Genomic DNA, 56,311 nt, shown 5'->3' with positions numbered 1-56,311 from the left:
CTGGCGGCGGCCGCCGCGCGCGGGGTGCGCGTTTTTTCCGACGAGGTCTACCGCTTTTCCGAGGCCGAGGGCGTCGCCCCCCTGCCCGCCGCCTGCGACATCGATCCCCGGGCCGTGTCGCTGGGGGTGTTGTCCAAGTCCTACGGCCTGGCCGGGCTTCGGGTGGGCTGGGCGGCCTGCCGCGACCGGGACCTGCTCGCCCGCATGGCCTCGGTCAAGGACTACCTGTCCATCTGCGGCTCGGCCCCGTCGGAATACCTGGCGACCTGCGCCCTGGCCGCCGGGGACCAGCTTCTTGCCCGCATGGCCGGCATCCTGGAGCCCAATCGGCGCGTCCTGACCAAGTTCTTCACGTCTCGGGCCGATCTGTTTCATTTCACGGCCCCGCGCGGCGGCCTGACCGCCTTCCCGGCCTTGCGCCAAGGGTCGGCCGACGCCTTCTGCCAAGCGCTGCTCGAAGCAACCGGCGTGCTGCTCCTGCCCGGCAGCCTCTACGGCGAAAGCTGGGCCAAACATTTTCGCATCGGCTTTGGCCGGGTCGATTTCCGGAAAAATTGCGAACGCCTGGCCGGGTTTTGCCAAAATTGGAACCCCGCCCAAGGCTCCTGACAGGGGCCAAGCTCCCGGTTTTCCAGCGGCCGAGTCTTGAATTTTGTTGAAGATTCGGCCACAAGAGCGTGACAAAGTTACCCGGCGTTAAGGGTACGTGCCCTTTTTTCGTTTAACCGCAGCCACAGGAGTGTTCCATGGTCAAAAAACTCGTCCTGACCCTCGCGCTTGTCGCCATGACGGCCTCCCCGACCCTGGCCAAAACCATCGTCTTCGCCACCGACGCAACCTGGCCGCCCATGGAGTTCGTGAACGCCGACAAGAAGATCACGGGCCTTGCCGTCGATCTCATGGAAGCCGCCGGCAAGGAAGCCGGGTTCACCCCGGAATTCAAGGCCGTGGCCTGGGACGGCATCTTCGCCGGTCTGGCCGCCGGCAAGTACGACGCCATCTGCTCCTCGGTCACCATCACCGACGAGCGCAAAAACACCATGGACTTCTCCACCCCCTACATGAAGGTGCGCCAGGCTCTGGTCATCCCCAAGAAGTCCGCCGCCAAGTGCATCGAGGACCTCAAGGGCAAGACCCTGGGCGCCCAGATCAGCACCACAGGCCACTTTGCCGTCAAAAAGACCGAAGGCGTGAAGGACAAGTCCTACGACGAAGTCGGCCTGGCCTTCGAAGACCTGTACAACGGCCGCATCGACGGCGTGGTCTGCGATGATCCGGTCGCCAAGCTGTATGCCCTGAAAAAGGACAACTACAAGGACGCGCTGAAGATCGCCTGCATCATCCCGGCCGACGACGAACTGTACGGCGTGGCCGTGCAGAAGGGCAACAAGGAGACCCTGGAGCTCATCAACAAGGGTCTGGCCGCCGTCACGGCCAAGGGTCTGGACAAGGAAATCCTCAAGAAATGGCTCGGCACGGCCGAGTAGGCCCGACCGGTTAACCGTCTCCGTCCGCCGGCCGCCCACGCGGGGCCGGCGGACGCGCCGCGTGGAAGTGCCGCATGAAACACCAAGGCAAGTGCGTCGTCGAAGAAACCCAGCCCATCGTCATTGACGTCGGCGACGGGGCCGCCATCCCCAAACCTTCCGACAAAGGGCTGGTCTCGGCCTGGTGGCTGTCGTTCATCGGCGCGCTGGTGACCCTGGGCTGCCTGCTCTATTTCAAGCCTGATCCGTATTTGCGGATTTTCAAATTCATCCCGGACGGCATCCTGGTCACCTTCCAGGTCACCGTCAGCGCCATCGCGCTGGCCCTGGTCATCGGACTCATCACCGGCTTGGGGCGCATCTCGCGCAACAAGTACATCAACCTCGTGGCCTCCACCTATGTCGAGGTGGTGCGCGGGGTGCCGCTTCTGGTGCAGCTTTTCTACATCTACTACGCCCTTGGGCGCGTGGTGCACGTGCCGGACCTGCTGGCCGCGGTCATCTCCATGAGCGTGTGCTACGGGGCCTACATGGGCGAGGTGTTCCGGGCCGGCATCACGGCCATCGCCGTGGGCCAGACCGAGGCCGCCCGGTCGCTGGGCTTCACCCGGTCCCAGACCATGTACTACGTGATCCTGCCCCAGGCCTGGCGCACCATTTTGCCGCCGGTCGGCAACGAATTCATCGCGCTGTTAAAGGACACCTCCCTGGTCTCCATCCTGGGCGTGGCCGATCTGCTGCGCCGGGGCCGCGAGTTCGCCTCGGAATCGTTTCTGTATTTCGAGACGTTCACCATGGTGGCCGTGGTCTACCTGATCATCACCCTGATTCTCTCCAAACTGGTGAGTTTCATGGAGGAGCGTCTGTCGCACCATGTCAAACGATAGCCCCATCATCCGCATATCGGACGTCAGCAAGTATTTCGACGACGTGGCCGCGCTGTCCCACGTGAGCCTGGACGTGGCCCCCGGCGAAAAGGTCGTCATCATCGGCCCCAGCGGCTCGGGCAAATCCACGTTGCTGCGCACCATCAACCGCCTGGAAGACATCAGCTCGGGCAAGATCGTGGTGGACGGCTTCGATCTCGACGACAAGTCCGTGGACATCAACAAGGTGCGCATGGAAGTAGGCATGGTGTTCCAGAGCTTCAACCTGTTCCCGCACAAGACGGTTCTGGAAAACATCACCCTGGCTCCTATCAAGCTCAAGGGCATGGAGAAAGCCGACGCCGACGCCATGGCCAGCCGGCTGCTGGAAAAAGTCGGCATCCTGGAGAAGGCCGACGTCTATCCGGCCAAGCTCTCGGGCGGCCAGCAGCAGCGCGTGGCCATCGCCCGGGCCCTGGCCATGAGCCCCAAGATCATGCTCTTTGACGAGCCGACCTCGGCCCTGGACCCGGAGATGATCGGCGAAGTGCTCGACGTCATGGTGAAGCTTGCCCGTGAAGGCATGACCATGGTGTGCGTCACCCACGAAATGGGGTTTGCCCGGGAAGTGGCCGACCGCATCGTTTTCATGGACGAGGGGCAGATTCTGGAAATCGCCACGCCCGAGCAGTTTTACAGCAACCCCCAGCATCCGCGCACCCAGAAATTCCTGGAGCAGATTTTGTAGCTTGCCGCGCCCGCCGGACGCGAAAAAGCCGCCCGGGCAGACGCCGGGCGGCTTTTTATTATCGGGGGGTCCGGGGGCCTCAGGCCCCCGGCCGCCGGAGGCATCCCCCCTCTTCTCCACATCCCCGCTACTGCTGCCGGCCGCACGGCCCGGCGTGGCCTTCGTGGCTGCCTTGGCGTTGGTAGTCAGTGACGAAATCGAGGAGCTTTTGGGTATTGGCCACGCTGACCTCGTCGCCGACCTTTTTAAAGCATTCGATGGACCGGCCGTACCAGGCCTTGGCCGCTTCCAGGTCGCCGCGCAGGTGGCTGACGATGCCGAGCTGATGGCTGGTCTTGGCTTCGCCGGCCACGTTGCCGCTCTTTTCTTCCAGGGCCAGGGCGCGGATGTACCATTCCATGGCCGTGTCGTTGTCCTCGGCCAGCTGGGCCACCACGCCAAGCTGGTGGCAGGTGACGGTCATGCCGCCGTCGAGGTCCTCGCGTTCGCTGATGGCCAGGGATTTTTCCAGCCAGGCCCGGGCTTCGTCGAGTTCGCCGGCTTCCTGGCAGGTCAGGCCCAGGTTGTGGCTGGTCATGGCCACGCCGATGTCGTCGCCAAGGGCCTCGAACTGTTCCAGGGCCTTGGCGAAGCCTTCCCGGGCGGTCTCGATTTCCTTGCGGGACAAGGCTTCCAGGGCGCTTTGGTGCAGGGCCTCGGCCTTGGCGGCTTCCGGGGACAGGTCCGTGGCGTCGGTGTCGGCGCTATTCATGGCGTGCTCCTTGTCGGCCGGGGTCCTGGTGACGGTCGGCCGGATTGACGGTCATGTCTGGTTTGACCGAAGAGGTGCCGCGTCCTGGCGCGCCGGGTCAAGCTTTTTATGGGCCAACTCACTCGCCGGGCTTGGTTTTCGGAGGTTTGACGAAGTCGAGCACCCTTTGCTCGGCCGCCCTGGCCGCCTCGTCGGGCAGCGTTTCGGCCGTGGCCCGGTCCACGTATTCGATGGCCCCGCAAGGGCACATGGCGGCGCAGGCCGGCTCCAGGCCGCGCTGGCGGCGGGCGGCGCACAGGTCGCACTTGACCACGGTCACGCCCTTGTCGGTCTCGAAAATCGCCATGTAGGGGCAAGCGAGCATGCACTGGCGCGACTGGCAGCCCCGGCAGAGCATGGGGTCCAGCACCATGGCCCCGTCGCGGTCGCGCACGATGGCTCCGCGCTTGCAGACCTTGGCGCAGTTGGGTTCGGCGCAGTGCCGGCAGTACAGCGGGGCCATGAAGCCGGTTGCCGTGCGGATCATGTGGATGCGCGGCATGTCGTGGACGAAGCGGCAGACGTATTCGCACGTCTCGCAGCCGATGCACTTGCCGTAATCAATATACAACGTCTTCTGTTCTTCCATTTTCACTCCCGCTGCAATCGTCCCCCTTTCCCATGTGGGGGGTCCGGGGGCCTCAGGCCCCCGGCCGCCGGAGGCATCTTCGTCTTTAATTATCTTCCCCTTACCCTGGGCGCGTCGCGGAAATCGCCGCCGGGGAAGCGTTCGGCTTCGCGGCTGATGAGTTCGTCGCCGGTGAATTCGGTCTGGCGGTTCTGGGCCTTGAGGTCGAGCCACTGGGCCAGGGAGCGGGCGGCGCGCAGCCCGGAATAGATGGCCTTGCCGATCTTGCTGGGGCCGGTGAGGGCATCGCCGGCCACGAACACGTTTTCGATGGCGGTCATGTTGAGCCAGCGCACTTCGCCCTTGCGCACGGATTCAAGGCCGAGTTCCTTGGCAAAGGGCGGCGTGGCCACCTCGCCGATGGCGGCGACGACGAGGTCGGCTTCGAAGCCGCGCTCCAGGCCGCCTTGTTTGCAGACGATGCCCGTGGCCGCTGTCTCGCCAAGGACGGCCTCGGGCAGGCAGCCTTCGTGCCAGACCACGCCGGCGGCTTCCAGGCGTTCGACTTCGAGGCGTCCGCAGGGGGCTTCGGCCCGGGTGCGGCGGTAGAGCATGTCGACGGAGGCCGCGCCCAGGGCGGCCGCGCCGTGGGCCACATCCACGGCCGAGTGCCCGGCCCCGATGACCACGACCTTCTTGCCGGCCACGTCCGGGGCCTTGACTCCCGGGGCGCAGTAGTGGGCGGCCCGGATGGGGAAGAGAAATTCCAGGCCCGAGCACACCCCGGGCAGGTCCTCGCCGGGGATGCCGAGCTTGCGCGAGCGCCAGGAGCCGGTGGCGATCATGATGGCTTCGTGCTTGGTGATCATTTCGCCCAGGCCCTTGACCTCGGTGCAGAAATGGTCGCCCTCTTCCTCAAAAAGCGGCGCGCTGCAGCAGATCTTGGTGTGGGTGTGGAAGACCACGCCGTATTGGCGGGCCATGCGCAACGTGCCGGCCTCGATACGCTCGCGCGGGATGCGGTGGCCGGGGATGCCGAACAGCATCAGCCCGCCGGGTTTGGGCATCTTGTCGTAGACCTCGACGGCATGGCCCAGGCACGACAGGTAGCCGGCGGCTGCCAGGCCCGAGGGGCCGGCCCCGACGATGCCGATGGAGATGCCGCTTGGCGGCGGCGGGTCGCCGCACTGGAAATTGAAGTTCATGGGTTCCATGGCTGCTCCGGGTTTGGGGCAGCCTACCCCGGAAAATCAGCCGGGTAAACGCCGTAACGCATGACTTTTGCAAGTGATTATGCGAACAAGCTCCCCCCGAAGGGAAAAGGAGCCTGGCCATGACGCGAATCTACTGCAAACTCGTCGGTTCGGCCGTGCTGTGGGGCGGCACCTGGGTGGCCGGCCGGGTGCTGTCCACCTACATGGGACCGTTTTCGGCGGCGTTTTTGCGTTTCGCCCTGGCTTCGGTGTTCCTCTTTTGCCTGACTGCCCGCGTGGAGGGAAAATTCCCCAGGCTGGCCCGGCGCGACCTGCCCTGGCTGCTGACCCTGGCCGCCACGGGCATCTTTGCCTACAACGCGCTGTTTTTCGCCGGGCTTCGCACCGTGCCGGCCGGCCGGGCGGCGCTTATCGTGGCCTGCATCCCGTCGGTGGTGGCGCTGTTTTCAGGTCTGTTTTTCCGTGAGCGTTTCACTAAGCTCAAGATCGCCGGCATCGCCATCTCGTTTGCCGGCGTGGGCTGCATCGTCTCGGGCGGCGATCCGGCGGCGCTGTTGGCCAAGGGGCTTTCGACGGGGGATTTGTGCATCTTCGGCTGCGTGGCCGCCTGGGCCGCCTACACCCTGGCCGGCAAGAAAGCCATGGAGCGGGTGGGGCCGTACAGCGCCGTGGCCTGGTCGTGCATCCTGGGCGCGGCCATGCTGTTGCCGCCGGCGTTGGCCTCGGGCCTGTGGCGCGACGTGGCGGCGGCCGGGCCTATCGCCTGGGGCTGCGTGGGCTTTTTCGGCATCCTGGCCACGGGCTACGGGTTTTCCTGGTATTATGAAGGCGTCAAGGCCATCGGCCCGACCAAGGCCGGGGTGTTTATCAACCTCGTGCCGGTGGTGGCCGTGATCCTTGGCCATGCGCTGTTGGACGAGCCGCTGTCCCCGGCCCTGGCCGTGGGGGGGGCGCTGGTGCTGGCCGGGGTATGGCTCACCAACCGGCGGCCGGGCGCGTCCCAACGTTAACGGCCTTGCCTTCCCCCCATCGAGAGGCTAGACAGCCTTACTCGCCTCATGTTGCGGAGCCTACTGCATGGAATTGCCCACCGCCCCGGCAACGATCCTCATCGTTGACGACGCCCCTTCCAACCTGGCTGTCTTGACCGAAGCCCTGCGCAGCGAATACGACGTGCGCATCGCCTCCAGCGGCGCCCAGGCTCTGCGTTTGGTGGAAGAAAGTCCGCCGGACCTTATTTTGCTCGACATCCTCATGCCCGACATGGACGGCTACGAAGTCTGCCGCCGTTTCAAGGCCCGGGCGGCCACCCGCAACATCCCCATCATTTTCCTGACGGCCAAGGGCGACGTGGCCGACGAGACGCTGGGGCTGGCCCTGGGGGCCGTGGACTACATCGTCAAGCCGGTGAGCGTCCCCATCGTCCAGGCCAGGGTGCGCACCCATGTGGAACTCAAGCGCCGGGGCGATCTGCTGGAAACGCTGTCCATGCGTGACGGCCTGACCGGCATCGCCAACCGCCGCCGCTTCAACGACTGCCTCAACCGGGCCTGGCGGCAGGCCATGCGCGGGGCGACGTCCATGAGCCTGCTCATGGCCGACATCGACTGTTTCAAAGCCTACAACGACACCTACGGCCACATGGCCGGCGACGAATGCCTGAAGGCCGTGGCCGCCACCCTGGCCGGCGTGCTCAAGCGCCCGGGCGATCTGGCGGCGCGGTTTGGCGGCGAGGAATTCGTCGTCATCCTGGAAGAGACCGACCTGGCCGGGGCCATGCATCTGGCCGAGGCCATGCGTCTGGCCGTGTCCGACTTGGGCCTGACCCACGACGGCTCGTGCGTTTCCAAGGTGGTCACCATCACCCTGGGCGCGGCCTGCTGCGTGCCCAAGGCCGGGGGCAGCGCCGAGAACCTGCTGTGCCTGGCCGACCGCAAACTCTATGAAGCCAAGATGGCCGGCCGCAACCGGGTGCTTGGCACCCAGCTCGTCTGATTATCTCTTTGTTGGTCCTTCAGGATTTCTCGCGGGAGCTGGCGGATACGGTTCCGGAGCAGACCAGGAGCGGGCACGTCGCGCCATGACAGGGCCAATGCAACACCTTGTCGAAACGCACACCGGCGGCCGATGTTGCCAGGTATGTCTTCCCGGGGGATGCACTCTGGCCGAAAAGGTAAGCGGCCAAGAAAAGGCCTCTTGTGCTTTTCGGCGCAGACTCATGCACTTCATGGCGCTGAGGAAAAAGATTCATTGACGACGATAACGTCCTTTAATTCAGGAAAAATGGTCCTCACCAGATTTTGTGTCTGGGATACATTGTCTCCGCTTATCACAACCTTAGGCTTCGCTCTCTCAACAAGCCCTGCAAGTTCCTGTTCTGAAACAGTAAAATCCCTAACTTTATCTTTGTATTGTGAATAAATGGCGGCATAGGCGTAACTTGCAGCAAAATCTCCTTGCTCAACAAATTGTGTGGAGGAATCAGCAGCCTTTTCCGCCATCATCTCCTTTGCAATAAGACCTTTGAATACGGGGTAATGCGTGCAAAACAGGCCGACAACGGAAAGAGCGTGATCCAGAGAAAGCCTTGCAAGAAATTGTCTTACGTCATCCTGAACGATCCGTTGTTTGACGTCTTGCAAAGCGCCTTCTTCAATCATGCTGACCCAGTTCCCCGGCGCAAACTGGTAGATGAATATGGTTTTCTTTTTGGGAAGCCGGACGAGGCTGCGAGAAACAAAATTGGCCGTTTGCCGGGAGGAGTCCTTCCAGTCGTCTTGCCTGATTTCCTGGATGTCGCCATTCTCCAGCTTCCCTTGATAGATGTCCGCCAGCTTCGCGGGATAGGTCATGCTTTTCACTGTTGCCGGCGTTGCGAATATAGCGAGCGTCGCCGTCTCATTCGTGGCGAGAAGCTTGTCCAGACGTTCTTTTACGGCGCCTATGGTCGGCGTTATGATTGACAGGACGGAGTGCTCCTTGTCCGGATACTTCTGCTTGATGTTTTCGATGACGGCAGGATGCTGTGTCGAGGCGGTATTGCAGGCGATGGCCACGACCTCGGCTCCGTCTTCCAAGGCCTTTTCCACGCCAAGCCCGGTCAGCCTCGCAATCTCCGAGGGGGGCTTGTTCCCATATGGGGCATGTTTGGAATCGCCATAATGCGTAATGGAAATGGCGACATTGTATTTCTTAAGCAACTCCGGCGCTTGATCCAGCATGCATTTTGCCGTGAAAAACCCGCCAAATCCGGAGTCGAACGTCGCAAGATCAAGCTGTACCGGTGGCAACGATTGCCCGGCATGGGGTTGTAAGCCCGCCCCGCAGCAGCCGTTCAAAAGAACAACAACGACAAAGGCCAAAAGCATACGTGCCATTTTCCGCATTTCTCTCCCCAACATCAAATTGTTGCGTCTCAAAACGAAAAGATACGTCTCACCGCGAGCTGCATTCGACTTGTTGCAACGATCTCTTTGCAAATTGGCTACGCCAGAGGGATATACATCACGAGGTGCCACTATTCAAAGCGGCAGCAGTCTTTTCTTGAATGAACATCAAGAGCACTGCGACGAAAAACGAAAGAACGAGAATGGTCAAGGCACAGATTGAATGTGTTAGAACAGTCGAAGACGGCCTGCTGTACAATTCGATGATTGGCTCTCGTATTATCCCGTTGACAAGAAACATGTAGACTGAAATTTTTCCTGTATAGTTCAAGAAATCATCAAGCCGGCAAAACTTGTGCACGAACAATAAGACAGGGTGCGAGACGATGACGCAAAACAAAAGAATTGCGAAGGACGAAAAATACCAAAAAAACTCATAGACATTGCCAAGAAGGTACAAGAGCAAACAAACTGCGGCCAGCACCGTCGCTTGTACGTTTGTGATTTCAATTTTACGGCTTCGCACGAAGTAAATGCCCAGCGACACTTCCGGCAGCCATCCGATGATATTCTTTTTTAAAAAAATGTATTCTGACAACAGGTTGTTAAACGTCATCAGTATAAATATGGAAGCAATTGAAATCACCAGAAGAAAATAATTCCCGTACTTTTTCGTTCCCCACATCAAAATATGCAGGACAAAATAAAGTTGAATTATTGCTCCCAAAAACCACCAGGGGCCAACAATGACTGCGTCATAACTCGAAGTGAAATTTACGAAAGTTGCGAGTTGCAACAGCAGATGGTAAGGACTGAGTCTTGCATGGGTTCCGTATTGTCCGAACAACAGCACAAAGACGAGCAGAAATAACGTTGATAGGGCTATGGGGATATATAACTTGACCAGTCTCGTTTTTACAAATTCCCAGTATGGAACGTTCTCGCTTTTATTGAATTTGTAGGCAAGTCCATAGGCTGAAAAGAAGAAGAAGTAGGCCACCCCGACATACCCAAATGCCATCAAAATACAATTTGGCAGGGCAAGAATATTATTGGACACGTTGTCCCAAAAAAACTGTATCCGGGAAATGGAAAAATCAAACTCGTTACATACCTTTGTTGGCCTGTAAATTGGATGCAAAGCATTATGTAGCACTATGAATATAATGGATATTGCTTTCAATATCGACGTATCCCGGAGAGACAATTTGTTAACGACCATTGTCCACCTTCTTCCTTTTGTGTCTCGAGTTCTGTTCTCTGGGCACAAATACACCGTAAATACCCCTTACCATGCCAGAAACTGTTTGCCAATCTCATTGCGAATCCGCTGCACAATTCTTTAAAGTATCTCTTGGCTCGTAACCCCTTGGTGGGTCTTTTTTTTCTGGTGCATACAAGTGCTCCCTGGAACCGCTTGAAAAATCTTCCTTGAAGCCCGCGAACACGAGGAGAATTCGTTTACCGTGGCCCCCTCGCGGCTCAACCCGCCTGAGATGTGTTTTTATGATTCCGCGCAGTTCGGCGGGGAGACCAAGGCAACGGCCCAAGCGCCCTGTTTCCGGCCCGCCCGGCCGACGCCGGCCTTGATCGCCAGGGGGTTGTCTGTTACTTTTTTCGCTTGCGGATTTGAGCTTGGCCAGTCGCGCCGGACACCCGGCGACGTCGGATACGTTCTTGTCCCCGCATCTGCCACCTTCAACCCCGGGAGCGAACCATGCGCAAACGTTTTGGCCTTCTTCTGGCCGCCCTGGCCGCCTTTGTCCTGTGCTTCGGCGGCCTGGCCCAGGCCGAGGAAAAAGTCTACGTCAACGGCATCGATTTCGGCTTTCCGCCCTTCGGCTTCGTCGACAAGGCCGGCAAACCCACCGGCTTCGACGTCGAATCCCTGGACTGGATCGCCAAAAAGATGGGCTTCAAGGTCAAACACCAGCCCATGGATTGGGACGGCATCATCCCCGCCCTTTTGGCCAAAAAGATCGACATCATCGCTTCCGGCATGAGCGCCACCGCCGAACGCGCCCAGAAAGTCGATTTCTCCATCCCCTACTACGAAGTCACCCAGGTCCTGGTCGTTGGCGACAAGGAAGCCACGCCCTTTGCCGATATCCTCAAGTCAGGCAAGAAGATCGGCGTCCAGCGCGGCACCGTTACCGCCAAGCTCCTCGAAGGCTTCGTCGGCCAGCCCGGCTACAAGTTCGAACTCGTGCCCTACGACTCCACCGACCTGTCCATGGAAGACGTGAAAATCGGCCGCATCGCCGGATCCGGCATGGACAGCACCATCGCCGCCGAAGTCATGAAGGCCCCCGGCTTCAAGATCGCCGGCACCTTCGACGCCGCCCCCGAAAAGTACGGCTACGCCATGCGCAAGGAAGACAAGGAATTCCAGGCCAAGGTCAACGAGGGCCTCAAGCTCCTCATGGCCGACCCCTACTGGAAGGAACTCAAGGCCAAGTACGGCATCTAGCAAGCCCGCTTTCCCGCAACGCTCCCGGGCCACGCGCCTTACGCGCGGCCCGGGGCGCTCCCCCGGACGTATTTCATGGAAGGATTTATCACCGCCGCGCAGGCCAGCTGGGAGGCCATGCCCTACATTCTCGGCGGACTGTGGTGGACGGCAGGGCTTATTCTCGGAGCCATGCTCGTGGGCTTTGTCCTCGGCGTGCCCCTGGCCGTGCTCCACGTCTACGGCCATCCGCTCACCCGCAAGGCCGTGGCCGGCTACGTTTGGCTCTTTCGCGGCGTGCCCATCCTCGTGCAGCTCTACCTCTTTTATTTCGGCATCATGGCCTACCTGAGCGAAATCCCGGCCCTGGCGTTTCTGCCGCTGTCCTCGGGATTCCTCTCGGCCGTCATCGTGCTGGGGCTGACCAGCGCCGCCTACCAGTCGCAAATTTTCCGAGGGGCCATGGCCAGCCTGCCCGCCGGCCAGCTCAAGGCCGCCCGGGCCCTGGGCATGAGCGACGCCGTGGCCATCCGCACCATCATCCTGCCCCAGGCCCTGCGCCTGGCCATCCCGGCCTGGTCCAACGAATATTCGATCCTGCTCAAGGACTCCGCCCTGGCCTTTACCATCGGCGTCCTGGAAGTCATGGCCCGCACCCGCGCCGTGGCCGCCACCACCCACCAGCCGCTGCCCCTGTCCATCCTGGCCGGAGCGCTCTTTTTCTTCCTCACCTGGGCCGGCATCAAAACCCTCAAACGCCTCGAAGCCAAGGTGCGCATCCCCGGATACGCGCACCAGGGAAGCCTGTAGCATGGACGATCCGGTCATTTTGCGCGTGGAGAACATCGTCAAGACCATCGGCGGCCAGCGCATCCTGGACGATGTCTCGTTTTCCGTCAAAAAGGGGCACTTAAAAGTCCTCATCGGCCCCTCCGGAGCCGGCAAGTCCACGCTTTTATCCTGCATCAATTTCCTGTCGCCCCCGGACTCCGGGACCATTTCCCTGGACGGCAAGGCCGTGGACGGCAAAAGCAGAAAAGAACTGCTGGCCCTGCGCCAGCAGGTGGGCATGATCTTCCAGGACTTCAACCTCTTTGACCACCTCTCGGCCCTGGAAAACGTCCGGGTGGCGCTTGTGAAGGTCAAGGGCCTGGACAAGCGGGCCGCCACCAACCGGGCCATGGAAGAACTCGCCCGGGTCGGGCTGGCCGACAAGTCCACCCTCTACCCGGCCCAGCTCTCCGGCGGCCAGAAACAGCGCGTGTCCGTGGCCCGGGCCCTGGCCATGGACCCCAAGGTGCTGCTGCTCGACGAACCCACCTCGGCCCTGGACCCCGAACTCATCGGCGAGGTGCTCACCGTCATCCGCGATCTGGCCGACCTCGGCATGACCATGGTCATGGCCACCCACCAGATCAGCTTTTCCGCCGCCCTGGCCGACGAATTCCTGTTCATGGAGCGCGGACGCATCGTGGAACGCGGCGCGCCCTCCCAACTGCTCGCCCGCGACTCCGGCAGCCGCACCCAGTCGTTTTGCGCCAAGCTCAGCGAACTGGCCGGCGACGGCCACTGCGAAATCGCCCCGGCTCCCCGGGCCTAAGGACGCCCATGGACGATTTTTTCGCCTTTGCCTGGGAGCGCATCATCCCGGCCCTGGACGCCGGACTGTGGACCAGCATCCTGCTTATCGTGCCGGCCTCGCTTTTCGGCGTGGCCATCGGCGTGTCCGTGGGCGCGCTGCGGGTCTACGGTCCGCGCCCGGTGGTCAAGACCCTTGACGCCTACGTGTCGCTGTTTCGCGGCACGCCGCTGGTCGTGCAGCTCTACTTCTGGTACTTCGCCCTGCCCTACGTGCGCATCGGCGATTTCGCCCTGGTGCTGTCGCCCATGTGGGCCGCCATCGTCGGATTTGCCCTGTGCAGCGGCGCCTACCAGTCCGAATACATCCGGGGGGGGCTGCTTTCCATCAAGCGCGGCCAGCTGCGCGCCGCCCAGGCCCTGGGCATGACGCCCTTCCAGTCCGTCACCTCGGTGGTGCTGCCCCAGGCCTTCCGCCGGGCGCTGCCAGGCTGCGGCAACGAAATCATCTACCTCATCAAATACTCGTCCCTGGCCTCCATCATCACCGTCAGCGACCTGACCGGCATGGGACGCAGCCTGGCCAAGTCCAGCTTCCGCAATACCGAAGTCTTCATCGTCGTGGGGCTGTACTACCTGGCCCTGGTCACCATCGCCTCGTTCCTCCTCAAGATCGCCGAAAAGAAACTGGAGATCCCAGGCTTCGAAAGCAAACGCGAGTAGTGAGAGAAAGAGAAGAATGCCTCCGGCGGCCGGGGGCCTGAGGCCCCCGGACCCCCCAAATGGTTTAAGGGGGATGGGCGGGAATATGTCGGCCCTCGTGGGTGTTGCAATCGCCGTCGAACCCCCTGAAAAATTTCTTCAGTCGGGGGGTCTGGGGGCCTCAGGCCCCCAGCCGCCGGAGGCATCTTATTCTTCCCCTCTTCTCATCCTCCCCTCTTCCCTAAAGGACACACACCATGAACGCCGCATTGCTGGACGCGCTGGGGCGCGAACTTGGGCCGGGCTTTGTTTATGACGAGGCGGCCAGGGACGCTGCCGCCAAGGACGACGCCGGTTTGCTCATTCCGCCCGAGGCGGTGTTTTTTCCGGCCGATGCCGGGGACGTGAGCCGGCTGATGGTGCTGGCCGGCCGGCATGGTTTTGCCGTGACGCCGCGCGGGGCCGGCACGGGGCTGGCGGGCGGCTGTCTGGCGGTTGCGGGCGGCGTGGTGGTCGATTTGTCGCGCATGGCCCGTATTACGCTGTTGGACACGGCCAATTTGTGCGCCGCGGTCCAGGCCGGGGTGGTGACCCAGACCTTGCGCCAGGCGGCCAAGGAGGCAGGGCTTTTTTATCCGCCCGATCCGGCCAGCCTGACCACCTGCACCCTTGGCGGCAACGCCGCCACCAACGCCGGCGGTCCGGCCTGCGTGAAATACGGCGTCACCCGCGATTATGTGTTGGGGCTGACGGCCGTTTTGCCGGACGGCGAGGTGGTGCGTTGCGGCACGGCCACGCGCAAGGGCGTGGTGGGCTACGACCTGACCGGGCTTATGGTCGGGTCGGAGGGGACGCTGGGGATCATCACCGAGCTGACGGTGAAGCTTATTCCGCATCCGCGCGAGGTGCGGGCGGCGGCGGCGCTTTTTCCGGACGCGCGCGCGGCCGTGGCGGCGGTGGCGGCGGTGATGGCCGGCGGCGTTTCGCCCTGCGCCCTGGAGCTTATGGATCGAGCGTGTCTGGGCATCGTGGCCGAATTGTTGCCTTTCGAGCTGCCCGGTCCGGAAGCGGCTCTGCTCCTTTTCGAGGCCGACGGCGACCCGGATCAGGCGGCGCGGGACATCGGGCGCATGGAGGCCGTGTGTCGCGATGGCGGAGCGCTGGCCGTGCTGCCGGCGCAAAACGCCCAGGAGCGCGAGGAATTGTGGGGCATTCGCCGCCAGATTTCCACCCGCATCCACGAGAGCGCGCCCTTTTACCTGTCCGAGGACGTAGCCGTGCCCATCGCCCGCATCCCGGACCTCATCGACGCCTTGCCGGCCCTGGGGCAGCGCCATGGGCTTAGGGTCTACGCCTTCGGCCATGCCGGCGACGGCAACATCCACGTCAACATCACGGGCGAAGCCGGCAGCCGAGACAGGGCCATGGCCCTGGCCAGGGATCTCATCGCCGAGGTGTTGGCCCTGGGCGGCACCATGTCCGGTGAGCACGGCATCGGCATCGCCAAGCGGCCCTTTATCGACATGGAGTTGTCGCAGAGGAGCCTGTCCCTGCAACGCGGCATCAAGGCCGCCTTCGATCCGGCGGGGCTTCTGAATCCGGGAAAAGTGCTGCCCTAGGCGGTGTTCGGCGCATCGGGAACACGCCGGCCGGTCGGATCACGAAGCGCCGCCCTAGCCCGGGGCCTTGGCCCCGACGGCCTTTCGCAGATAAAGGACCTCGAAGGGGAGAGACTCGAAACGCGCCGTGCGCACGGCCCGAAACCCCAGGGTTTCGTACCACTGCCGCAACTCGTGCTGCTTGGCGATGATGCCGATTTCGACCTGCCCCGCGCCGATCCGCCCGGCCAGGGAGCAAGCCCGGCCGACCAGCGTCCGGCCAAGCCCCAGGCGGCGGCAGGCCTGAGCCACGGCCAGTCGTTCCAGGATGCTGTCCCCCTCGACCGGCTGGCGCAGGCCTACGCAGCCGCAAAGCGTCCCCCTGTCGAAGGCCAGCAACATGGTCGTGCCGAGCGCCATGCCGCGCTCGATGCGCTCCCGGGTCATGAGCGAGGGATGAGTCGGGCAGTTGCCGGCGTGAAGGTCGAAACGCCGGGCCACGTCGCCGTAAGCCAGGGCGACGAGTTCCGCCACGGCCCCCGCCTCCTGAAACTCGGCCTCGCGCACGATCCAGTCCTCTCCGTCGTGCGTTCTCGCCTCTCCATCCAGCGCGACAGACGGCGCGACTTTCCACTTATCCATGAGGATCAGGCCGTCCGCTGCACCCAGAACTGGTACATGTTGAGAAACGTGTCCGGATTGTCGGCCTCGAAGGCGTGCCAGTTGCTCAGATTGACAGCGGCCGGATCGTCCGGAAAGCGGGCATGGTAGGCCGCAATAACTTCCGGCTCGGCTTCCAGGCCAATGATACGAAGGCCGTTTTCCAGGCAAAACGTCTTGATCTCCAGCAGGTCCAGGCAGTGTTCCTGGACATGGAACAGCAAATCCCGGCAACCGCTGGCGCTGAAAAAATCCCCCAGCAGAAAGCGGCCCCAGCTCGGTTCCCAGGGCATGTCCAAAAGCTCCTGGCGAAAGGCCCGAATGGTCTCGGGCGTGGCGTCCAGGCCCCGGTCGGCGATCATCCGGCGCACCTTGGCGATGCCGCGCCGGGCCAGGCGGCTGTAAAGCCCGATGCGCATGACCCCGCCCGGGCGCACCAGCGGCAAAAGCGCCCGCCAGCCCCCGGCCGGATCGGCCAGATGGTGCAGGACGCCGGAAGACTCCACCAGATCGAAGTCGCGCCCCAACCCGCTCAGGCGCAGCAGGTCGGCCTGGGCGTATTCGATGTTGCCCACGCCCTGCTCCAGGGCCTTGCGCCGGGCATAGCACAGGCTGGTGAGGCTGAGGTCCACGGCCAGCACCCGCGCGCCAAGGTAAGCCCGGGCCGTCTCCAGGGAATGCTGCCCCGTGCCGCAGCCGGCCACCAGCACGTCCAGGGTCGGCCCGTCGGGCACGCCGGCCAGATCGGCCCGGGGGAAGCGTTCGCGCAAATTGGCGGCCAGCGTCATCGGCGCTTCGGCCGGGGCCGGCAACACCCAGCGGGGATAGGGATTTTCCTCGTATTGCCGCCGCACCAGCCGGGACACGCCGTCCTCGATGGGGGTGAGCGCCGGGATGCGGCCGCGAAGCTCCTGCTCGGCCGCCGGCTCGACGAGCTGCTGCGTCAGGACGCGGCCCACGGCCTCGGGCCAGGGACGCTCCAACAGCCCGGCATGGCCGGGCACGGCCCGAAGCGGGCCGTAGGCGGCGGCGGCCAGCACCCAGGACGGGGCAATGAGCCCGCAGCCGGCCAGGGCGTCGGCCAGACAGTCCCGCAGCACGGCCACGGCCACTTCCTCCTCGGCCGTCACATGAAATACATACTCGTTAACCCGACATTGCCGGGCCAGGGCGGCATGGAAGGCCGTCACCCGCTCGTCGGCGGGGGTGACGTCGCGGACATGGGGTTCGTCGGCGGCGGCCTGGGCCAGCAGGCAGGACCGGGCCAGGGTCAGGAATCGCTCCAGGGCCGGGGAAGAGGCCGGGCCGGCGTCGAGCCAGGCGCGCAGCAGCGCGTCTCCGGCCACGGCCCCGGGGCCGGCCGGGCCGTAGAGATCCTGGGGCGTGAGTCGTCCGGGCCAGGTGTTGAGCGCCCGTTCCAGGCAGCCGGCGATGGCCGGATCGGCTTCCAGCATGGGCGAGACCACGCCCGCCACCTCGACGCTCCGGGTCCAAGGGTCGGTCAGGGCGGCCAGAAGCCGCTCGCGCCGGGGCGTGCCGGCAGCCGGGGCCGGCTGGCCGCGCAGACAGGCGACAAAGAGCCGGCGCAGTTCCGGCCCGGGCGTTAGGTCCAGGCCGGCCTCGACCACGGTCAGGGCCTCGGCCGGATAGCCGCGCGCAAGCAGTGTGTTGGCCAGCAGGATGCGGGCCTCGACCAGGCCGGGTTCCAGGCGCAGCGCCCGCCGGGCGCAGTCCTCGGCCTCGGCGGCGCGCCCCAGGGCGGTTAGGGCCACGCCGCAGTTGGCCAGGGCGTAGGCGTAGTCCGGGCACAGGGTCAGGGCCGCCTGGTAGCGCGGCACGGCCTCGGCCGGCCGGCCCAGGGCGTAGAGGGTGTTGGCGAGATTGTAGAGGGTGCGCGGCTGGTCCGGTTTAAGGTCGAGGGAGGCCTCGTATTCCAGGCGCGCCTCTTCCAGGCGGCCGCAAGCTTCCAGGGCGCTGCCCCGGTTGTTCCGGGCGGCCACGGAATCGGGGTCTATGGCAAGGGCCTGCTCGAAGCAGTCCATGGCTTCCTCCGTCCGCCCCAGGCCGAAAAGCGCCAGCCCGAGATTGCTGTAAAGCCCCGCCTGCCGCGGGGAGATGGTCAAGGCGCGCCGCAGCGGGGAAATGGCCTGCTCGTTTCGTCCCTGGCGCAGCATGGCGGCGCTCAAGACCGTCCAGCCGTAGGCGTCGCCTGGGTGGAGCACGGTGAGCTTCGTGGCCCGCTCGACGATTTCGCCCAGCCGTCCTTCCTGAAAAAGCGCGGCCACGGCCTGTTTCTCGGCCTGTTCCACGCCCTGCGCCGCCGCTGGTGTCCCCTCGGTCCGCATCCGCCACCCCGCCCGGTTGCCGTTGCCGCCGCTCGTCGTCCGCCCAAACGCGCCGCCGGTCCGGCCGCGTCATGGCTCAGGACAAACGCGGGCTGGTCCGGGATTCCCGCCAGCGTAGCACGGTTTTGCGTCGCCACCAAGGGGGGCGGGCCGACGACAACGGCGAAGGCGGCGCACAAGACTCACTCGCGGCGGCCTTGAGCAGCCCCGGCCTGCGCGGCAAGCAGACGGGCAGCAGGAGGCAGGATAATGCCAGAGGCGGCTGGCGCTCAGGCGGCCATGGCCCGGTCGCGGCCGGCGTTTTTGGCCCGGTACAGGGCGTCATCGGCCCGGATCAGCAGGCTGTCCACGGAGTCGCCCGGGGCAAAGGCGGCCACGCCCAGGCTCACAGTCTGAACTGAGCCGGTCTCGAAGGGTTCTCCCCGCACGGCCAGGCGCAGGCGCTCGGCCAGGACCAGGGCCGAGGCGGCGTCGGTTTCCGGGCACAGGACAAGAAATTCCTCGCCGCCCCAGCGGCCCACCATGTCGCTGGCCCGCACCGTCGCCTGGGCCGCTTTGGCCAGGGTTTTGAGCACCTTGTCCCCGACCAGATGGCCGTGGGCGTCGTTGACGGCCTTGAAGAGGTCCACGTCGAACAGGATGACGGCAAAGGGCCGGTTGTAGCGCTCGGCCCGGTCGGCCTCCTGGCGCAGCACGGCGTCGAGATGGGTGCGGTTGGCCAGACCGGTGAGCGGATCGGTGCGGGAACGGCGCTCCAGCTCGGCGTAAAGCTTGTTGATGCGCAGGTTCCAGGCCACGACGATGGCCACGATGAGGGCAAAGCCCGCCGCGATGCGGCCGACAAGCCCGTAATCGGTCACGGTCTCGACGTTGATGGACACGTGGCGGTTGACGATCTCCTCGCGTTCGGCCGGGGTGATGGTGCGCACGGCCTTGCTGAGGATATCGCGCAACTGGGGCATGTCCTTGGACACGCCGATGCGCAGGGCATTGTCGTAGCCCGGCAGCTTGCCGGCGATCTTGAGGTTGAAAAGCCCTTCCTTTTTGATGGTGTAGGCGGCCACCACCAGGGAACGCAGGGTCATGTCGGCCTTGCGCTCGGACACCATGTCCAGGGCCTCGCGCTCCGAGGCGCTGTTTAATACGCGCAGGTTGGGATAGTCCCGGCGCACCCGCTCCTCCATGGAGGTGCCGGAGGGAAAGACGATGGTTTCTCCGGTCAGCTCGGCCGGATCGGCGATGAAGAAATGTTCCTCCCGGGTGATGAAGACATTGGCGTCGGTGAAAAGCGGCGGGGTGAATAAAAGCCACTCATCCCGGGCCGGGGTCTGGTTGAGAAAAGCCAAAAGCCGGCAGCGGCCGTCCTTGGAGGCGGCCACGGACTCGTCCCAATCAGCCGTGGGCACGATGCGGTAACGCAGCCCGGCCACCTCGGCCGCCAGCCGAAACAGGTCGGCCCCCACGCCCTCGTACTGCCCCCGGGCATTTAAACGCTCGAAAGGCGGCCAGTCCGGGTCCACGCAGACCGTCACCGGCCCGAGGTCGCGGACATAGGCCCGCTCTTCGGGCGTGAAGTCCGCCAGTTCGGCCCGGGCCGGGCCGGCCAGGCAGGCCAGACACGTCAGAAAGACCAACGCCAGGAGGCCGCCTCCCGGCTGCAACCAAACCGGGCGACGCGCCACGCCGGGGCGTACGACCCCTGGGGCGCGAAAACCCTTCAAGCAACACCTCCGCCCCGGCGGCCCCTGGCCATGGTTCGACGGCTGCAGCCAGCCGCATCGAAAACGCCCTCTTCGCCGGCGAAGAACAATTCAGGATTATGCATGGTTTCAGACATACGCGGCAGGAAGAACGACGGCAAGGGCTAATGCCGCTCTGATCGCCCTCCCCTGTCCCGCCACGGTTGCCGGCAGGTGCAAGAAGAGCTAGAGATTCCCGGAACCTGACCGCCTAAGGAGGCCGCCATGCCCGCCCTTCGCCTGGCCCTTTGCCAGCTCAATCCCACCGTCGGCGACGTGGCCGCCAACGCCGCCGCCGTCGTCTCCCGCCTGCACGCGGCCCGGAACGGCGGAGCCGACATCGTCGTATTCCCGGAAATGGTCGTGGCCGGCTATCCGCCCGAGGATCTGCTGCTCAAGCCCGATTTCGTGGCCGCCTGCATGGCCGCCGCCAGGGACATCGCCCGGGAGAGCCAGGGGCTGACGGCGATCTTCGGCTGCCCCTGGTTTGAGGGCGACCTCGTAAACGCCGCCATTATCGCCCATGACGGGGCTGTGGCCGGCCTCGTGGCCAAACGGTTTTTGCCCAATTACGGCGTGTTCGACGAGAACCGCTATTTCGCCGCCGGCCAGGGGACCACGGTCTTCGACCGGGGGGGGCTCACTTTCGGCGTGTCCGTGTGCGAGGACATCTGGTACCCCGACGGGCCGCCCACCGAGCAGGCCAAGCACGGCGGGGCGCGGCTACTCATCAACATTTCCGCCTCGCCCTACCACATGGGCAAGGGGACGTCCCGGGAGCGGATGCTGGCCACCCGAGCGGCGGACAACGGGGCCTTTGTGGCCTACGCCAATCTGGTCGGCGGCCAGGACGAGCTGGTCTTCGACGGCCACAGTCTGGTCTTCGCCCCGGACGGTTCCCTCCTGGCCCGGGGGCGGCAATTCGACGAGGACATGGTCTGGTGCGATCTTGACGTCGATCTGCCCACCCGCCAGCGCTTGCTTGACCCGCGCTGCCGCAAATGGGAGCCGGCCCCGGCCTGCCGCCCGGTCCGCACGGCCCTTTCTCCCCTGGCCTCGCCGGCCCGGCCGGCCCTGGCCCAGGCCACCATGGCCGCGCCCCTGGAACCGGTGGCCGAAGTCTACCGCGCCCTGGTCACGGCCACCCGGGATTATGTTCGCAAATCCGGCTTTTGCGGCGTGGCCCTGGGCCTTTCCGGCGGCATCGACTCGTCGCTGACAGCCGCCGTCGCCGCCGACGCCCTGGGGCCGGAAAACGTGCTGGGGGTGGCCATGCCCACCCGGTTTTCCTCAGACGACAGCCTGGAAGACGCGAAGGCCCTGGCCGAGCGCCTGGGCATTGAGCTCAAGACCGTGGTCATCGAGCCGATCTTCCAGGCCTTCCTCGACGCCCTTGGCCCCATCTTCGGCGACCGGCCCTTTGACGTCACCGAGGAAAACCTCCAGCCGCGCGTTCGCGGCACGCTGCTCATGGCCCTGTCCAACAAGTTCGGCCGGCTGGTGCTGACCACGGGCAACAAGTCCGAGGTGGGCGTGGGCTATTCCACCCTCTACGGCGACACGGCCGGCGGCTACGCCGTGATAAAGGACGTGCCCAAGACCCTGGTCTACGCCCTGTCGCGCTGGCGAAACGAACAAGCCGGCCTCGACGTCATCCCCGAGCGGGTGCTGGTCAAGCCGCCCACGGCCGAGCTGCGGCCCAACCAGAAGGATTCCGATTCCCTGCCCGAATACGACGTGCTGGACCCGGCCTTGCGGGCCTATGTGGAACTGGGGCTGTCCCCGGCGGCCATGCTGGAGCGCGGCCTGGACCCGGCCGTGGTGGACCGGGTGACGCGGCTGGTGGACCGCAACGAATACAAGCGCCGCCAAAGCCCGCCCGGCCCCAAGATCACCTCCCGGGCCTTCGGCAAGGACTGGCGGCTGCCCATCGTCAACCGCTATTCCCCGGATCGCGGTCCCTGCCCAACCTCGTAAGGCATCGGCCGCTTCCGACGACGTCGCCGTGCCGCAGCTGTCCGGGGCCGGCCGTCGACAACCATCGACGTGCCGGCCCGGCTGGCGCCATCGGCGACGGCGGGGCCGTTTCCCAGACGCTTGCGCGCCTCGCGGCCAGGGCCAGACGGTTTTTGCCGGCCCTCCCCCCCGTCGCGGCCCCTGCCCGGTCACCCGACATCGCCCCTCTCCACATTCCCGCCCCTGGCCGGGAATTTCCTGATGACGCCTAAAGTCCCCCCCGGTTGCGGCCGATGACAACGTAAAGGGATATTTTAACGGGGCGGACGGCCATGGCGCTGAGCGATTACGAACGCAGCCTGCTCATCGACACCTCGATGCAGCTGATGCAGCAAAGCCTGTTGAGCAACTTCCTGTTCCAGTCGGGACCGGTTGGGCAAAGCCTGCGCGACATGATGCTCGCACCGCGCAACGTCGTGCCGCGCACCAACCCCTTTGACGAGGCCATCACCGGCACGCTTCGGGCCGACGTGCGCACCACGCTGCAAAATTCCGCCAACGTCTCGGAAGCGGCCGCCATGGTCGGCATCGCCAACGAGAGCGTGGCCACCATCAAGAGCAATCTGGAGGAGATGAAGGCCATCATCGAATCCATCAGCACCACGCCGACGGCCGCCCAGACGAGCACCTACGATTCCCTGCGCAGCGAAATCTTAAGCCTCATCCCGCAGACGGAATACAACGGCATCTCGCTGCTTGACGGCACGAAGTGGGACACGGACCAGATCGACGCCAACGGCAACGTCTATATCCAGGCCTACAAAAACGGCGGCTTCAACCTCAATTTCCAGGATTTCAACGCGCTCAATTTCACCGAGCTCACCAGCGCCAACCTGAACAACTCCACCGACAGGGCCACGGAACTCGCCCGGGTGACGGACAAGCTCGGCAGCACCACCATCATCAACGACATCTACACCAACCGCCAAAGCGGGCTGGAATATCAGGCCGAAAACCTCAAGGGCCAGTCGGAACTGCTGGAACAGGCCGTGGAAGCGCGACGCCAACAGCCCACCAACTCCGTTGAAGACATCCTGCTCAATCTGCTGCTTCGCGACACCGGCTCGCTGCTTGATACGTCGAGTTAGGGAGAAAACGGAAGGGATGCCTCCGGCGGCTGGGGGCCTGAGGCCCCCAGACCCCCCAGATGGAGAAAGGTTTAAGGGGGTTTCGGCGTGGGATGGCTCTCTGTCGGCCGAGAAGTCCAAGAGGGCTCGGGGCGTCAGCGCAGCTGGCTGTCCTTGTTGCCGCGCCGGTTGTAGAGGCTGGCCGCGCCCTCGTCGGCGTCGCGTTCCTCCTGGCAGGCCACGCACAGCCGCACCCCGGGCAGGGCCTTTCTCCGGGCCTCGGGGATGTCCTCGCCGCAAACCTCGCAGACAAGCAGGCCCTCGCCGCGCGGCAGCCGGCCACGCGCCCGGGCCGCCTCGTCCTCCACGGAATGGGCGATCTGGTCCTGCACCGCGCCGTCCGCTGTCCAACCTCCAGCCATGGGCACGTCCTCCCTCGCCTCTGCCATGCCGCGAAACGGCGTCCCTGACAAGCCGGCCAGGCTCGTGACAACAGGGCCTATGCCCTGCCCCGCCCCGCGGCCAGGGCCGCTTCGATGGCATGGGCAAGGGCGGCCTTTTCCACCGGCTTGGACAGGTAGACGTCGGCTCCGGCGGCCAGACAGCTGTCCCGGTCCTCGGTGAAGGCGCAGGCTGTCATGGCCACGATGGGAACGCCGGCCTTGGCCTTATAGCGGGCCTCCCCGCGAATGGCCCGGATGGCCGTCAGGCCGTCCATCTCCGGCATTTGCAGATCCATGACCACCAAATCGAAATCCGCCTCGGCCAGGGCGGCCAGGGCCAACGCGCCGTTGGCCACGTCCGTGACGACATGGCCCAGACGCCGCAGCAACTGGCGACAGGCCAGACGGCTTATGGCGTCGTCCTCGGCCACCAGCACCCGCAGTCCGGTCGGGGCAGCCGCTGCGGCATTCCGGTACGGCAGCGGACAGGCGGCGGCCAGCAGGTATTCGAAGGTCAAATAGACGTCGGTCCCCTCCCCCGCCCGGCTGTCGATGATCACCTCGCCGCCCACAAGGCGCATCAATTCCCGGACAATGGACAATCCCAGGCCGACGCCGGGCAGTTCCGGCACGTTCCGGCTTTTCTCTTGGGAAAAGACCGTGCACAGGCGCGGCAAAAACCCTTCGGACACGCCTGGTCCGTCGTCAGCGACCAGACAACGCACCATGGCCCGCCCCGCCCGGACGCGAACCAGCCGACACGACAGGCGCACCCCTCCACGGGCCGTAAACTTGACGGCGTTGCCGATGACGTTGTTGAGCACCCGGCGCAGCTTCTGGGAATCGCCAATCACCTGCTCCGGCAACGTCTCGTCGAGCCAGAGGCTCCAATTCAGCCCCTTGCCCCGGGCCAGGGCGGCCAGGGGGGCGCAGGTCTCCTCGACCACGGCCGGCAGCGAAAACGGTTCGAAGACCGTTTCCAGGCGGCCGGACTCGATGCGGGAAATATCCAGGATGTCCGAGACCAGCGCGCCGAGATGGCGGGCCGAAGCCAGGGCGGCTTGCAGGCAGGCGCGGTCCTGGGGAGAGAGTTCGGCCTCTTCCAGCACCTGCAACATGCCAAGCACACCGTTGAGGGGCGTGCGCACCTCATGGCTCATGGTGGCCAAAAACCGGCTCTTGGCCGCGTTGGCTTCGTCGGCTCGGCGACGGGCGGCGATAAGCGCCGCTTCCACCTGCTTGGCGGCGGTGACGTCCTGGATGATGCCGAACACCGTGCCGGACGCGGCGTTGTAGGCAGCGCGCGAGTGGATGTCGATCAGCGCCCCGTCGGTTGGCCGCAATATCTGGAAATCGACGGCGTAAGGCTCGCCGCGTTCGATCATGGCGGTCCAACTGGCGTCCAGCATCTGGCGATGTTGGGGCAAGGGGCGGTCCTTGGCCTCGTCCAGGGTCATCTCCCCGTCGCCAAGGCCATAGATGCGCCGGGCCCCTTCGGACGTGGAGAGCGCCCCGGTGGCCACATCCACTTCCCAGTTGCCGGTCCTGGCCACCAGCTCGGCTCGCTGGAGGCGTCTGCGGCTGGCTTCCAGTTCTTCTGTCCTGGCCATAAGGGCAGTCAGGCGCGCCCGATTGGTCCGGTGGAGCTGGCACACCAGGAGCGCCAGGAGCGGCATGGTGGCCAGAAACACCAGCAACCGCTGGACGTTGGCCGGACTGTACTGCAAAAGCGCCCCGGGCTGGGACCAGTCCACAAGCACATAGGCCAGGGAGATGGCAACGCTGCAAAAGCCGGCCGGACAGCCGCCGAGAAATGCCGAGACAACGATGGACAGGGCAAAAAAAAGCACAGGATTGGGGATGACGATGCCGTTGAACTGCAATACGCCAAGCGCAACGACGGTCAGCAACGTCAGGAATATCCCCATCCAAGTGCGCAGCATGGTCGGCAACCCGATTCTTGCCCCTGCGACGAACCGGGCAAAGCATGGCAAAAAAGTGAACGAACTCCGACAGAGCATCCAACCAACGCAGACAGCTGACCTGCGCTGGATTGCTGCAACCGTTTGTCATACGGCTTTCCCGTCTGCCGCCTGTCGAAAAAGCACTGCGCGGCGTTGCCGGACAGTCCCTTTTCCAGTCCATATTTGCGCCAAACGCCCCCGTTTCGCAACAGGAAAGGTCTTGTGCTCCCAGCGGTTCGCCGCGCTATCCCGGACGATTCGTCTTGCGCCCATGCCGCCAAAGTCCCTGCGCAGGGGAACGGCCCCCTTGTCGCAGCCCTTGGCCCGGCACGACAAAAAAGGGGACCCCTTGCGGAGTCCCCCGACGTGTCGTTTGACGCCCTGGACGGCTAGTCGAGATCGATGCTGCCGACGATGGGGCTTTCTTCCAGCTCTTCCAGGAACCGGTCGGGGCGCTCGGGCTGGCGCGGCACGGCGATTTCGCTGTCCATGTAGCGACGGTAGCCGGTGCCGGCCGGGATGAGCCGGCCCACGATGACGTTTTCCTTAAGTCCCCTCAGGGAGTCGTCCTTGCCCATGAGCGAGGCTTCGGTGAGCACCTTGGTGGTCTCCTGGAAGGAGGCCGCCGAGATGAACGAATCCGTGGACAGCGAGGCCTGGGTGATACCCAGCACCAGCGGTTCGGCCATGGCGGGCTTGAGGCCCTCTTCCATGACCCGGGCGTTTTCTTCCATGAAGCGGATCTTGTCCACCTGCTCGCCAATGAGGAAGTTGGTCTCGCCGGAATCGAGGATGGAGACCTTTTTGAGCATCTGGCGCACAATGATTTCAATGTGCTTGTCGTTGATGCCCACGCCCTGGAACCGGTACACGTCCTGGATTTCGTCCACGAGGTACTTGGCCAGGAACTTCTCGCCCTTGATCTTCAGGATGTCGTGCAGTTCCGGGTAGCCTTCGGTCAGCAGTTCGCCGGCTTCCACGAAGTCGCCTTCCTGGACCGTGACGTGCTTGCCGCGCGGAATGAGGTATTCCTTGGGATCGCCGGCCTCGGGGGTGACGATGATCTTGCGCTTGCCCTTGGTTTCCGGGCCAAAGGAGACCAGACCGTCGATTTCCGAGACGACCGCCATTTCCTTGGGCTTGCGGACTTCAAACAGCTCGGCGACGCGGGGAAGACCGCCGACGATGTCCTTGGTCTTGGAGGACTCGCGGGGCTTACGGGCGATGATGTCGCCTTCGAAGACCTCCTGGCCGTCGCGCAACATGAGAATCGCGCCAACCGGCATGGAGAAGATGGCCGGGGTGTTGGTGCCGGGCCGGTATTTGGGATTGCCCCGCTCGTCCACGATGGAGACCGACGGACGGTACGAGGTGGTGCGGTATTCGATGATGGTTTGCGTGGCGCGCTTGGTGGCGTCGTCCACCTTCTCCTGGTAGGTCTTGCCTTCCACGATGTCGGTGAACTTGATCACACCGGCGACGTCGGTGACAAACGGTTCGTTGAACGGATCCCATTCGGCCAGCAACTGGTCTTTTTTCACTTCCTGGCCGGCCACGGCGTACAGTTTCGCGCCCGAGGGCAGGCTGTAGCGCTCGCGTTCGCGGCCCTGGTCATCGACCACCGACACCTGGCCGGACTTGCCCATCATGATGGTGTGGCCCTGCTGGTTGACGATGGACTTGACGCGAGACAGCACGATCCGGCCGCTGTGCTGGGCCGTCACCGACGACTGGGCGATTTCGCGCGCCGCCGTGCCGCCGATGTGGAAGGTGCGCATGGTGAGCTGGGTGCCCGGCTCGCCGATGGACTGGGCGGCGATGATGCCCACGGTCTCGCCGACGTTGACCAGGTGTCCCCGGGCCAGGTCGCGGCCGTAGCACATGGCGCACACGCCGTGCTTGGACTGGCAGGTCAGGGTCGAGCGGATCATCAGCGAGCTGAAGCCCTTGTCTTCGATGACCTGGGCGTAGTGCTCGTCAATGAGCGCGTTGGTCGGGATGATGACCTCGTCGGTGACCGGATCGTAGACGTCGAACATACAGGTCCGGCCCAGGGCGCGCTCGTGAACGCGCTGCTTGATGTCGCCGGCCTTGACGTAGTGGGTGATCTCCAGGCCATCGACAGTGCCGCAGTCGATCTCGGTGATAATGACGTCCTGGACGACGTCGACGAGACGACGGGTCAGGTAACCGGAGTTGGCGGTCTTAAGGGCCGTATCGGCCAGACCCTTTCGAGCGCCGTGGGTGGAGTTGAAGTACTGGGCGACCGACAGGCCCTCGCGGAAGTTCGAGGTGATGGGCGTCTCGATGATTTCGCCGGACGGCTTGGCCATCAGGCCGCGCATGCCGGCCAGCTGGCGCATCTGGTCCTGGTTGCCTCGCGAACCGGAGTGGATCATCATGAAGATCGGGTTGCTGGAGGTGTTCTTCTCCACCCGCCCGGAGGCTTCATCGGTGAGCGTATCCCAGGAGATCTCCTTCATCATTTCCGTGGCCACGTCGTTGGTGGCCTTGGTCCAGACGTCGACGACCTTGTTGTATTTCTCGGTACGAGTGATGATGCCTTCGCCGTACTGGATTTCGATGTCGTCCACCTCTTTCTGGGAGGCTTCCAGCAAACGGGCCTTGGTGGACGGAATGGCCAGGTCCTTGACGCCAATGGAGACGCCGGCGCGCGTCGCGTACTCGTAACCGAGGTCCTTTAAGCGGTCGCACAGGATGACCGTGGCCTTGGTGCCGGCCATGCGGTAGGTGTCGCCCACGAGCTTGCCGATGCTGCGCTTGTTGAGCACGGTGTTGACCAGCTCGAAGGGCACGCCCTCGGGCATGAGTTCGCCAACGATGATGCGGCCCGGCGTGGTTTTGACCCGCTCGCCGTTTATGCGGCAGGTGATGCGGGCGTGCAGGCTGACCACCCCGGCGTCCACGGCGCAGATGACCTCGCCGGTGTCGGCAAAGACCTTGCCCTCGCCCTGGGCGAAGCTGCGTTCGATGGTCAGATAGTACAAGCCAAGGACGATATCCTGGGACGGCACGATGATGGGCGTGCCGTTGGCCGGCGAAAGGATGTTGTTGGTGGACATCATGAGCACGCGGCATTCGATCTGGGCTTCCACGGACAGGGGCACGTGGACGGCCATCTGGTCGCCGTCGAAGTCGGCGTTGTAGGCCGAGCAGACCAGCGGATGCAGCTGGATGGCCTTGCCTTCGACCAGCGTCGGTTCAAAGGCCTGGATGCCCAGGCGGTGCAGCGTCGGGGCGCGGTTAAGAAGAATTGGGTACTCGCGCACCACGTCTTCGAGGATGTCCCAGACCACCAGCTCTTCGCGCTCGACCATCTTCTTGGCCGTCTTGATGGTGGTGGCCAGCCCCTTTTCTTCCAGCTTGGAATAGATGAAGGGCTTAAACAGCTCCAGGGCCATCTTTTTGGGCAGGCCGCACTGGTGGAGCTTGAGCCGGGGCCCGACGACGATGACCGAACGGCCGGAATAGTCGACGCGCTTGCCGAGCAAGTTCTGGCGGAAGCGGCCCTGCTTGCCCTTGATCATGTCGGACAGCGACTTGAGCGGCCGGCCGTTGGTGCCGGTGATGGCCCGACCGCGACGGCCGTTGTCAAAGAGCGCATCCACGGCTTCCTGGAGCATGCGCTTTTCGTTGCGGATGATGATGTCCGGCGCGCCAAGCTCAATGAGCCGCTTGAGGCGGTTGTTGCGGTTAATCACGCGTCGGTAGAGGTCGTTCAAATCGGAGGTAGCGAAACGGCCGCCGTCCAGGGGGACCAGGGGGCGCAGCTCAGGCGGGATGACCGGAATGACTTCCATGATCATCCACTCGGGCTTGTTGGCCGATTCGATGAAGGCCTCGACGACCTTGAGGCGCTTGATGATCTTTTTCTTTTTGGTCTGCGACTTGGTGGTCATGGACTCTTCGCGCAGCTCGGCGCGAAGGGTCAGCAGATCGATCTCCTCAAGCAGGCCGCGCACGGCTTCCGCGCCCATGCCCACGACCAGAGCGTCCTCGCCGCCGTAGTGGTCGATGACCTGGATGTACTGCTCCTCGGAAATGACCTGGAACTTGGTGAGGTTGGTGTCCTTGGGGTCGAGCACCAGATAGGAATCGAAATAGAGGACCTTTTCCAGGTCCACCATGGTCATGTCGAGCAGGGTGCCGATCTTGGACGGCAGGGTCTTCAAAAACCAGATATGGGCCACCGGGGCGGCCAGTTCGATGTGGCCCATGCGCTCGCGGCGGACCTTGGAGGCGATGACTTCGACGCCGCATTTTTCGCACACGATGCCGCGGTGCTTCATGCGCTTGTACTTCCCGCAGTTGCACTCGTAGTCTTTGACCGGTCCGAAGATCTTGGCGCAAAAAAGGCCGTCGCGCTCGGGCTTGAACGTCCGGTAGTTGATGGTCTCGGGCTTTTTGACTTCACCAAACGACCATTCCCGGATCTTTTCGGGAGAGGCGATGGATATGCGGATGGATTTGAGCGTACGGCTGGACACGGCGGTCTGGCCGATGCCGCGCATGCTGAACAATTCGTCCAGGGACATACGGTCACCTCGTATGGCGGGAGGACTTCCCCGCGGCTGCGCCGCCGAAAACCGGCGGGCTGGTTGGGACGTGAAGCTTATGTCGAAGGTCCGGGGCGTTTGGGGGCGAGCGGACCCGGGGGCGGCCCCGCGCCCGCCCGCCTTCGGGAAATCATCCCAAAGGCGGGCGGCGAAGGGGTCCCGAGTGCGCCGCTAGCGCCGCGGCGGAACCTTAGCGATCTTTTTTTCGTCCTGGATCAGGTCCACGTCCAGGCCCAGGGACATAAGTTCCTTGACCAAGACGTTGAAGGACTCGGGCAACCCGGCTTCCAGGAAATTGTCGCCCTTGACGATCTTCTCGTACATCTTGACGCGGCCGCCGACGTCGTCGGACTTGACGGTCAAGAACTCCTGCAGGAGGTACGACGCGCCGTAGGCTTCCAGAGCCCAGACTTCCATTTCACCCAGACGCTGGCCGCCGAACTGGGCCTTGCCGCCCAGCGGCTGCTGGGTGACCAGGGAGTACGGGCCGGTGGAACGGGCGTGGATCTTCTCGTCGACCAGGTGGTGGAGCTTCAAGATATACATGCAGCCCACGGTGACCGGCCGGTGGAAAGCCTCGCCGGTGCGGCCGTCGTAGAGGGTGACCTTGCCGTCCTCGGGCAGGCCGGCCAGCTTGAGCCAGCTCCACAGCTCGTCTTCGGTGGCGCCGTCAAAGACCGGGGTCTTGGCCACGATGCCGTTTTTAAGCGCCCGCAGGGCGTCACGCAGGTCGTCGTCGGACATGCCGTCGATAAGGGCCGTGGTCTCCTCGGTGTCGAAGACTTCCTTGGCCCGGTCGCGCACGCCTTCCATGGCCTTGCCGGAATCGACCAGTTCGGCCAGCTGGCGGCCCAGCTCCATGCCGGCCCAGCCCAGGTGGGTTTCCAGGATCTGGCCGATGTTCATGCGCGAAGGCACGCCCAGGGGGTTGAGCACGATGTCCACGGGACGGCCGTGGGAGAAAAAGGGCATGTCCTCGATGGGCAGGATGCAGGACACAACGCCCTTGTTGCCGTGGCGGCCGGCCATTTTATCGCCGACGTTGAGCTTGCGCTTCACGGCCACGTAGACCTTGACCATCTTGATGACGCCAGGCGGCAGATCGTCGCCCTCGGTGGTCTTCTCGCGCTTCTGGTCGTAGAGGCCCTTGATGAACTGGATGTGGCGGTCGTACTCGTCGAGGACCTCGGCCACGGCCTCGTTGGTCTCCTTGGAGGTGAACAGGCCGGACAGTTTCTTGACCGGCAGCGCCTCCAGGACCTCCTGGGTCATGGGGTGGTTGGCTTCGAGAAGCACTTCGCCTTTTTTCACGCCCTTGATGGTCTGGAACACGGTCTTGCCGGAGACCACCGGCCACAGCCGGCGACGCACGTTGGCGGCGATGGCGGCGGCGTGCTGGCCTTCCTTGGTGTCCAGGCGGGCCAGCTCGAAGTCCTCGATCTGGCGGGTGCGGTCGTCCTTCTCGCCGGAGCGGCGGTTGAACACGCGCACGTCGATGACCGTGCCCTCGATTCCGGGCGGGACCTTGAGCGAAGTGTTTTTGACGTCCCGGGCCTTGTCGCCGAAGATGGCTCGCAGGAGCTTTTCTTCGGGGGTCAGCTGGGTCTCGCCCTTGGGCGTGATCTTGCCGACCAGGATGTCGTCCGGGGCCACCCGGGCACCAATGCGGATGATGCCGCAGTCGTCGAGGTCTTTAAGCATCTCCTCGCCGACGTTGGGGATGTCGCGGGTGATTTCCTCGGGTCCAAGCTTGGTGTCGCGGGCCACGACCTCGAACTCCTCGATGTGCACCGAGGTGAAGGTGTCGTCTTTGACCGCGTTTTCGGAAATGAGGATGGAGTCTTCGTAGTTGTAGCCGCACCAGGGCATGAACGCGACCAGCAGGTTCTTGCCCAGGGCCAGTTCGCCGTCGCGGATGCCCGGGCCGTCGGCCAGGACGTCGCCCTTGACCACCCGCTGCCCGACCAGCACGCGCGGCACCTGGCCGAAGCAGGTGTTCTGGTTGGACTTGTGGTGCTTGAGCAGTTCGTAGGTCTTGGCCGAACCGGTGTCCGTGCCCACGGCCGGATCGTCGTAGCACACAATGATGCGCTCGGCGTCGGCGTAGTGGACGAAGCCCTCGCCCTCGGCCAGGATGCAGGAGCCGGAATCCTTGGCCACCGCGCCTTCCATGCCGGTGCCGACGAGCGGCTGCTCGCAGCGCAAAAGCGGCACGGCCTGGCGCTGCATGTTCGAACCCATGAGCGCGCGGTTGGCGTCGTCATGTTCAAGGAACGGAATGAGCGCGGCCGAGACGGACACGATTTGGCTGGGCGAAATGTCCATCAGGGTGACCTGCTCGCGCGGGATCACCACCTGGTCGCCGCGAATGCGCGCGCCGACCATGGGATTGATAAACGCCTTGTTCTCGTCCAAGGGCGCGTTGGCGCCGGCGATGACCTCGTCGATTTCGCGGGTGGCGTCGAGGTAGATGGTCTCGCCGGTGAGCTGGCCGTCCTTGACAACCTTATAGGGCGTCTCGATAAAGCCGAAGTCATTGACCTTGGAGTGGGTGGTCAGGGACACGATGAGGCCGATGTTTGGGCCTTCCGGCGTTTCGATGGGGCAGATGCGGCCGTAGTGCGAGGTGTGGACGTCGCGGACCTCGAAGCCGGCGCGCTCGCGGGTCAGACCGCCCGGTCCAAGGGCCGACAGGCGGCGCTTGTGGGTGACTTCCGAAAGCGGGTTGGTCTGGTCCATGAACTGCGACAGCTGGGAGGTGCCGAAGAATTCCTTGAGGACCGCGGCCACGGGCTTGGGATTGATGAGGTCGTGGGGCATGAGCGTGGCCACTTCCTGCAGGCTCATGCGCTCCTTGATGGCCCGCTCCATGCGCACAAGGCCGATGCGGTACTGGTTCTCGACCAGCTCGCCCACGGGACGCACCCGGCGGTTGCCCAGGTGGTCGATGTCGTCGGCCGGACCGTGGGAGTCCTTGAGGAAGGTCAGGTGCTTGACGGCTTTTAAGATGTCGTCGTTGGCCAGGGTGCGGAAATCCAGCGGCTGATCGACTTTGAGCCGGGCGTTGATCTTGTAGCGGCCGACCGGAGAGAGGTCGTAGTAGTCCGGATTGCGGAACAGGTTCTCGAAGAAGTTGGCCGCGATTTCCGGGGTCGGCGGCGAGGACGGACGCAGGCGGCGGTAGATTTCCACCTGGGCCGTGATGGTGTCGATGGTCTTGTCCAGGGCCAACGTGTCGCGGATGGAGGACGAGGTGTCCACGCCACGGGTGTGCAGCAGAGGCAGATCGACGACGCCGGCGTCCTTGAGCTTTTCGATGAGGTCGGCGGTCAGTTCGTCGCCGGCCTCGGCCATCACTTCGCCGGTGGCCGGATCGGACTGGTCCTCGGCCAAAAACAGGCCAAGCAGCGTGGCCGGATCGACCTCGACCTTCTCAATGCCGGCTTCCAGCATGAGCCGCCAGGCCCGCTTGGTGATGGGCTTGTCCACGGCGACGATGACCTTGCCCTCGCTGTCGCGGATCTCCGAATAGGCCTTTTCCTTGCGGTAGAAATCGGGCTGCACCTGGCGGTAGACATGGTGCGGCTCGAAGGTGAAGTGCTCGACTTCGTAGAAATAGCGCAGGATGTCGCCGCGCGACATGCCCATGGCCTTGAACAGGATGGTGGCGGGCATCTTGCGACGGCGGTCGATGCGCACGTACAGGATGTCCTTGTGGTCGTAGTCGAAATCGAGCCAGGAGCCGCGCATGGGGATGATGCGGCAGGAATAGAGGACCTTGCGGCTGGTGTGGCTTTTACCGGAGTCGTGCTCGAAGATAATGCCCGGGGAGCGCTGGAGCTGGTTGACGATGACGCGCTCGGTGCCGTTGATGATAAACGTGCCTTTCTCGGTCATAAGCGGCACGGTGCCGAAATAGATGATCTGTTCCTTGATGTCGCGGATGGTGCGGTTTTCCGTCTCTTCATCCACGTCATACACGACCAGGCGGACCTTGATGCGCAGGGGCGCCTCGAAGGTCAGGCCTTTGGCGATGCACTCGGGCACGTCGTATTTCGGCTCGCCGATTTCGTAGCTGACGTATTCCAACGAGGCAGTTTTATTAAAATCCTCGATGGGAAAGACCGAACGGAAGACGCCTTCAAGTCCCGCGTCCTCCCGGCTGGTGGGAGGAATATCTTTTTGCAGAAAGAGCTCGTAGGAGTCGATCTGCAGATTGAGCAGATGGGGAATGGTCAGCGTTTTGACGATCTTGCCGAAATTTTTGGTCAGCTGGGCCATTGTGTCCTCTGTTGCAGGGCTACGACGTTGGAAAGATGCGTGGCGTGCGGAACGCCTGTCATTGGCCTTGCGGAGCGCGCGTCGCGCCTGGTTTGTCCCTGAACCTCGGGTCTACCCCACCGAGGGGGAAGCGGAAAGCGAAAAATCACAAAAAGGGAAAAAGAGCGCCCCGCCCCTCGCGGAGGGGGCGCTCTTTGTAGTCACAAGCGGCCGAAAACGGCAAGCTACTTGATTTCGCAGGTGGCTCCGGACTCTTCGAGCTGCTTCTTGGCGTCCTCGGCTTCGGCCTTAGAGACGGCTTCCTTGATGGAGGAAGGCAGCTCGTCGACCTTGGCCTTGGCTTCCTTGAGGCCCAGACCGGTCAGGGCGCGCACGACCTTGATGACGGCGATCTTGTTGCCGCCGGCGTTGGTCAGGATGACGTCGAACTCGGTCTTCTCTTCCTCGGCCGGAGCGGCCTCGCCAGCAGCCGGAGCGGCCATCATCATGCCCATGGCCGGGGCAGCGGCGGAAACGCCGAACTTTTCTTCGAGCTCCTTGATGAACTGAGAGAGCTCAAGGACGGTCATATTGGCAATGAAATCGACAACTTGCTCTTTGGTGATCTCGGACATGGAATGTTCCTCCTAAAAGGTTCGCTTTGGCGGAAGCAGGCTTTAGGCCGCTTCCTTTTTTTCCTTGATGGCCGTAAGGGCGTACAGCGCGCCGCGAATGACGTTCGCGAACAGGCTGACGAAGTTCGTGGGCACGGCGTTCATGGTGCCAAGGGTCATGGCAAGGAGTTCGGGCTTGCTCGGCAGCTTGGAGAGCTCGGCGACGCCGGCGGCGTCGATGATCTTTCCGGAGAGACAGGCGAGCTTGACAGAGAACTTCTTGCTGGTCTTGGCGTAATCCACAAGGACCTTGGCGGCGACGACGGGGTCTTCGTACCCGAAGGCGATGCCGTTGTTCTCGATGAGATGGTCCTTGAGGGCGTCATGGACGCCATTTTTCACCGCCAGCCGGGCCAGGGTGTTTTTCACGACCTGATAGTCGATCCCTGCGGCGCGGAGCTTGCTGCGCAGTTCCGTCAGCTCCTCCACCGTCATGCCACGAAAGTCGGTGACCACCACGATGCCGGCCCGGTCCGCCCTTGCGCGCAGTTTTTCGATAATCTCGTTTTTTTGCGCACGTTGCACGGTACCTACCTCCACATGCGGGTTGGCGGGCCTTCAAGTGAGCCAAAGCGGGGTCTCGGCGGGAAATTAAGGGGAACGTCCCCACCCGCTGTCTTTGACTCGCCTTCGATGCCCTGTTGTATATCGAAAAATCGTCCCGGCCAGAGGACGCACCTCTGGCACGGGACGGATCATGCGTTATCGGATCGGAAGCGGTTAGCCCTCAAGCAGCTTGCGCACCGACTGGGTGTCCACCTTGATGCCGGGACCCATGGTGGTGGCCAGGGCCATGGCCTGGAGATAGGTGCCCTTGGCGGCCGAGGGCTTCAGGCGCATGACGGCGTCGATGACGGCGCGGAAGTTGTCGAGCAGCTTCTCGGGGCCAAAGGAGCGCTTGCCCAGGGGCACGTGCAGCACGCCGGCCTTGTCGACCTTGAACTCGACCTTGCCGGCCTTGAGTTCGGCCACGGCCTTGCCGATGTCAAAGGAGACGGTGCCGGTCTTGGCGTTGGGCATGAGGCCGCGGGGGCCGAGGATCTTACCGATCTTGCCCACGGAAGCCATCATGTCCGGGGTGGCCACGGCACTGTCGAAGTCCAGGAAGCCGCCCTTCACCTTTTCGATGAGGTCGTCGCCGCCGACGAAATCGGCTCCGGCTTCGCGGGCTTCGGTTTCCTTGTCGCCCTTGCAGAAAGCGGCCACGCGGATGGTCTTGCCCAGGCCGTGGGGCAGCGAAACCGCGCCGCGCACCATCTGGTCGGAGTACTTGGGGTTGACGCCGAGGTTGAGCGCCACGTCGACGGTTTCGTCGAACTTGGCCTTGCCCGTCTGAACGGTCAGGGCCATGGCTTCGCTCACTTCATATTTCGCCGTGAGGTCGATATCCTTGATCGCCTCGCGATAATTCTTCCCGTGCTTGGCCATTGCGGAAATTCCTTTTGCGGTCGTGCCGGTTAGACGATCTCAATGCCCATGCTGCGGGCGGTGCCGGAGATGGTGCGGCAAGCGGCTTCCAGATCCTTGGCCGTCATGTCCACCATCTTGAGCTTGGCGATCTCTTCGATCTGCGCGGCGGTGACCTTTCCGACCTTGTTCTTGTTCGGCTCTCCCGAACCCTTGTCGACCTTGGCGGCCTTGACCAGAAGCACGGACGCCGGCGGAGTCTTGGTGATGAAGGTGAAGGAGCGGTCGGCGTAGATGGTGATGAGCGCCGGGATGATGGTGCCCTTCTGCTCCATCGTCTTGGCGTTGAACGCCTTGCAGAACTCCATGATGTTGACGCCATGCTGGCCCAGGGCCGGACCGACCGGCGGAGACGGGTTGGCCGAACCGGCGGGGAGCTGCAGCTTGACTTTGGCGGTGATCTTCTTGGCCATTGCGATTATCCTTACAAAAAGGGCCAGGCCCTAATTTTTGCTTACCTGCACGAAATCGAGTTCCACCGGGGTCTGGCGGCCGAAGATGGATACCGACACGCGAAGCTTGCCCTTGTCGTAGTTGACGTCCTCGACAACGCCGTTGAAGCCGCCGAAGGGACCGTCGATGACCCGGACCTCGTCGCCCCGCTCAAAGTGGTACTTGGGCCGGGGTTGCTCCTGACGGCTGACCATCAGGCTGAGGATCTTCTGGGCCTCGCTGTCGCGCATGGGGGTCGGCTGGTTCTTGCCCCCGATAAAGCCGGTCACCCGCGGAATGGACTGGACCAAGTGCCAGGAATTGTCGTCCATGGCCATCTTGACCATGACATAGCCGGGATAGAACTTGCGCGTGGACGTTTTTTTCTCGCCCTTGACCAGTTCGATGATCTTCTCGGTCGGGACGACCACTTCCTTGATGCTTCCGCCGTCCTGGCCGGTGCGCATCATTTCCCGCAGCGTCTGCTCCACCCGGTTCTCGAAGCCCGAGTAGGTGTGGACGATATACCAGCGAGCGTTGGATTGCTCGTCGACGACGCCGTCGTTTTCAGCCATGATAGTGGTGTCCGTTACGAAAGGATGAGCGCGACGAGCCGGGAAAGGGCCATATCGACGACGCCCAGGTAGATGGCCATGACGACGCTGAAAACCAGGACCGCGATCCCGGTCTTCACCGTTTCTTCGCGGGTGGGCCAAGTGACCTTGCGCAGCTCGCCCTTGGCCTGTTCGAAGAATTCCTTGGCCTGATCAACGCGGCCGGTCAGGGAAACCCCGTCCTTGCCGGCCTCTTCCCGGACCTTGCCGGAAGAGGCCTTGGCCTTGGCGGGCTTTTCCGCGCCGTCGGCCGCCTGGGTCTTGTCTTTGGCCATGACCTACGCCTTGCTTGAAAATGGCAGGGCAGGAGGGATTCGAACCCCCAGCCCTCGGATTTGGAGTCCGATGCTCTACCGTTAGAGCTACTGCCCTGCGTTTAACGACCGGAACCTACTTCGTTTCCTTGTGGACCGTGTGCTTACGGTCGAAAGGACAATACTTCTTCAGTTCCATACGGCCGGTCGTGTTCTTCTTGTTCTTTTCCGTGGCGTAGTTTTTGCGCTTGCACTCGGTGCACTGCAGCTGGACGTTGATCCGCATCGCTTACTCCACGATCTCGGAAACGACGCCCGCGCCAACGGTACGTCCGCCTTCGCGGATAGCGAAGCGCAGGCCTTTTTCCATGGCGATGGGGGCGATCAGTTCCACGTTAAAGGTGGCGTTGTCGCCCGGCATGACCATTTCCACGCCCTCGTTCAGGGTAACCACACCGGTGATGTCCGTGGTGCGGAAGTAGAACTGGGGACGATAGCCGGTGAAGAACGGGGTATGGCGGCCGCCTTCTTCCTTGTTCAGGACGTAGACTTCGGCCTTGAACTTGCGGTGCGGCGTGATGGAGCCGGGCTTGGCCAGAACCTGGCCGCGCTCGACGTCGTCGCGCTTGATGCCGCGCAGGAGCACGCCGACGTTGTCGCCAGCCTGGCCCTGATCGAGAATCTTGCGGAACATCTCGACGCCGGTGCAGGTCGTCTTGACCGTGTCCTTGATGCCGATGATGGCCACTTCGTCGCCCACGGTGACGATGCCGCGCTCGACACGGCCGGTCACGACGGTGCCGCGGCCGGAGATGGAGAACACGTCTTCGATGGGCATGAGGAACGGCTTGTCGATGTCGCGCTTGGGCTCGGGGATAAACGAGTCGCAGGCGTCGAGCAGCTCGAAGATGGGCGCGGCCTCGGGGCTGTTCACGTCGGCGGCTTCCAGGGCCTTGAGGGCCGAACCCTTGATGACCGGGATGTCGTCGCCAGGGAAGCCGTACTTGGAGAGCAGCTCGCGCACTTCCAGCTCGACCAGCTCAAGAAGTTCGGGGTCGTCAACGAGATCGACCTTGTTCATGAATACCACCAGCTGGGGCACGCCGACCTGACGGGCGAGCAGGATGTGCTCCCGGGTCTGGGGCATGGGGCCGTCGGTGGCGGCGACGACGAGAATGCCGCCGTCCATCTGGGCCGCGCCGGTGATCATGTTCTTGATGTAGTCGGCGTGACCGGGGCAGTCGACGTGGGCGTAGTGGCGCTTGTCGGTCTGGTATTCGACGTGGGCCGTGGCGATGGTGATGCCGCGCTCTTTTTCTTCGGGAGCCTTGTCGATCTGGTCAAAGGGAATGTACTCGCCATTGCCCTTGAGGCTGGCCAGGCGCGTGATGGCGGCGGTCAGCGTGGTCTTGCCGTGGTCGATGTGACCGATGGTGCCGATATTGACGTGCGGCTTGTTGCGTTCAAATTTCGCCTTGCCCATGTCATCCCCCTGCAGCTGGTGCTCTTCAGGATTTTTAGTGGTCGTAGATATGGAGCCCACGGCCGGATTCGAACCGGCGACCTCTTCCTTACCAAGGAAGTGCTCTGCCGACTGAGCTACGTGGGCTTCGTCAAGCGGTAGGACACGGGCGGCTTTGGAGCGGGAAACGAGACTCGAACTCGCAACCCTCAGCTTGGAAGGCTGATGCTCTAGCCAATTGAGCTATTCCCGCGTATGTCACATGTAGTTCATGCGACAGGCTCTACCTGTCTCCTACTGCATTCGCGCTATATGGTGGAGGGGGGAGGATTTGAACCTCCGAAGGCATACGCCGACAGATTTACAGTCTGTTCCCTTTGGCCACTCGGGAACCCCTCCGAACCTTGGAGCTGGCGATGGGACTCGAACCCGCAACCTGCTGATTACAAATCAGCTGCTCTGCCAGTTGAGCTACGCCAGCTAACCGAGAAGCGGGTAACTAGCGAAACTCGTCGTTGCGGTCAAGCCTTTTTTTGTCACCAGATCGCCGCGTTTGGTTTCACCCAGACGCGAAGCAGAGTTATTAGACCCAACCCGGAACCTTGGCAAGGCTTTTTTTGCATTTCCCACATTTTCTTTTTCCTCCCTCAGGCCAACGTTGTCACAAGCCCCCTCCTCCCCTATATTCGGACCAAATACCGCCCCTTCTCACCTCTCACCTTCGAGCGCCTTATGAAAAATATGGAAAAACACCATCGCTTCTCCCTGTGGTACGTGCTCATCGCCATCTGGGGCGTGCTGCTGCTCAACAACCTCATCGTCACCAACTACGGCCCCAAGAATCTGCCCTACTCCGAATTCCTCACTCGCCTGCAAGCAGGCGACATCACAGAAGTTTCCATCACCGGCGATGTCATTGCCGGGGCCATGAAGGCCACGGGCAAGGATGGCGAACCCGACGCCACCCAGGAGTTCGTCACCCGGCGGGTGGACCCCAACCTGTCCACCGAACTGGCCAAGCACAACGTGGTCTTCCGGGCCCAGCCCGAATCCACCTTTCTGCGCGACATCCTGTCCTGGATCGTGCCCATCCTGCTCTTTTTCGGCATCTGGTATTTCATGATGCAGCGCCTCAATCCCGGCCAGGGCGTCATGGCCTTTGGCAAGAACAAAGCCCGGGTCTACGCCGAAAAGGACATCGAGACCCGGTTTACCGACGTGGCCGGCTGCGACGAGGCCAAGACCGAGCTTGAAGAGATCGTCGATTACCTGAAAACCCCGGAGCGCTTCCAGCGCCTGGGCGGCCAGATGCCCAAGGGCGTGCTGCTGGTCGGCCCGCCGGGCACGGGCAAGACGCTGCTGGCCCGGGCCGTGGCCGGCGAGGCGCAGGTCCCGTTTTTTTCCATCTCCGGCTCGGAATTCGTGGAGATGTTCGTGGGCGTGGGCGCGGCCCGGGTGCGTGAGCTCTTTGTCCAGGCCAAGGAAAAGGCCCCGTGCATTATCTTCATCGACGAACTCGACGCCATCGGCAAATCCCGCTCCGGAGCCATCGTCGGCGGCCATGACGAGCGCGAGCAGACCCTCAACCAGCTCCTTGTCGAGATGGACGGCTTCGATCCCCGGGTTGGGGTCATCATCATGGCCGCCACCAACCGGCCCGAGACCCTGGACCCGGCTTTGCTGCGGGCCGGACGCTTCGACCGGCAGGTGCTGGTGGACCGGCCGGACGTCATCGGCCGGGAGCAGATTTTGCGCGTCCACGCCAAAAAAGTGGCCCTGGCCCCGGAGGTCGATCTTTCCATCATCGCCCGCAAGACCCCGGGCTTTTCCGGGGCCGATCTGGCCAACGCCATCAACGAGGCCGCCCTGCTCGCCGCCCGCAAGGACAAAGACGCCGTGGGCATGGATGACCTGGAAGAAGCCGTGGACCGTATCATGGGCGGCCTGGAAAAGAAAAACCGGGTGATCAATCCCCAGGAAAAAAAGGTGGTGGCCTACCATGAGGCCGGCCACGCCATCGTGGCCACCTTCACGCCCGGGGCCGACGCGGTCCATAAAATCTCCATCGTGCCCCGCGGCATTGGGGCCCTGGGCTGGACCCAGCAGCTGCCCACCGAGGACCGCTATCTCATGACCCAGACCGAGCTGCTCGGCAAAATCGACGTGCTGCTCGGCGGGCGGGCGGCCGAACGGCTGGTCTTTGGCGACGTGTCCACGGGCGCGCACAACGACCTGCAACGGGCAACCGACATCGCCATGGCCATGGTCACCGAGTACGGCATGGGCCAGACCCTGGGCCAGGCCACCTACCCGCGCCAGAACCGGCCGGTGTTTCTCTCGGCCGACCAGAGCGGCCTGGCCGGGCGGGAATATTCCGAAGCCACGGCGGCCCGGGTGGACGCCGAGGTCAAAACCATCCTGGAAACCGCCTACGAGCGGGTGACGGCACTCCTCACCGGCCACATGGCCGTGCTCGACCGGGTGGCCGGCGAATTGTTGGAGCGCGAGGTGCTCGACGAAACCGAGTTCAAGGCGCTGTTGGGGGACACGCCCCCCACTGCCGCCGCTTAGGAGTCCTGTCATGACTGTCCCGCGTTCGATGTGCGCGGCATTGCTGGCCGCTTTGCTCCTCGTGCCGGCCCTGGGCCTGACCCAGTCGCTTCACGTCAACGGCGATCCGTACATGACCGTGACCGACGCCGCACAAGCGCGTCTCGCGGACGGGCGGAAACAGCGCGCGCCGGCCCTGGCCGTCGGCGACCCGGTCTTTGTGCTGGAGGTCAAGGACGGCTGGGCGACGGTGGCCCGGCCCGATCCCCGACAGCCGAATTTCCCGGGCCGCCTGTACCGCCTGCCTCTGGCGGCCCTGGCCGCGCAGCCCGGCAAAACCCAGGCGCACCGTCCGACCTGGGCCCCGGCCCCGGGCGACCCGGCCCTGGCCGAGCGGGACATCGTAGCTTACGAGGACGAGCCGTGGATCATGGTGCGCGAAGGCGCGGCCAAGCCCCGGCGCGTGGCCAAGGGCGCCTGGCCGGCCGTATCGGCCGACGGGACGCTTTTGGCGTTTTGGCCGGAGGCGGAAGGCGGCGTGACCGTGGTCGATCTGACGGGCAAGGCCCAGCCCCGTCGTTTTCCGACCACGCCGCAGGCCGTGCGCGAAATCCATTTTTCGCCCCAGGGCCTGGTGCTGGCCTGGCGTGTCGATGACCGCCGCGTCCTTGGAAACCCGCGTGACCGCATCGAGAGCGTGGACCTCGCCGCGCCCGACGCCCAACCGGCCGTTGTCGTTCCCTGGTTGCCCGTCACCACGTCGTTGAACGGATTCGGCGTCGACGGCAAGACGTTGGCGTTTTTCGTCTGGGAAAACGAGGCCAACCAGTTGCGCCTGATTGATGCGCACGGCCGTGTGCTGCGCCAGACGCCGGTTTCGGCCTTTCTCGACCCGACTCTTGATTCCAGCGGCGACACGTATCTGCCCAGTCCGACAAGCGACACGCTGGTGCTGGCCGCAAGCGACGTCAACCCCTCGCCGGCCATGGAGCGCTGGCTCAATGACTCCGGCAGCGCACTGTTTCTGTGCGACCTGGGCAGCGGCACGAGCTATCGCCTCACGCCCCGGGAGCTTGTCGCCGTCTCCCCGACCTGGACGCCGGACGGCCGACGCATCTATTTCGCGGGCCTGCCGGAAAAGCCCGCCAACGGGCCGCACCGGCTCTACCGCATGAACGCGGACGGCACGGGACTGACGGAATTGGGGAAGGGATTCAGACCGAGCGTGGGGACGCGGCCGTAAGGGCGCGGCCCTGGCCGCGCCGCGCTTGACCATGGCCGGGCGAAGCGGGCGCTGCGCGGCCGCTAGCCACAAAATTCGGGGGCTAGGCCGGGGCAAACGGGCCGGTTTTACGGCTTTCGCCCTTCAACTACCCGTTCCAGCCCGGCCAGATCGCGGCGCACGACGACGTCGGCAAAGCCGGCCTCGGCCAGGATGGCGGCGGCGTCCGGCCCTTGCTTCCAGCCGATCTCCACCAACAACACACCCCCTGGGGCCAACCGCGAAATCGCGGCCCGGGCCACCGTGGGCACGGCCTCAAGGCCCGTTTCGCCCGGGGTCAGGGCGCTTGACGGCTCAAACTCCCGCACCTCGCGGGAACACTCCCGGTATTCGGCGGCGCTGACATAGGGCGGGTTGGACACGACCAGCCCGTAGCCGCCGTCATGGGCCGGCAAGTCGGCGAAATCGGCTTCAAAAAACGTCAGGCGCTGGGCCACCTGGTGCCGGGCGGCGTTTTGCCGGGCCACGGCCAAAGCCTCGGGACGCAGGTCCAGGGCCAGGCCGGTTGCGCCGGGGAATCGCACGGCCAGGGTCACGGCCAGACAGCCCGAGCCGGTTCCCAGGTCAGCAAACGACGTCAACTCGCCGGCCGGAAACAGTTCCAGGGTTCTGTCGATGATGAGTTCCGTTTCCGGGCGCGGGATCAGCGTGGCCGGGGTGACGGCGAAGTCGAGGCCGTAGAATTCGCGTTCGCCCAGGATGTAGGCGACGGGCTCGCCCTTGCCCCGGCGGGCGACCAGGGGACGCACGAGGTCGAGTTCTTCCGGGGTCAGGGGCCGGTCCATGGCGAGAATCAGGCCCAGCCGGTCCAGGCCCAGGGCCTGGGACAACAGGAGCTGGGCCGAAAGCCGGGGACTGTCCAGGCCCCGGCCCTCGAAAAAGGCTTCGCTCTTGGCCAGGATCTCGCGAACCGTGGGCGCTTTTGCCATTTCTTCCCTCCAATGCGCTGGGGCGCGCCGTCCCGGACCGGTACTCCCGGTCCGGGACGGCGCGCCCCAGAATACACGGCAACGCCCCCAACTCCCCAGGTGGGGTTTCCAAAGGGGCTCAGCCCCTTTGGCCGCCGGAGGCACTCTTCACTCTAGGCCGCGTCGGCCTGAGCCTTCAGCGCCTCGGCTTGGTAGTGGCCGATGAGCGCGCCGCACAGTTCGTCGAGGTCGCCTTCGAGAACGGCGTCGAGGCGGTAGAGCGTCAGGTTGATGCGGTGATCGGTGACACGGCCCTGGGGAAAGTTGTAGGTGCGGATGCGCTCGGAGCGGTCGCCGGTGCCGACCTGGGAGCGGCGGGCGGCTTCCTGTTCGGCCCGTTGCTTGTCCTGTTCGATCTGCAGCAAACGGGACCGCAGGACCTTAAGCGCCTTGGCTTTGTTTTTGTGCTGGGACTTTTCGTCCTGGCAGATGACCACCAGCCCGGAGGGGATGTGGGTAACGCGCACGGCCGAGTCGGTGGTGTTGACGCTCTGGCCGCCGGGGCCGCTGGAGCGGTAGACGTCGATGCGCAGTTCGTTGGGATCGATGGCCACGTCGACTTCCTCGGCTTCGGGCATGATGGCCACGGTGACGGCCGAGGTGTGGATGCGGCCCTGGGACTCGGTGGCCGGCACGCGCTGGACGCGGTGGGCGCCGGATTCGTACTTGAGGCGGCTGTAGACCTTGTCGCCGGAGATGGAGGCGATGACTTCCTTGAAGCCCCCGGAGCCGGTTTCGGACTGGCTCATGATCTCGACCTTCCAGCGCTTGGTTTCGGCGTAGCGGGTATACATGCGGAACAGGTCGCCGGCGAAAAGCGCGGCTTCGTCGCCGCCGGTGCCGGCCCGGATTTCCAGCAGGATGTTTTTTTCATCCATGGGATCCTTGGGCAAAAGCAGCACCTTGAGCCGGGCTTCCAGTTCGACCTGGGCTTCCTTGAGGGCCTTGGTCTCGGCCTGGGCCAGTTCGCGGATCTCGGGATCGGGGTCCTGGGCCATTTCCTGGTTGTCTTCCAGGTCCTGGGCGATCTTTTTGTATTCCCGGAAAGCGGCCACCACATCGCTGAGGTCGGAGTGGGTCTTGGACAGCTTACGGAAGCGCTCCTGGTCGGAGACGACGTCGGGCGCGGACAGTTGGCGTTCCAGGTCCTCGTACTTGCGTTCGAGGCTTTCGAGCTTGGCGAACATGGGGCTTCTCCGGGGCGGGGCGTTTGGGGCGACGGTCGTCTCGCACAGAGTCCGACCGGGCGTCGCGCGCCAAAGCGGTGGTGTTTAATACGATTCGCAATAAAGGCGTTCGTGGTTTCGCCCGAGGGGCGACGCTCGGTCCGGGGACGCGGCCGCCGCTATCAGACGACGGGACGCTCGGCCACCGCGCCGTCCAGGGCGGCCAGGGCCACCTCAATCTGGGCGTCGTCGGGTTCCTTGGTGGTGAGCATCTGCATGAAAAGCCCGGGGGCCGAGATCAGGCGGCAGACGATGTTCGTGTGGAACTTGCCGGCCAGTTTGATGACCTCGTAGGCCAGGGCGCTGACCGGAACCATGAGCACAAGCTTCAGGGCCACGATGTAGGCCTGCTTGAGCACGCTGTTGTCCGGCACGTAAAACGTCATGAGCCAGGGCACGAGGAAGGCGTAGAGCACGATGGAAATGGCCAGGACAAAGAGCAGGAAGGCCGTACCGCAACGCGGATGCAGCCGGGAGAAGCCCCGCGCGCCTTCGGGCGTCAGCGGCGCGCCCTGCTCGTAGGCCCAGATGACCTTGTGCTCGGCCCCGTGGTACTGGAACACCCGGCGGATGTCCGGCAGATAGGAGATGGCCGCCACGTAGCCCAGGAACAGGAGCATTTTGAAAAGCCCGTCCCAGACGTGGAAGCTTAAGTCCTCCACGCCGCCGGACAGGCCCATGCCGCGCATCCCCAGCGAAAACAAGTGGGGCGTGACGACGAAAAGCAGCAAGGCAAAGCCGATGGAGGCGGCCAGGGTGAGCCCCATGGCCCATGGCCCCATCTCCACGCCGTCCTCATCGTCCTCAAGAGCGACCTGGGCCGAGTAGTTGAGCGCCTTGATGCCGTTGACCAGCGTCTCCAGAAGCACCGGGAAACCGCGCAACAGCGGCTTTTTGAGCCACTTGGAGGCGGTGAGCGAGAACCAGGGGCGCACATCAAGCAGAATGTCGCCGCCGGGCTTGCGCACGGCGATAGCCAGTCGCTCCCGGTCGCGCATCATGACGCCTTCCATGACGGCCTGGCCGCCAACGGTGGGCGAAGCAACGAGAAGCGGCAAAAGACGCAGCAATCTTTTCATGGCCGGGGTCCGCAAGGGGCCGCCGGGCGGTTGGTCCGCCCGACGGTCTCGGGCATAGGCCGCACTAGGCCTTTTTCTCGAAATTGGCGTACTTTTTCCGGAAGCGGTCGATGCGGCCGGCGGTGTCGAGGAAGCGCTGCTTGCCGGTGAAAAACGGATGGCAGTTGGAGCAGACTTCGACCTGGACCAGCTCGCCCTTGGTGGACAGGGCCTGGGCTTCGAAACCGCAGTGGCAACGGATGGTGGCCTTGAACGTCTTGGGATGGATATCTTTCTTCATGGCTCGACTCCTTGAATGTCCCTTCCGGGAAAGCGAGATGAACTAACGCCTTTTTATGCCCTTGGCAAGCCCTTCGTGGCACATGATTTCAAACCGATCGGCTTGGACTTTGCCGCCCGCCGTGGTAGACAACCCCTTATCATAACCTGCCACAAGGAAGCAGCATGTCCATCTTCAGCAAAAACGCCGCCCTCGCCGCCATTTTTCGCGCCAACGCCAGCCAGCTCGCCGCCGCCGAAGGCCTGACCCCGGAAACCATCGAGGCGGGAGTCGCCGCCGGAACCATGGTCATCCTGGCCAACCCGGCCCACAAGGACGTCACACCGACCATTATCGGCCAGCCGGCCAAGGTCAAGGTTAATGCCAACATCGGCACCTCCATGTTCGTCACCGACCTCTCCATGGAGATGGAAAAAGTCCGGCTGTGCAAGACCGCCGGAGCCCACGCTCTCATGGACCTGTCCACGGCCGGCGACCTGCACGCCATTCGCGGCGACATCCTGGCCGCCACCGACCTGCCGCTGGGCACCGTGCCCCTTTACGGCGTGGCCCAGCGCCACATCGCCAAGGGCGGCGACCCCAGCGACTTCACCGTGGCCGAGATCCTGGCCGAAATCGCCCGGCAAGCCGAACAGGGCGTGGATTTCATGACCCTGCACTGCGGCATCACCCGCCGGGGCGTGGAACTGGCTTCCGAAGGCGGCCGGGTCACTGGCATCGTGTCGCGCGGCGGCTCCATCCTGGGCCGCTGGATGCGCCGGCACGGCGAGGAAAATCCCTTTTTGACGCACTACGACGACATTCTCGACATCTGCCTGGCCCACAACGTCACCATCAGCCTGGGCGACGGCCTGCGGCCCGGCTGCGGGGCCGACGCCGGCGACGGCGCCCAATGGGAAGAAGTCATCAACCTCGGCCGGTTGGCCGCGCGGGCCATGGAACGCGGCGTGCAAACCATGATCGAAGGCCCGGGCCATGTGCCCTTGCACCTCGTCCAGGGCCAGATTCAGGGCATCAAACGGCTCACCCACGGCGCGCCGCTCTACGTCCTTGGACCGCTGACCACCGACTGCGCCCCGGGCTACGACCACATCGCCGGCGCCATCGGCGGGGCGCTGGCCGCCTACTTCGGCGCGGATTTCCTGTGTTACCTGACCCCGGCCGAACATTTGACGCTGCCCAATGTCGAGGACGTGCGGGCCGGCATCAAGGCCAGCCTCATCGCCGCCCAGAGCGCCGAAACCGCCCTGGGCCGCCCCCACGCCGCCGGCCGCGACCTGGCCATGAGCCAGGCCCGGGCCGACCTCGACTGGGAAGCCATGACCGAACTGTCGCTGGACCCGGACATGGTGCGCGCCCGGCGGGCCAAGCACAGCCAGGAAAAGGAATGCGCCATGTGCGGGGCCATGTGCGCCATGCGCATGATGAGCGTCGAGAGCTTCGAGTGCCCCACCACCGGTGAGGCCAAGACGAAATAACCCAACGGCAACCCCGGGAGAGCGCCATGCATACCCTGGTCCTCGTGCGCCACGGCCAAAGCGTGTGGAACCTTGAAAACCGGTTCACCGGCTGGACAGACGTGGGCCTGACCCCCCAGGGCCGCGAGGAAGCCGCCCAGGCGGCGGCGCTGCTGCGCGACGGCGGCTACGACTTCGACGCCTGCCTGACCTCGGTGCTCTCCCGGGCCGTCATGACCCTCGATATTCTCTTGACCGGCCTCGACCGCCTGTGGCTGCCGGTCACCAAGTCCTGGCGCTTAAACGAACGCCACTACGGCGCGCTCCAGGGCCTCAACAAGGCTGAAATGGCCGCTCAGTACGGCGAGGAACAGGTGTTCGTCTGGCGTCGAAGCTACGACACCCCGCCCCCGGCCCTGGATCCGACCGACGAACGCTTCCCGGGCCGCGACCGGCGCTACGCGACGCTGACCGAGGCCGAACTGCCGCGCTGCGAGTCGCTCAAGGACACCGTGGCCCGGGTTCTGCCTTTCTGGCACGAGGTCATGGCCCCGGCCATCGCCTCGGGCACGCGGCTGCTCGTGGCCGCCCACGGCAACTCCCTGCGCGCCCTGGTCAAATACCTCGACGGCATCGACGACGACGCCATCAGCGAATGCAATATCCCAACAGGCGTGCCGCTTATCTACAAACTCGACGACGCCCTCCACCCCGTCGAACGCTTCTACCTCGGCGACGCCGAAGCCGTAGCCCGCAAAGCCGCCGCCGTGGCCGCCCAGGGCAAGGCGAAGGGATAAGAAAAAAGAGGAAGATGCCTCGGCGGCCGGGAGGGGGTAACCCCCTCCCGGACCCTCCCTCAAAGGGGGATGGTTGGAGGCGTGGGAGCTAAGGGGCGGCGAGTTGGCCGCGTCCCACAAAAAGCCCCCTGGCGCGGTTGCGGCAAGGGGCTTTTTCGTGGTCGGGCGTCCCTTAAAAAATACGACAGTATTGCTTAAGGGAGAATAATGAAATTGGTTTATTGTCTACGAACCGCCATAGGCGCTTTTCGCGGACGCGACACTACCGCTCGTCCTTGGGCTTGTGGCTGGCCCGGCAGACGACCTTGACCGGGGCCGTGGCGATGCCAAAGAGCTTGCGCAGGCTGTTTTCCAGGTATTTGATGTAGGAATCGCGCACTCGCTCGGTGTCGCTGACGAAAAAGACGAAGGTCGGCGGCGCGTCGGCGGCCTGGGTCAGGTAGTAGAACTTCGCCCGCCGGCCGTTGACCAGGGGCGGCTGGTGCTTGTCCAGCGAGGCCCGCATGGCCCGGTTGAGCTCGCCCGTGCCGATGCGGATCTGGCACTCGGCCCAGATGGACTCGGCCTGGGGCAGCACCTTGGCCACGCCCTTGCCCTTGGCCGCCGACATGTAGAGCACCGGCACGTGGGAACACATGCGCAGTTCCCGGGCAATGTCCTTTTGCAGGGCCAGCATGTCCTTTTGGGGCACGAGATCGGTCTTGTTGACGGCCACCAGAAACGCCTTGCGCTCGCTGTCCAGAAACGAAATGAGCCGCTTGTCCTGGACGCCGACGCCGCCGGTGGCGTCGATGACGACCACGGCCACATCGGCCCGCTTGGCGCTGGACAGGGCCTTGGCCACGCTGTAGCGCTCCAGGCCGTCGGTGATGCGGGTGCGCTTGCGCACGCCGGCCGTATCGACAAACAGGTAGCGCTTGCCTTTTTGATGGACCACCACGTCCACGGCGTCGCGGGTGGTGCCGGCGATGTCGCTGACGATAAGGCGCGATTCGCCGACCAGGGCGTTTATAAGCGACGACTTGCCGGCGTTGGGCCGGCCCAGCACGGCCAGACGCAGCACGGTCTGGATCAAGGGCGCGTCGGGATCGTAGGGCTCGGCTTCGGGCAGGCGCTCGGCGATGGCCTCGGCCAGCTCGGCCATGCCCTGGCCGTGGGCGGCGGAAATGGCCAGAAGCGGCAGGCCCCAGGCATGGAAGTCGGCGGTCATGGCGGCCACGCGCTCCAGGCCGTCGACCTTGTTGACGGCCACGATGACGGGCTTGCCCAGTCGGCGCAGGCGCTCGGCCAGATCGTCTTCCAGGGCGGTGCGGCCGGCCTTGCCGTCCACGAGAAACAGCACCACGTCGGCCGTGACCAGGGCGGCCTCGGCCTGTTCGACGATTTGTCTGGCCAGGCTTTCCTCGGCCTCGTAGTCCATGCCGCCGGTGTCGACCAGGGTGACGAAGCGGCCTTCGATCTCGGCCGGAGCCTCCAACCGGTCGCGGGTGACGCCGGGGAGGTCATGGGTGATGGCCCGGCGACCGCGGGTCAGCCGGTTGAAAAGCGTGGACTTGCCTACGTTTGGCCGTCCGACGATGGCCACGATAGGGGGCATGGGATCTCCTTGGGGGACTGGGGGGCGGCCTGGCGCGGGGGATGCTCCCCGGCCGCCGGAGCGGGTCCGGCGTGCCGGCCGGTCGGGGCACGGTCAGGCCGGCTGCGTTCGCCGACGCGAACCAGTCTCTTCATCATGGCTTGGGGGGACATGTCAACAGCCATTATGCAACGCCTCGGAGCCGGTCAAGCCCACGGCGGCCGCCAGGCCGGGAACCGGGCAAGGGTTTCGGACCGTCCTCATCCCCTTGTGCCACCGGATTTGGCTGGAGGGGGCTTCGTCGGAGCGGTCCGGGAGAGGTTGCCCTCTCCCGGACACCGGAATGCTTTTGTGCGGTTGTTGCCGGCTCAATACGGCGGCGGCGGGCAGGGACCCTTGACCGGGACGTAGACCACGCGGTCGCCCTGATACTGTTCGATATAGCAGGTATTGTGGACGTTATAGTAGGTCATGCCGGCGATGGTGACGGCGGCGGCGGCGGCGGGCAGGGCCCACAGCCAGGGGCCGGGGGCGATGGGCGGCGGCGGTCCCCAGGGGCGCGGACCGGGCACGGGCACCGGCACGGGGGCTGGAACCGGCACGGGCGTGATGGGCCGGGGGCCATAGCCGGGACCGGGAACCGGGACAGGAACCGGCCCGATAGGTCGGGGGCCGTAGCCCGGGCCGGGAACGGGCGGACGCGGCGCGACGCCCGGAGCCACCGGCACCGGGCCGGGCATGGGCGCAAAATTGGGTTTGGGCATGGGCGCGGGCGGACGGACCGTGGGCGTGGGGCCCATGGGCGGGCCGCCGCCGAAGCGCAGGCCGCTGCTTGGCGGGGCCATGGGCTTCGGCGCGCCGCCGAAGCCGCCCGGGCGCGGGCCGCCGCCAAAACCGCCGGGCCGGGGGCCTCCCTCGCCGCCGCCGTGGGGACCGCCGCCAAAGCCGCCGCCCCGGGCCTGGGCCTCGGGCGTCAGCAGATGGGACAGAGCCACGATGCCGGGAGCATCAAAGACCAGGGTCAGGGCCGCGGCCAGGGCCAGGACGACCCCGGCCAGCCGGACGCGTCGAGTGGGCTTATTCATGGCCGCCTCCCTGGGCCGCCTGGCCCTCGGCCAGGGGCTTGAGCTCAATGCGCCGCAGCTCCTTGCCGGGCTTGAAGGTGAAAAGATCGGCCGGCAGCTTGGGCGTCATGTTCCAGTCGGAGAAAACGGCGGCATATTGGGGCCAGCCCATGACGTGCTTGTCGGTGATGACCACCTTGCGCGGCAGCGGGGTCTTGTCCTTTTCCACCCACAGCTGCCAATCGGCGTTTTTCTGGGTGAAGGCCAGATGGTCGCAGGCCACGCCGCCGGCGGTGTGCACGCCCACGCAGTCCCCGGTGCGCACGTTGGCCAGGATTTCCCGGCACGGGTCGGCGTAGAGCAGGTCGGACAGCGGCGCGACGATGCCGTAGGTGTCGGCCAGCATGGCAATGGTGGCGTCGATGGTCGGCGGCGCGTCCACCACGGCGTAGACGCCCCGGTCGTAGTCGGCCATGGTCACGGTCTTGCCGTCGTAGACCATTTCCCGGTCGCGTTCGTCGCCGGTGACCCGGGAATACAACTTGTCCGGGCGTTTGACGGCCACATCGGCAAACCGGGTGAGCTGCACGGTCTGGCCGCTGGGGTAGACCTGCTCCTCACTGATTTCCACGGAGAAGCTAAAGGTTTTCTTGCCGGCCAGAAAGGCGCACATGGCCTCCACCGGGGCCTTGGCCTCGGGGGTGATGTCCGCGGTCTTGGCCGGTTCGGCCGGAGCGGTTTGGGCGGCTGCCCGGCCGGCCGGCACGGCGGCCAGCCAGGCGCACAGGACCGCCGTCCACAGGATGCGTCGCATGGATACCTCCTCGGGTTGCCGGCCCGCCGCGTTTCGGGCGAACCGATTGGGCATTGTGCGACACTAGGAGCCGGCCCGGGGGGTGTCAAGAAAAGCAAGGTGGCGGGCAAGGTTCCGCCCCTCTTGCCGGCTCTCGCCGGGTTGGTTTACACTGCTTTGACGGAGGGGACATGCTTCGGGAACTGTTCGCCTTGTGGCGCGACCGGGGTTCGCGTCTGGCCCGCAGTCTGGGCCAGGACCGAGAGGCCGTTTCCATTGACGCCCGCCACCGCCGCTGCCGGGCAGCCTGGGAACCGCATCTGGCCGCCGCCAGGCGGCTGGTCCTTGACGCCGCCGCTTTAGCCTCGGGTCGCGGCACGGCCGTGATTCTCGGTTCCGGGGCCTGTCTGGACGTGCCCGTGGCGGAACTTGCCGGACAGTTCGCCCAGGTGGTGCTGGTCGATGCCCACCATCCCTGGCAGGCCCGCAAGCTGGCCAAGGACTTACCCAACGTGCGCCTTGTCGCCGCCGACGTGACGGGCCTGGCCGGGGTCGCCCGCGACGTCGCCAAGGGCCGGACCGCCCTGCCCTCCCCCGTGCCCCTGCCTGATCCGCTGCCCGGCATTGCCCCGGACTTCACGGCCTCGGTCAATCTGGCCTCCCAACTGGCCATCCCGTTTTATTCGCGCCTGGGCCGCCGCCTGTCCGACGAGGCCCGACAGGCCTTTTACACGGGGATCGTCACGGCCCACGGCGACTGGCTGGCCGATTTGCCCGGCCGGGTCTGCCTGTGCTGCGACACGGCCTGGGAGCGGGTGGACGGCGACAAGGTGCTCGAAAGCCGCGACGCCCTGGAAGGCGTTGCCCTGCCGCCGCCGGACCGGACCTGGACCTGGGCCATTGCCCCGCGCCCCGAGGAATCGCCGGCCTACGACCGGCAAAACCGGGTGGCCGGCTACCTCGACTTCGCCGCCGCCTGGCGCGGCCGCAAGGCTTCCGAAGAACCGGCGACTGTGGCAAAATCATGATGCGGCGCTTGGCCCGGGCCGTCTGACGACAACAGCTTTCGGCGAGGCTTTATGAGCGAGTCCGTGCTTTCCGGTTACGTTCTGGTCGCCCCCCAGGAATCGACGTTTACCTATCTCGTCGACCGGGGCGGCGCGGTGGTCCATACGTGGAAGAGCGACTTCAACGCCGGGCTGACAGCCACGCTCACCGAAGACGGCCATCTGTTCCGGGCCGGCAAGGTAGCCAATGACCACTATATCCACGGTTCCGGCGGCGTCATTGAGGAATACGACTGGGACGGCAATCTGGTCTGGCAGTATTTCTACAACGACGCCGAGGAGTTCCAGCACCACGATTTCACCGTCCTGCCAAACGGCAACGTGCTGTTTATCGCCGCCGAGATCATCACCGCCGACGAAGCCCTGGCCCTGGGCCGCGATCCCGCCAAGCTGCGCGACGGCTATCTCGTGGCCGACAAGCTCGTGGAAGTGAAGCCGGACGGCCTTACCGGCGGCGAGGTGGTCTGGGAGTGGCGGGCCATCGACCACATTGTCCAGGATGTGAACCCCGGCAGCGCCACGTACGGCAACGTTGCCGCCCACCCGGAACTCGTGGACTTCAACTACGAGGGCCGCCCCTCCTTCCCGGACGGCTGGACCCATATGAACAGCGTGGACTTCGACGAAGACACCGGACAGGTGCTCGTCAGCGTGCGCAACTACAATGAAATCTGGATCATCGACCACACGACTACCACGGCCGAGGCGGCCGGCCACACGGGCGGGGACTGGGGCCACGGCGGCGACCTGCTCTACCGCTGGGGCAATCCCGAGGCCTACCGGGCCGGAACCCGGGCCGACCGCGAGCTTAACGGCCAGCACGACGCCAAGTGGATCGACGACGGCCTGCCGGGGGCCGGCAATATCCTGGTTTTCGACAACGGAGCCGAGCGCCTGGGCGGCAAGTATTCCCGTGTGCTGGAACTGGCCGTGCCCACGGCCGGGGACGGGATCTATTATCTGTCCGCCGACGGAACCTACGGCCCGGCCGAAGCAAGCTGGTCCTACACGGCCCAGACGCCGACCACGTATTATTCCGCCCGCATGAGCGGGGCCCAGCGTCTGCCCGACGGCAACACCCTCACCACCGTGGGCGACGCCGGCACCCTGGTGGAAGTAACCCCCGAGGGCGACACGGCCTGGGTCTACGACGCCGACCGCACCGTGCTCGAAGGCGCGGCCCCGGGTTCGGAGACGTCGGTCTTTTACGCCAGCTGGTATCCCGAGGATTACGCCGGTTTGGCCGGCAAGGCCTTGATCCCCCAGGATGCGACCTTGGGGATGCTTACGCGCTACGCGACCAATACCCTGGAGACGACCCTGGGGACATCCAAGGCGCTCATGGCCGGCTCGCCCGCTTTGCTGGCCTCCCCTTTGGCCTGATGCCATTTCCGCTTCTCCAGGCAATCGGCTCAAGGAACAGCGGCTGATTGATTGGTCTCTCTTTCAAACATCCCGGCTGTTATGTTTCCCGTCCGGCATGAGATGTTTCCCCCCTGGCATCGCGTTCGGGAGAGAATCCGACGCCAGCTTGACGCTTCTGCACCGCAAAAGACATCCGGCAAAGCAGGCCATGCCCAATAAAAAAGGGCCGCTCAGGCGACCCCGTACAACGCGATGCTGTAATACGACTAGTTGAGCCAGATCAGGAAAAAGTCAACGGACTCAAACTTGCCGTTGTTGTTGCCGAGGGCATCGACGATGCTCTGATACAGCGTCGAAGCCGGATCAGCCGCCATGGCGGCGGTCGGAGCAAAACACATCCCCAGAGTCAAGGCCAACAGTGCAGCGGAAATCCACTTTCTCATGTTCCTCCTCCTTGGTTCGTGCAGCAACAATACAACTCCCACGGAACCTTCATAGACAATGCTCATGTTTTTGGCAAGCCAATACCGCAACAGTTCTTTACAATCCTGTCACAAACCCGCTAACGCAAACGGCCGCCGCCAGAGTCCGGAACTCCAGCGGCGGCCGTTTGCCAAGACAAGGCCTCAGGACTACTTGTTCTTGTATTCCTTCCGCTTTGCTTCGTAGAGTTCATCGATGTAGTCGGTCTTGATCTTGAGTTCCTCGGCCTTGTCGAGCAGGCTTTTGAGGGCCGCGTCAGCCTCGGCCAGGGCCGCGTCGGCCGCGCCGGCCGCCTTGCGGGCGATGCGCTCGTTTTCCGCCGCCCGGACCTCTTCCATCACCTTGCGGTACTCGGTCTCGGCCTTGCGCAATTCCTTGGCCAGCTGCTCCGGCATCATGGAGTCATAGTCCTGGGCCGCCGCCTGCCCCGGGGCAAAAAGCGCCAACACGACCAGACAGCAAACCGCCGCAACAAAACCGGCAACGCGTCCGCCGCGTCCCGTCAACATGTCGATTCGACCCATGGCATGCCTCGCGTCCTGTAATATGGTGGGACATCCCGCCGCCAGCCGGCGCAGGCGGGCGCGCCCATGACCGTTGTAGGCCCGCCGCTCCAAAATTACAACCGTTTGCCGGACCAAGTTGCGCCTTGGCGCGCCATTGACCGGCTTGCCGGAAGCGGGGTACACCCGCCAGCGAAATTTCACGCCGCGCAGGCTTGCGCGGCCGCCGCAAGGAGCCCCTTTCATGGCCAGGTACGAAACGGTCATCGGCGTCGAGGTCCACGCCCAGCTCAAAACCACAAGCAAAATCTTTTGCTCCTGCTCCACCCGCTTTGGCGTCGATCCCAACGAAAACGTCTGCCCGGTCTGCTCGGGCATGCCCGGCGTGTTGCCGGTCTTAAACGCCAAGGTCGTCGAGTACGCCGCCAAGATGGGCCTGGCCACGGGCTGCACCGTCAATC

The 56,311-nt window shown here is 64.3% G+C and carries 49 protein-coding genes and 5 tRNA genes (2 of these 54 cut by a window edge); 20 read left to right on the top strand and 34 right to left on the bottom strand.

All coding sequences use genetic code 11. The annotated features are described in order from the left end of the window. From C3Y92_RS06810 to C3Y92_RS06795, 4 genes are all read left to right on the top strand, one after another. Window positions 1–609: the 3' portion of a pyridoxal phosphate-dependent aminotransferase gene (locus C3Y92_RS06810; protein ID WP_129350979.1), read on the top strand. Its footprint begins 525 nt before the window's first position; only the last 609 of its 1,134 coding nucleotides appear in the window; its start codon lies off the left edge, out of view; its stop codon occupies window positions 607–609. A gap of 137 nt (window positions 610–746) precedes the next feature. Further along, entirely contained in the window at window positions 747–1,487 is a 741-nt protein-coding gene (locus C3Y92_RS06805; protein WP_129350976.1) for a basic amino acid ABC transporter substrate-binding protein, read from the top strand. A gap of 74 nt (window positions 1,488–1,561) precedes the next feature. Next, window positions 1,562–2,374: an amino acid ABC transporter permease gene (locus C3Y92_RS06800; protein WP_129350973.1), complete on the top strand. Its 813-nt coding sequence runs from the start codon at window positions 1,562–1,564 to the stop codon at window positions 2,372–2,374. Further along, window positions 2,361–3,101: an amino acid ABC transporter ATP-binding protein gene (locus C3Y92_RS06795; protein ID WP_129350970.1), complete on the top strand. Its 741-nt coding sequence runs from the start codon at window positions 2,361–2,363 to the stop codon at window positions 3,099–3,101. The genes C3Y92_RS06800 and C3Y92_RS06795 overlap by 14 nt, the downstream gene beginning before the upstream one ends. Window positions 3,102–3,228: 127 nt before the next feature. Here C3Y92_RS06795 and C3Y92_RS06790 read toward each other — a convergent pair whose 3' ends face one another. The 3 genes from C3Y92_RS06790 to C3Y92_RS06780 form a co-directional block, all read right to left on the bottom strand. Continuing rightward, window positions 3,229–3,852 carry a tetratricopeptide repeat protein gene (locus C3Y92_RS06790; protein ID WP_129350966.1) on the bottom strand — a complete coding sequence of 208 codons (624 nt, stop codon included), beginning with the start codon at window positions 3,850–3,852 and terminating at the stop codon, window positions 3,229–3,231. A 118-nt stretch (window positions 3,853–3,970) separates the two neighbouring features. Then, window positions 3,971–4,480, bottom strand: a complete 510-nt coding sequence (locus C3Y92_RS06785) for a 4Fe-4S dicluster domain-containing protein (protein ID WP_129350963.1) — start codon at window positions 4,478–4,480, stop codon at window positions 3,971–3,973. An 89-nt stretch (window positions 4,481–4,569) separates the two neighbouring features. After that, entirely contained in the window at window positions 4,570–5,673 is a 1,104-nt protein-coding gene (locus C3Y92_RS06780) for an FAD-dependent oxidoreductase (RefSeq protein ID WP_129350960.1), read from the bottom strand. A 119-nt stretch (window positions 5,674–5,792) separates the two neighbouring features. On the opposite strand from C3Y92_RS06780, the gene C3Y92_RS06775 reads away from it, so the two are divergent. Then, window positions 5,793–6,683 (top strand): DMT family transporter, encoded by an 891-nt coding sequence (locus C3Y92_RS06775; RefSeq protein ID WP_129350957.1) that lies wholly within the window; start codon window positions 5,793–5,795, stop codon window positions 6,681–6,683. 67 nt (window positions 6,684–6,750) lie between these two features. After that, window positions 6,751–7,668, top strand: coding sequence for a diguanylate cyclase (locus tag C3Y92_RS06770; protein ID WP_129350954.1), 918 nt, complete (start codon window positions 6,751–6,753; stop codon window positions 7,666–7,668). A 230-nt stretch (window positions 7,669–7,898) separates the two neighbouring features. On the opposite strand, the gene C3Y92_RS06765 is transcribed toward C3Y92_RS06770, so the two are convergent. Further along, window positions 7,899–9,050, bottom strand: coding sequence for a glutamate racemase (locus C3Y92_RS06765; protein ID WP_165352075.1), 1,152 nt, complete (start codon window positions 9,048–9,050; stop codon window positions 7,899–7,901). A gap of 127 nt (window positions 9,051–9,177) precedes the next feature. Further along, entirely contained in the window at window positions 9,178–10,281 is a 1,104-nt protein-coding gene (locus C3Y92_RS06760; protein ID WP_129350949.1) for an acyltransferase family protein, read from the bottom strand. Between the two features lie 495 nt (window positions 10,282–10,776). Here C3Y92_RS06760 and C3Y92_RS06755 point away from each other — a divergent pair, with 495 nt between their 5' ends. From C3Y92_RS06755 to C3Y92_RS06735, 5 genes are all read left to right on the top strand, one after another. Next, window positions 10,777–11,529, top strand: coding sequence for an ABC transporter substrate-binding protein (locus C3Y92_RS06755; RefSeq protein ID WP_129350946.1), 753 nt, complete (start codon window positions 10,777–10,779; stop codon window positions 11,527–11,529). A gap of 75 nt (window positions 11,530–11,604) precedes the next feature. After that, the gene (locus tag C3Y92_RS06750) at window positions 11,605–12,318 is read left to right on the top strand and encodes an amino acid ABC transporter permease (protein ID WP_129350943.1); all 714 of its coding nucleotides are present in this window, start codon (window positions 11,605–11,607) and stop codon (window positions 12,316–12,318) included. A 1-nt stretch (window position 12,319) separates the two neighbouring features. After that, window positions 12,320–13,108 (top strand): amino acid ABC transporter ATP-binding protein, encoded by a 789-nt coding sequence (locus C3Y92_RS06745; protein ID WP_129350940.1) that lies wholly within the window; start codon window positions 12,320–12,322, stop codon window positions 13,106–13,108. Between the two features lie 8 nt (window positions 13,109–13,116). Further along, on the top strand, window positions 13,117–13,809 hold the full coding sequence (locus tag C3Y92_RS06740) for an amino acid ABC transporter permease (protein WP_015861754.1): 693 nt from the start codon (window positions 13,117–13,119) through the stop codon (window positions 13,807–13,809). 236 nt (window positions 13,810–14,045) lie between these two features. Continuing rightward, window positions 14,046–15,407, top strand: coding sequence for an FAD-binding oxidoreductase (locus C3Y92_RS06735; RefSeq protein WP_129350938.1), 1,362 nt, complete (start codon window positions 14,046–14,048; stop codon window positions 15,405–15,407). Window positions 15,408–15,461: 54 nt separating this feature from the next. Here the strand turns inward: C3Y92_RS06735 and C3Y92_RS06730 are convergent, their stop codons facing one another. From C3Y92_RS06730 to C3Y92_RS06720, 3 genes are all read right to left on the bottom strand, one after another. Next, window positions 15,462–16,028, bottom strand: coding sequence for a GNAT family N-acetyltransferase (locus tag C3Y92_RS06730; RefSeq protein WP_129350934.1), 567 nt, complete (start codon window positions 16,026–16,028; stop codon window positions 15,462–15,464). Between the two features lie 5 nt (window positions 16,029–16,033). After that, the gene (locus C3Y92_RS06725) at window positions 16,034–18,355 is read right to left on the bottom strand and encodes a tetratricopeptide repeat protein (RefSeq protein ID WP_235669636.1); all 2,322 of its coding nucleotides are present in this window, start codon (window positions 18,353–18,355) and stop codon (window positions 16,034–16,036) included. A gap of 305 nt (window positions 18,356–18,660) precedes the next feature. Then, window positions 18,661–20,025 carry a diguanylate cyclase gene (locus tag C3Y92_RS06720; protein ID WP_235669635.1) on the bottom strand — a complete coding sequence of 455 codons (1,365 nt, stop codon included), beginning with the start codon at window positions 20,023–20,025 and terminating at the stop codon, window positions 18,661–18,663. Between the two features lie 330 nt (window positions 20,026–20,355). Between C3Y92_RS06720 and C3Y92_RS06715 the strand changes: the two genes are divergently transcribed. Beyond that, the gene (locus C3Y92_RS06715) at window positions 20,356–22,107 is read left to right on the top strand and encodes an NAD+ synthase (protein ID WP_129350928.1); all 1,752 of its coding nucleotides are present in this window, start codon (window positions 20,356–20,358) and stop codon (window positions 22,105–22,107) included. Between the two features lie 311 nt (window positions 22,108–22,418). Continuing rightward, window positions 22,419–23,234 (top strand): hypothetical protein, encoded by an 816-nt coding sequence (locus tag C3Y92_RS06710; RefSeq protein WP_129350925.1) that lies wholly within the window; start codon window positions 22,419–22,421, stop codon window positions 23,232–23,234. Between the two features lie 134 nt (window positions 23,235–23,368). Here C3Y92_RS06710 and C3Y92_RS06705 read toward each other — a convergent pair whose 3' ends face one another. The 17 genes from C3Y92_RS06705 to C3Y92_RS06625 form a co-directional block, all read right to left on the bottom strand. Then, window positions 23,369–23,635 carry a DksA/TraR family C4-type zinc finger protein gene (locus tag C3Y92_RS06705; protein WP_129350922.1) on the bottom strand — a complete coding sequence of 89 codons (267 nt, stop codon included), beginning with the start codon at window positions 23,633–23,635 and terminating at the stop codon, window positions 23,369–23,371. Between the two features lie 77 nt (window positions 23,636–23,712). Beyond that, the gene (locus C3Y92_RS06700; RefSeq protein ID WP_129350919.1) at window positions 23,713–25,599 is read right to left on the bottom strand and encodes a hybrid sensor histidine kinase/response regulator; all 1,887 of its coding nucleotides are present in this window, start codon (window positions 25,597–25,599) and stop codon (window positions 23,713–23,715) included. Window positions 25,600–26,009: 410 nt separating this feature from the next. Next, on the bottom strand, window positions 26,010–30,176 hold the full coding sequence (gene rpoC / locus C3Y92_RS06695) for a DNA-directed RNA polymerase subunit beta' (protein ID WP_129350916.1): 4,167 nt from the start codon (window positions 30,174–30,176) through the stop codon (window positions 26,010–26,012). Between the two features lie 192 nt (window positions 30,177–30,368). Further along, a complete protein-coding gene (gene rpoB, locus C3Y92_RS06690) occupies window positions 30,369–34,478 on the bottom strand; it encodes a DNA-directed RNA polymerase subunit beta (protein WP_129350913.1) in 4,110 nt (1,369 codons plus the stop codon). Between the two features lie 224 nt (window positions 34,479–34,702). After that, a complete protein-coding gene (rplL, locus tag C3Y92_RS06685) occupies window positions 34,703–35,092 on the bottom strand; it encodes a 50S ribosomal protein L7/L12 (RefSeq protein ID WP_006919824.1) in 390 nt (129 codons plus the stop codon). Between the two features lie 42 nt (window positions 35,093–35,134). After that, the gene (gene rplJ / locus C3Y92_RS06680) at window positions 35,135–35,656 is read right to left on the bottom strand and encodes a 50S ribosomal protein L10 (RefSeq protein WP_043600792.1); all 522 of its coding nucleotides are present in this window, start codon (window positions 35,654–35,656) and stop codon (window positions 35,135–35,137) included. 195 nt (window positions 35,657–35,851) lie between these two features. Next, window positions 35,852–36,559: a 50S ribosomal protein L1 gene (gene rplA, locus C3Y92_RS06675; protein ID WP_129350909.1), complete on the bottom strand. Its 708-nt coding sequence runs from the start codon at window positions 36,557–36,559 to the stop codon at window positions 35,852–35,854. Window positions 36,560–36,588: 29 nt separating this feature from the next. Then, window positions 36,589–37,011 (bottom strand): 50S ribosomal protein L11, encoded by a 423-nt coding sequence (rplK, locus tag C3Y92_RS06670; protein ID WP_129350906.1) that lies wholly within the window; start codon window positions 37,009–37,011, stop codon window positions 36,589–36,591. A gap of 30 nt (window positions 37,012–37,041) precedes the next feature. After that, window positions 37,042–37,605 carry a transcription termination/antitermination protein NusG gene (gene nusG, locus C3Y92_RS06665; RefSeq protein WP_129350903.1) on the bottom strand — a complete coding sequence of 188 codons (564 nt, stop codon included), beginning with the start codon at window positions 37,603–37,605 and terminating at the stop codon, window positions 37,042–37,044. A gap of 14 nt (window positions 37,606–37,619) precedes the next feature. Then, window positions 37,620–37,919, bottom strand: coding sequence for a preprotein translocase subunit SecE (gene secE, locus C3Y92_RS06660; protein ID WP_015861769.1), 300 nt, complete (start codon window positions 37,917–37,919; stop codon window positions 37,620–37,622). A 21-nt stretch (window positions 37,920–37,940) separates the two neighbouring features. Beyond that, window positions 37,941–38,016 (bottom strand) — tRNA-Trp (locus C3Y92_RS06655). A gap of 18 nt (window positions 38,017–38,034) precedes the next feature. Continuing rightward, window positions 38,035–38,184, bottom strand: coding sequence for a 50S ribosomal protein L33 (gene rpmG, locus C3Y92_RS06650; RefSeq protein ID WP_006919831.1), 150 nt, complete (start codon window positions 38,182–38,184; stop codon window positions 38,035–38,037). A 3-nt stretch (window positions 38,185–38,187) separates the two neighbouring features. Further along, window positions 38,188–39,381 carry an elongation factor Tu gene (gene tuf / locus C3Y92_RS06645; RefSeq protein ID WP_015859931.1) on the bottom strand — a complete coding sequence of 398 codons (1,194 nt, stop codon included), beginning with the start codon at window positions 39,379–39,381 and terminating at the stop codon, window positions 38,188–38,190. 50 nt (window positions 39,382–39,431) lie between these two features. Continuing rightward, window positions 39,432–39,507: transfer RNA gene (locus C3Y92_RS06640), tRNA-Thr, on the bottom strand. Between the two features lie 29 nt (window positions 39,508–39,536). Continuing rightward, a tRNA-Gly gene (locus C3Y92_RS06635) sits at window positions 39,537–39,613 on the bottom strand. Between the two features lie 60 nt (window positions 39,614–39,673). Beyond that, a tRNA-Tyr gene (locus C3Y92_RS06630) sits at window positions 39,674–39,759 on the bottom strand. A 6-nt stretch (window positions 39,760–39,765) separates the two neighbouring features. Next, a tRNA-Thr gene (locus tag C3Y92_RS06625) sits at window positions 39,766–39,841 on the bottom strand. Window positions 39,842–40,092: 251 nt separating this feature from the next. Here C3Y92_RS06625 and ftsH point away from each other — a divergent pair. Further along, complete coding sequence (ftsH, locus tag C3Y92_RS06620; protein WP_129350900.1) at window positions 40,093–41,931, top strand: ATP-dependent zinc metalloprotease FtsH; 1,839 nt, start codon at window positions 40,093–40,095, stop codon at window positions 41,929–41,931. Window positions 41,932–41,941: 10 nt separating this feature from the next. Then, complete coding sequence (locus C3Y92_RS06615) at window positions 41,942–43,153, top strand: TolB family protein (RefSeq protein WP_129350897.1); 1,212 nt, start codon at window positions 41,942–41,944, stop codon at window positions 43,151–43,153. Between the two features lie 107 nt (window positions 43,154–43,260). On the opposite strand, the gene prmC is transcribed toward C3Y92_RS06615, so the two are convergent. The 4 genes from prmC to rpmE form a co-directional block, all read right to left on the bottom strand. After that, complete coding sequence (gene prmC, locus C3Y92_RS06610; protein WP_129350894.1) at window positions 43,261–44,121, bottom strand: peptide chain release factor N(5)-glutamine methyltransferase; 861 nt, start codon at window positions 44,119–44,121, stop codon at window positions 43,261–43,263. A 152-nt stretch (window positions 44,122–44,273) separates the two neighbouring features. Next, window positions 44,274–45,347: a peptide chain release factor 1 gene (prfA, locus tag C3Y92_RS06605; protein ID WP_006921862.1), complete on the bottom strand. Its 1,074-nt coding sequence runs from the start codon at window positions 45,345–45,347 to the stop codon at window positions 44,274–44,276. Between the two features lie 161 nt (window positions 45,348–45,508). Next, window positions 45,509–46,465 carry a DUF1385 domain-containing protein gene (locus C3Y92_RS06600; protein ID WP_129350891.1) on the bottom strand — a complete coding sequence of 319 codons (957 nt, stop codon included), beginning with the start codon at window positions 46,463–46,465 and terminating at the stop codon, window positions 45,509–45,511. Window positions 46,466–46,529: 64 nt separating this feature from the next. Next, a complete protein-coding gene (gene rpmE, locus C3Y92_RS06595) occupies window positions 46,530–46,745 on the bottom strand; it encodes a 50S ribosomal protein L31 (RefSeq protein WP_015861775.1) in 216 nt (71 codons plus the stop codon). A gap of 164 nt (window positions 46,746–46,909) precedes the next feature. On the opposite strand from rpmE, the gene thiC reads away from it, so the two are divergent. Continuing rightward, window positions 46,910–48,223 (top strand): phosphomethylpyrimidine synthase ThiC, encoded by a 1,314-nt coding sequence (thiC, locus tag C3Y92_RS06590; protein WP_129350889.1) that lies wholly within the window; start codon window positions 46,910–46,912, stop codon window positions 48,221–48,223. Between the two features lie 26 nt (window positions 48,224–48,249). Further along, window positions 48,250–48,999: a 2,3-diphosphoglycerate-dependent phosphoglycerate mutase gene (gene gpmA / locus C3Y92_RS06585; RefSeq protein ID WP_129350886.1), complete on the top strand. Its 750-nt coding sequence runs from the start codon at window positions 48,250–48,252 to the stop codon at window positions 48,997–48,999. Window positions 49,000–49,261: 262 nt separating this feature from the next. On the opposite strand, the gene der is transcribed toward gpmA, so the two are convergent. From der to C3Y92_RS06570, 3 genes are all read right to left on the bottom strand, one after another. After that, window positions 49,262–50,596, bottom strand: a complete 1,335-nt coding sequence (gene der / locus C3Y92_RS06580) for a ribosome biogenesis GTPase Der (protein WP_129350884.1) — start codon at window positions 50,594–50,596, stop codon at window positions 49,262–49,264. A gap of 347 nt (window positions 50,597–50,943) precedes the next feature. Then, window positions 50,944–51,660 (bottom strand): hypothetical protein, encoded by a 717-nt coding sequence (locus C3Y92_RS21400; protein ID WP_235669634.1) that lies wholly within the window; start codon window positions 51,658–51,660, stop codon window positions 50,944–50,946. Further along, complete coding sequence (locus C3Y92_RS06570; RefSeq protein WP_235669633.1) at window positions 51,653–52,453, bottom strand: DUF2092 domain-containing protein; 801 nt, start codon at window positions 52,451–52,453, stop codon at window positions 51,653–51,655. Before C3Y92_RS06570 ends, C3Y92_RS21400 begins: the two co-directional genes overlap by 8 nt. A gap of 170 nt (window positions 52,454–52,623) precedes the next feature. Here C3Y92_RS06570 and C3Y92_RS06565 point away from each other — a divergent pair, with 170 nt between their 5' ends. Together C3Y92_RS06565 and C3Y92_RS06560 are read left to right on the top strand one after the other, a co-directional pair. Further along, the gene (locus C3Y92_RS06565) at window positions 52,624–53,460 is read left to right on the top strand and encodes a hypothetical protein (RefSeq protein WP_129350879.1); all 837 of its coding nucleotides are present in this window, start codon (window positions 52,624–52,626) and stop codon (window positions 53,458–53,460) included. Between the two features lie 51 nt (window positions 53,461–53,511). Continuing rightward, the gene (locus C3Y92_RS06560; protein ID WP_129350876.1) at window positions 53,512–54,882 is read left to right on the top strand and encodes an aryl-sulfate sulfotransferase; all 1,371 of its coding nucleotides are present in this window, start codon (window positions 53,512–53,514) and stop codon (window positions 54,880–54,882) included. Between the two features lie 248 nt (window positions 54,883–55,130). Here C3Y92_RS06560 and C3Y92_RS21105 read toward each other — a convergent pair whose 3' ends face one another. Together C3Y92_RS21105 and C3Y92_RS06555 are read right to left on the bottom strand one after the other, a co-directional pair. After that, entirely contained in the window at window positions 55,131–55,307 is a 177-nt protein-coding gene (locus tag C3Y92_RS21105; protein ID WP_165352074.1) for a hypothetical protein, read from the bottom strand. Window positions 55,308–55,496: 189 nt separating this feature from the next. Further along, a complete protein-coding gene (locus tag C3Y92_RS06555; RefSeq protein WP_129350873.1) occupies window positions 55,497–55,871 on the bottom strand; it encodes a hypothetical protein in 375 nt (124 codons plus the stop codon). Between the two features lie 223 nt (window positions 55,872–56,094). On the opposite strand from C3Y92_RS06555, the gene gatB reads away from it, so the two are divergent. Next, window positions 56,095–56,311, top strand: the 5' end (the start) of a protein-coding gene (gene gatB / locus C3Y92_RS06550; protein WP_129350870.1) for an Asp-tRNA(Asn)/Glu-tRNA(Gln) amidotransferase subunit GatB. 1,214 nt of this gene lie beyond the right edge of the window; 217 of the gene's 1,431 nt are visible here — the first part of the coding sequence; the start codon lies at window positions 56,095–56,097; its stop codon lies beyond the right edge, outside the window.

Origin of the sequence: Solidesulfovibrio carbinolicus (assembly GCF_004135975.1) — a bacterium.
Lineage (GTDB): Bacteria > Desulfobacterota > Desulfovibrionia > Desulfovibrionales > Desulfovibrionaceae > Solidesulfovibrio > Solidesulfovibrio carbinolicus.
Note: the sequence above shows the minus strand (reverse complement) of the source record. Positions and strands in the feature narration are given on the sequence as shown.

What these genes read in the sequence shown, in the direction of transcription:
- C3Y92_RS06730 (WP_129350934.1), bottom strand. Translation starts at nt 16,028, where the DNA reads ATGGATAAGTGGAAAGTCGCGCCGTCTGTCGCGCTGGATGGAGAGGCG.
- C3Y92_RS06790 (WP_129350966.1), bottom strand. Translation starts at nt 3,852, where the DNA reads ATGAATAGCGCCGACACCGACGCCACGGACCTGTCCCCGGAAGCCGCC.
- C3Y92_RS06765 (WP_165352075.1), bottom strand. Translation starts at nt 9,050, where the DNA reads ATGGCACGTATGCTTTTGGCCTTTGTCGTTGTTGTTCTTTTGAACGGC.
- rpoC (WP_129350916.1), bottom strand. Translation starts at nt 30,176, where the DNA reads ATGTCCCTGGACGAATTGTTCAGCATGCGCGGCATCGGCCAGACCGCC.
- rplA (WP_129350909.1), bottom strand. Translation starts at nt 36,559, where the DNA reads ATGGCCAAGCACGGGAAGAATTATCGCGAGGCGATCAAGGATATCGAC.
- C3Y92_RS06560 (WP_129350876.1), top strand. Translation starts at nt 53,512, where the DNA reads ATGAGCGAGTCCGTGCTTTCCGGTTACGTTCTGGTCGCCCCCCAGGAA.
- thiC (WP_129350889.1), top strand. Translation starts at nt 46,910, where the DNA reads ATGTCCATCTTCAGCAAAAACGCCGCCCTCGCCGCCATTTTTCGCGCC.
- C3Y92_RS06760 (WP_129350949.1), bottom strand. Translation starts at nt 10,281, where the DNA reads ATGGTCGTTAACAAATTGTCTCTCCGGGATACGTCGATATTGAAAGCA.
- C3Y92_RS06565 (WP_129350879.1), top strand. Translation starts at nt 52,624, where the DNA reads ATGCTTCGGGAACTGTTCGCCTTGTGGCGCGACCGGGGTTCGCGTCTG.
- rpmG (WP_006919831.1), bottom strand. Translation starts at nt 38,184, where the DNA reads ATGCGGATCAACGTCCAGCTGCAGTGCACCGAGTGCAAGCGCAAAAAC.
- C3Y92_RS06710 (WP_129350925.1), top strand. Translation starts at nt 22,419, where the DNA reads ATGGCGCTGAGCGATTACGAACGCAGCCTGCTCATCGACACCTCGATG.
- C3Y92_RS21400 (WP_235669634.1), bottom strand. Translation starts at nt 51,660, where the DNA reads ATGAATAAGCCCACTCGACGCGTCCGGCTGGCCGGGGTCGTCCTGGCC.
- C3Y92_RS06775 (WP_129350957.1), top strand. Translation starts at nt 5,793, where the DNA reads ATGACGCGAATCTACTGCAAACTCGTCGGTTCGGCCGTGCTGTGGGGC.
- C3Y92_RS06600 (WP_129350891.1), bottom strand. Translation starts at nt 46,465, where the DNA reads ATGAAAAGATTGCTGCGTCTTTTGCCGCTTCTCGTTGCTTCGCCCACC.
- C3Y92_RS06780 (WP_129350960.1), bottom strand. Translation starts at nt 5,673, where the DNA reads ATGGAACCCATGAACTTCAATTTCCAGTGCGGCGACCCGCCGCCGCCA.
- rpmE (WP_015861775.1), bottom strand. Translation starts at nt 46,745, where the DNA reads ATGAAGAAAGATATCCATCCCAAGACGTTCAAGGCCACCATCCGTTGC.
- C3Y92_RS06700 (WP_129350919.1), bottom strand. Translation starts at nt 25,599, where the DNA reads ATGCTGCGCACTTGGATGGGGATATTCCTGACGTTGCTGACCGTCGTT.
- gpmA (WP_129350886.1), top strand. Translation starts at nt 48,250, where the DNA reads ATGCATACCCTGGTCCTCGTGCGCCACGGCCAAAGCGTGTGGAACCTT.
- secE (WP_015861769.1), bottom strand. Translation starts at nt 37,919, where the DNA reads ATGGCCAAAGACAAGACCCAGGCGGCCGACGGCGCGGAAAAGCCCGCC.
- C3Y92_RS06745 (WP_129350940.1), top strand. Translation starts at nt 12,320, where the DNA reads ATGGACGATCCGGTCATTTTGCGCGTGGAGAACATCGTCAAGACCATC.
- nusG (WP_129350903.1), bottom strand. Translation starts at nt 37,605, where the DNA reads ATGGCTGAAAACGACGGCGTCGTCGACGAGCAATCCAACGCTCGCTGG.
- C3Y92_RS06800 (WP_129350973.1), top strand. Translation starts at nt 1,562, where the DNA reads ATGAAACACCAAGGCAAGTGCGTCGTCGAAGAAACCCAGCCCATCGTC.
- C3Y92_RS06805 (WP_129350976.1), top strand. Translation starts at nt 747, where the DNA reads ATGGTCAAAAAACTCGTCCTGACCCTCGCGCTTGTCGCCATGACGGCC.
- C3Y92_RS06770 (WP_129350954.1), top strand. Translation starts at nt 6,751, where the DNA reads ATGGAATTGCCCACCGCCCCGGCAACGATCCTCATCGTTGACGACGCC.
- C3Y92_RS06705 (WP_129350922.1), bottom strand. Translation starts at nt 23,635, where the DNA reads ATGGCTGGAGGTTGGACAGCGGACGGCGCGGTGCAGGACCAGATCGCC.
- C3Y92_RS06750 (WP_129350943.1), top strand. Translation starts at nt 11,605, where the DNA reads ATGGAAGGATTTATCACCGCCGCGCAGGCCAGCTGGGAGGCCATGCCC.
- C3Y92_RS06615 (WP_129350897.1), top strand. Translation starts at nt 41,942, where the DNA reads ATGACTGTCCCGCGTTCGATGTGCGCGGCATTGCTGGCCGCTTTGCTC.
- ftsH (WP_129350900.1), top strand. Translation starts at nt 40,093, where the DNA reads ATGAAAAATATGGAAAAACACCATCGCTTCTCCCTGTGGTACGTGCTC.
- C3Y92_RS06740 (WP_015861754.1), top strand. Translation starts at nt 13,117, where the DNA reads ATGGACGATTTTTTCGCCTTTGCCTGGGAGCGCATCATCCCGGCCCTG.
- C3Y92_RS06715 (WP_129350928.1), top strand. Translation starts at nt 20,356, where the DNA reads ATGCCCGCCCTTCGCCTGGCCCTTTGCCAGCTCAATCCCACCGTCGGC.
- C3Y92_RS21105 (WP_165352074.1), bottom strand. Translation starts at nt 55,307, where the DNA reads ATGAGAAAGTGGATTTCCGCTGCACTGTTGGCCTTGACTCTGGGGATG.
- C3Y92_RS06555 (WP_129350873.1), bottom strand. Translation starts at nt 55,871, where the DNA reads ATGGGTCGAATCGACATGTTGACGGGACGCGGCGGACGCGTTGCCGGT.
- rplL (WP_006919824.1), bottom strand. Translation starts at nt 35,092, where the DNA reads ATGTCCGAGATCACCAAAGAGCAAGTTGTCGATTTCATTGCCAATATG.
- C3Y92_RS06795 (WP_129350970.1), top strand. Translation starts at nt 2,361, where the DNA reads ATGTCAAACGATAGCCCCATCATCCGCATATCGGACGTCAGCAAGTAT.
- prmC (WP_129350894.1), bottom strand. Translation starts at nt 44,121, where the DNA reads ATGGCAAAAGCGCCCACGGTTCGCGAGATCCTGGCCAAGAGCGAAGCC.
- der (WP_129350884.1), bottom strand. Translation starts at nt 50,596, where the DNA reads ATGCCCCCTATCGTGGCCATCGTCGGACGGCCAAACGTAGGCAAGTCC.
- prfA (WP_006921862.1), bottom strand. Translation starts at nt 45,347, where the DNA reads ATGTTCGCCAAGCTCGAAAGCCTCGAACGCAAGTACGAGGACCTGGAA.
- C3Y92_RS06755 (WP_129350946.1), top strand. Translation starts at nt 10,777, where the DNA reads ATGCGCAAACGTTTTGGCCTTCTTCTGGCCGCCCTGGCCGCCTTTGTC.
- C3Y92_RS06785 (WP_129350963.1), bottom strand. Translation starts at nt 4,480, where the DNA reads ATGGAAGAACAGAAGACGTTGTATATTGATTACGGCAAGTGCATCGGC.
- C3Y92_RS06570 (WP_235669633.1), bottom strand. Translation starts at nt 52,453, where the DNA reads ATGCGACGCATCCTGTGGACGGCGGTCCTGTGCGCCTGGCTGGCCGCC.
- tuf (WP_015859931.1), bottom strand. Translation starts at nt 39,381, where the DNA reads ATGGGCAAGGCGAAATTTGAACGCAACAAGCCGCACGTCAATATCGGC.
- rpoB (WP_129350913.1), bottom strand. Translation starts at nt 34,478, where the DNA reads ATGGCCCAGCTGACCAAAAATTTCGGCAAGATCGTCAAAACGCTGACC.
- rplK (WP_129350906.1), bottom strand. Translation starts at nt 37,011, where the DNA reads ATGGCCAAGAAGATCACCGCCAAAGTCAAGCTGCAGCTCCCCGCCGGT.
- C3Y92_RS06735 (WP_129350938.1), top strand. Translation starts at nt 14,046, where the DNA reads ATGAACGCCGCATTGCTGGACGCGCTGGGGCGCGAACTTGGGCCGGGC.